Here is a 46,907-nt window from a genome sequence, read left to right as displayed (position 1 = left end):
ACATATTCACCTGTAGCAACACGATAATATACTTGACCAGTTGCGTTGTTTACGCGTTTTGTATCTGTCTTCCAACCAGTACCTTGTGCCAATGCACGGTTAGCAACTAGCTTACCATTTGCATCGTATACGTGAGTAACGATTGTGTTATTTGATAGGTTAACGATTGGTGTATCAACGATGTCATCAATCTTAGTATCTGTAAAGTTATCTAAAGTAACATTAATTTGACGAGTTACTGTAACTGTATTATTAATCTTATCCCAAACTTTTGATAGTAGTCCACCTGAATATTCTTGACCATTGATTGTGATTTGATCCATATCATTCAATAGTGCTGAGTACTCGTTACGGTTGAACTTGATTGTCATCTTTTGTGTAACTACTCCAGCAGTTGGTAATGTTGATGCGTCTAGAGTTGTACCTAAGATATCAGTACCTTTGTAGAATGTTGAAGTAACATCTTGAGGTGTAACTGTTTCACCCAAGTTATTCTTGATTGTTAGTGGGTAAAGACCATTCATGTAGAAGTCACTCTTTGATTGACCCACATAACCATCAACTGGTGTAGCGTAGTTAATGTTTAGTGCGTGTGATACTTGTTGTGTAGATGCAGTCTTAGCATAAACAGTTTTGTCTAATGAGTGACCATTTAGCTTGTAAGCTGGGAATGTATTTACGATTTGTTGGTTTGACCATAGAGCGTGGTCTTTAATTGTTTGCATTGCGTAACCAACGATACGGTATTCTACTTGTCCACCATGTTCAGCAGCAGCAAACATTTCATTTTGCCATTCTGATGATGTCATTCCAACAGGAGGAACAACTAGGAATACGATTTCGTTCAATTGTGCAACAACATCAACGTCATTTGTAACTGATTGATATTGTGGATGCAATGGTTTAACAATTCCGTTAGCTGCCCAGTCACCTGAGTATGTCAAACGGTTGTTTGTTTCTAATAGTGCAAATGTTGCACCGTAAGCAAAGTCTGCTTGTGTAGCATTGTTATAATTTTTCCATGTTGCATCAAAAGCATTGTAAGCATCTTCCTGTGTAGCAGGATCAAATGTAGCTTTGGCTGTTTGTACTTGTGATGGTAATGCATTCATTACAGGTTGTACAGATGGTGCGATTGCGATAAGTGCAGCTGTAGCAACACCTGCATAAGTAATAGATTTTTTCATGTGAAAATCCCCCAGAGATTTTTATTTAGTTATTAATTTAATCAAAGTTAAGTGATTAATTAATATACTCTTAGAATACAATGGTGAGAATAAAAAATATATAGATGTCGTTATATTGAAATATATCTTAATTAACCTGTAACTTTCTGTTACAAGGCCGTAATATAGGCATTTTGATTGACAAATTTCAGTTTACTATTAAGTGAATCAACAAAAAAAGAGGTACAGCATAAGCTGCACCTCTCAAAATTTTAATTAATCAATTAAAATTATTTACCAAAAATTCCAGTTACGAAATCTACACCATAACTTAGAACATTGCTAACAGTACCACCGATAAATGGGTTTAGGTTAAAAATTGTAAACATATTTATATATCCTCCAATTTATATATTTGCAAAAATATATTGCATTTACACATTTTATCATATCTTTTTACAAACTTAAATATAAAAAAGAGGTACTATCTACTGGTTAGATAGTACCTCTTTTTTTATAACTATTAATTAGAACAAACCACCAAAGATTCCTTTAACGAAATCTACTCCGTAGCTTAATGTGTTTGATAGTGTACCTAAAAGAAATGAAAACATAGTATAAACTCCTCTAAAATTTATTCGTTAAGATGTTTCCCTAACGTAACTTAAGATTATCACAAATGGTAACATTTTTTTCTAATTTCACCAACATGTAACTTAATTGTTACATATTTAAAATGTTTTTTATATTAATTGATTAATGTCATTGCTTTTCAGCATCTTTATGCTTTATTCCAAATGAGAAATAAACCACAAGCCCTATTATAAACCAGCATAAAGCATATAATTTTGCTTCATTATCTAATCCCCAGAATACCAACAATGATCCTAAAAATGCTAGGAATGGCATAACTGGGTAAAATGGCATTTTAAATCCAGGTTCTGCCAAGTCTACCCCTTCACGTCTACGCAATGGGTAGATACCCAATGAAACAAACATAAATGCAATAAGCGTTCCAGCTGATATTAGCTGTGCTAAGAATGCAAATGGACAAAAAGCTCCTATTACAATAGCAACTATGGCAATAGTCCAAAGAGCATTATTAGGTAGATTACGTCTATTTAACTTACCTAGAGACTTAGGTAACATTCCATCACGACCAAATGAATAAAGTAATCTTGATCCTGCCATCATCATACCAATCAAAGCTGTGAACATCCCTAATACCGCTACCGCTTGAACAACACTAGCTACAATTGGGTGTCCTGCATGACGCAATGCCCAACCTACTGGTTCAGCATTATTGGCATATGAAGTATAGTGGAACATTCCTACAAGTACTAACGCCACTGCGACAAACAATGTTGCAGCAATAACTAGTGATCCAAGAATTCCACGAGGCATAGTTTTTTCAGGATTCTTTGCTTCTGCAGAGTTAGCAGCAATTGAATCAAATCCAATATATGACAAGAATATCATTGAAACACCAGCGTATATTCCTTGCCAGCCACCAAATGTTGTACCATCACTATTTACGTGATAAGCAGGAACCAAAGGAATATAGTTTTTAACTTTGATAGCTGTTGCACCAACAACGATAAATACTAAAATTGCTACAACTTTCATAACTACCAAAATATTTTCAACTCGAGCAGCCTCACTAACTCCATATGATAGTAGAAAAGCAACTAAGGCTATAACCAAAATTGCCACAATATCAACGAAACCACCATTAACACCAATAGCATTGGACAAATAATTAGGTAGTCCTATACCCATTGGAGCTAATAATCCTCGTAAATTAGCCGAGAGTCCAGATGCAACAAAGGCTAACGCAATAAAGTATTCCGCCAGTAGAGCCCATCCAGCTATCCAACCGAATACTTCCCCAAATATTACGTTAATCCAAGAATAAGCAGATCCTGCAAATGGCATAGATGAAGCCATTTCAGCATAGGCAAAGGCTACTAACCCAGCAACAACTGCGGCAATCAAAAATGAAAAAATAACTGCAGGTCCTGCGTGTTTTGCAGCCACTACTCCTGGTAATGTAAAGATAGATGTTGAAACAATTGTACCAACCCCAAGTGATAAGAAATCTTTAACGGTAAGTACCCTCTCTAGATTTGAATCTTTATCTTCATATCTAGTAGGATCTTCTTTTCTAAAAATACGTTTAAAAAAATCCCCCATAGTTAATGTATCTCCTCTTTTATTAAATTACTTCTAATAATAACAGAATTTACTTAATAAATCATTTGAAGATATAAAAAAAAGACTACCAAGTAGTCTCTTTTTTTATATCTTCAAGAAAGATCTCATCATTTCTTTTACTGGAGGAAGTTGTGGCAATTTCTTTTTATCTGCTACGTATCCTAGACCGAATTTTGTATATCCTAGAGCTTCTTCCATAACAATTTGTCCTGGAAGTGGAGCTTCATCAACAGTAGCTACGTCTAGTAGAACTGGTTTCTTAGGATTTCTGTATTTCTTTATTGCAGCTTCAAATTCTTCATCAGTAGTAATTCTTTCACCGATACCACCACATGCTTCTGCAAACTTAGCAAAATCAATATCTGGTAGTGAAACTGCATAGTTTTGTTGACCTGCTGATTGTTGTTCGTATTGAATAAATGCTAGTAGTTTGTTGTTTAGAACTATCAATACCATTGGCAAATCGTATCTTACAGCAGTAGCAAAATCTTGCATTACCATAGAGAACGCACCGTCACCCATGAATCCATATACTGGACGTTCTGGCATAGCCATCTTAGATGCGATAGCTCCTGGAAGTGAACATCCCATTGTTCCCAACCATGAAGAAATTGTATATTTTTGAGTTGGTTTTACATCAATAAATCTTGCTCCAAATGAAGTAGATGTACCAACATCAATTGACCAAACTGCATTATCTTCAGCTTGCTCACTCACAGTATGGAACATTTTTGAAGGAAGAACTCCTGCTTTATGATCTTTTGAGTATACATCGTTCATCCATCCACGCCATGTAGCCATACGCTTAACAGCTGTATCTAAGTATGGACGTTCTGAAACAGGATTTCCCATCTCATTCATACGTGAAAGAACAGTCTTAATATCACCTTGAATGGCAACATTAACCTTGTGACGTTTTCCTAGTTTGTCAGCATCTGTGTCAACTTGAATAGCGTCTATCTTGTGGTTTAGGTATGCACTAAATGGGTAGTTTGTACCTAGCATAATTAGTAAGTCAGCTTTTTGCATCATTTCATATGCTGGTTTTGTACCTAATTTACCAACTTGACCCAAGTTGTATGGATGAGAATCATCAACAGTACCTTTGGCAGGCATTGTTTGAATGATAGGTAATTTGTATTTTTCGATAAATTCTAGTAGTTCAGGTTTGGCATCTTCGACACCACGTCCAGAAAGAACTAGCGGATTAGAATGGTTTTCCATTAACTTAAGTGCAGCAGCGATATCATTGTCACTAACTACATATTCTTCTTCTTTGAAATTATCAACGTTAGGTTGGAAACCATCAGTAATCATATGATCTGGAACATCATCAGGAATAGTAAGAACAGCTACACCCTTCTTAGAGATAGCTGTGCGAATAGCTTCATCTACTACTTGTGGTAATGTTTGAGGATTCATAACTTGCTTGTTGTATACTGCAACATCTTCAAACAATACATGTGTATCTACTTCTTGGAAGTAGTCTGTATTCATTGTTGGAGATGGAACTTGTCCCAAAATTGCCAAAACTGGTGCATGATCCATCTTGGCATCATACAATCCGTTTAGCAAATGGATAGCACCTGGACCACCAATTGACAAACAAACACCGATTTCCCCTGTTAGTTTTCCATGAGATGATGCAGCTAAAGCAGCTACCTCTTCATGTAAAACATGTGTAAATTTAATCTTATCTTTTGCTCTATATAAGGCATCAATAGTAGTATCAACAGAATCTCCAGGGATACCGAAAACATTATCGATTCCCCATTTTGACATAACATCTACCATTTTGTCAGATGCACGAACTTTCATAATTATTCCTCCTAAAAATACTTTCAAATCAGTATTAATGATATCACAACGTTTTCACAATCTCAAAAATTTAATTTGTAAAACAATTACAGTAAAAACTTTTTGAGTTAGATTGTGAATGTGAAAAAAATAATAAATAAACTATATTTTTCAATCAAAATTCTGATATGATAGATATACAAACTAATATAGGGTGTGAAAAAATGGTCAAACAGTTTCAACTTTATCGTTGGTTACGCTTTTTGTTCCTATTGATATCAGGAATAATTATAGTTATAAAACCAACCGCAAGTGTAAATGTAATAATTTACCTTGTTTCTAGTTATATTGCTATCTACGGTATTCTTTCTATCATAGATGGTTTGACAATAAAAAAAGCCACTGGAGAAAACAACCTCTCCATCGGCTTAGGTATTGGAGCTATTATTATTGCACTTGTAATTCTTGCAGTTGCAAAAATTTTAATAAAGCTTGTTCCACCTCTACTGGGTATTATCCTAATAATAAATGGAATCAATCAATTCAGAGACTCCCATGATACACGTAAATACGTGAATGTAACTCCTTGGCTTGATTACTTTTACTCAGCATTGATGGTTGTTGCAGGTGTCGTCTTCATACTAGAACCATCTAGAACTTTAGTTCTAATTTATCAACTAGTTGGTGTAATCTTGATTGTTCTAGCTGTTTTTGAATTTATAAATTCAAGATTATATAGAAACTAACGTTTAATTTTTTGTATAGTAATAGTGCTGAAGCTTGTATTTTCAGTGCTATTTTTTTTATGAGTTATTACTTGCCAAACCTGTGTATTATTACCTATCCTTATAGGTGAAGCAACAGTTTGTAAAATACCTGACTTAACAGGTTGCAAGTGATGAGTATTTACGTCTACTCCAACACCGACAAATCCATCTTCCATATTCAAATTTGCACCAATACTAGCAGCTGTTTCAGCTAAAATAGTATTCATACCACCGTGCATTATTCCATATGGTTGCAAATGTTTATCAGAAATTTTAATCTCTAATATTACTTCTTTTTTAGATTGACTAATTACTTCTATGCCTAAATTTTGTAAAATGTTCATATAATATACCTCGGAGGATTTTTTATGACTGAATGGAAAACAATAAAAGAATACAGTGAGATTCTTTTTGAAAGAAACAATAAAATTGCAAAAATTACTATTAATAGACCCGAGAAAAGAAATGCCTTTACACCAGTAACAATTCAAGAAATGATTGAAGCATTTTCTTACTGTCGTGATGATGCGTCTATTGGTGTTATTATTTTAACAGGCCAAGGAGATCTTGCATTTTCTTCAGGTGGTGATCAGAGTATCCGTGGTAACGGTGGTTACGTAGGACCGGATCATATTGCTCGACTGAATGTACTAGACTTGCAAAGACTTATTAGAGTAATACCTAAGCCAGTTATTGCCATGGTCAAAGGTTGGTCAGTTGGTGGTGGGAACATCTTACAACTAGTCTGTGACCTAACAATTGCTGCAGATAATGCCAAATTTATGCAAACTGGTCCCAAAGTAGGAAGTTTTGACGCTGGATATGGTTCTGCTTATCTAGCCAGAGTTATTGGGCATAAGCGTGCCAAAGAAGTCTGGTTCTTGTGCGATCCTTACTCTGCAGAAGAAGCTCTGCAAATGGGTTGGATCAACAAAGTAGTTCCTTTGGAAGATGTCGAAAAAGAAACAATTGCATGGTGTGAAAAGATACTCAAGAAATCACCAACTGCAATTCGATTCATAAAAGCCGCCATGAATGCCGATACTGATGGTATTGCAGGTTTACAACAACTTGCCGGTGACTCTACAATGTTATTCTACACAAGTGACGAAGGAAAAGAAGGACGAGATGCATTTTTAGAAAAGCGTGATCCTGATTTCGATCAATTCCCTAAGTTTCCTTAAAATATCGAGGTGGTAAAATTGGAAAACTGGTTGTTAAAGAGAGTTAAAACATCCCCCAATAAACGAGCATTAATATCTGATAATGTAGATTTCACGTTCAACGAACTAAATCGCACTGTTCAAAAGTTTGCGAGCAAACTATATTACAAAGGCGTTCGTAAGGGTGATTACATCGGTGTCTTTATTGCAAACTCATTCAATGGGTATATTGCGATCTTAGCACTTCAACAAGTTGGAGCAAAGATTGTTTTTCTAAACACCAGATTATCAGAACCTGAGTTGAATTATCAAATTGAAGATTCTAAGATCAAATTTTGCCTAATCGATAATTTTTTGCGCGTAGAGGATACTGACAAAATCAAAAGCTGCCCTGCTATCCCGTTATCAGATATTTTGTTCTCAGATATTTCTCCAGATTACAGTCCGGTAGAAGAATTCGAAGATGATGAAGTAACATCTATTATGTATACTTCCGGTACAACGGGTAAACCTAAGGGTGTTTTACAAACATATCAAAATCATTTTTATTCTACCATTGGTACTGATATAAATATGGATATCAACAGCGATGATTTATGGCTTCTAACAGTTCCTATTTTTCATATTTCAGGTTTTTCTATCATTATGAGATCTCTAATTCTTGGATTTTCCGTTTATCTTGTTGATAAATTCCGTGAAGATAAAGTAAATAGAATATTAATTGAAACACCTATTACGATTGTCTCGCTAGTTCCCACCATGTTAAAAAGATTATTAAATAATCTTGAACCCCAGCAATCATTCAACGATAACTTCCGATTTGTCTTTCTAGGCGGAGGTCCTATCGATGAACTTACACTTTTAAGATGTGAATCCTTGAAGATCCATGTCTTACAATCATTTGGAATGACCGAGACCTCTTCAAACATTGTGGCTTTAAACAACGAAGATGCCAGAAGAAAAATTGGATCTTCTGGTAAACCACTATTTCCAGTTCAATTAAAAATTGAAAACCCTAATAATGAAGATGTTGGAGAAATTCTGGTCAAAGCCAAAAATGTAAGCCCAGGTTATCTTAATAACGAAGAGAAATACAAATCAAAAATAACTTCTGATGGATATTTTAAAACCGGTGACCTAGGCTACATTGATAGAGAAAACTTCCTATACATAAAGGGTCGTTTAGATGATATGTTCGTTTCCGGTGGAGAAAACATCTACCCTAACGAAATAGAAGATGTCTATCAAGGTTTAGATTATATTAAAGAAATTGCTATAACTTCGATACCCAATAGCAATTGGGGTGAAGTACCTGTTGCTTATATGGTAGTAAAATTAGGTGCTGATCTCAATCGAGAAGATCTAATTGAATTTGGCAAAAAACACCTTGCTCACTATAAAGTTCCAGTAGAATTTAGAGTGATTCGTCAGATGCCAAAAACTGCTAGTGGAAAGATTCAGAAGTTTGCACTTAAAAAATTAGATTATCAATCAATATAAAAAGGTCAGTCGATTACGACTGACCTTTTTTATTGGACATAATATTCAAAAAAATTAGCTATCTTGTCCATTAACCTAGTTTCCACCAAGTGTCCAGCTTTATAACCTGTTATAAAAGCTGTTTGAGATGCATTTGGATTATCTTTATACTTCTGATAAAAATCCCACGACTGACTATATGGAATTCTTTCGTCTTCAGTTCCGTGCCAGAATAGCAGTGGTCGATTTTTTAATGTTTCTATGTTGGTATCCAAATCATAATGTTTTATCCAACTAGTTAAATCTTCTAAATCATTGGGAACATAAATATTATTTCTCTTAGCATGATCTCGAACTAATTTTGCATATGAAATAAGACTTGGAGTTCCCATGATAATTGTTGCAGCTTTAATTTCTGGATGATGAGTCAATAATGCTCCAGTAGTCATCGCTCCCATAGAATAGCCACCAACGCCTATTTGACCTTCTTTTATCAGATCACGATCTTGATAAAATTGTTCTAACATTCCAAATTCTGCAATATTGGCCTGAATCGTGTCCCAAAATGTCAATGAAGGGATGGCGTTCACTTGATATTTTCTTTCTCCATGATTTTTGGAATCAGGTAAGATAACTCTGAATCCTTTTTTGACAAGTTTACGACCTTGAGTCAAAACAAGTTCTTTCTCCGATTGCCAACCATGATAGAAAAATATAATTGGTAAAACTGCATTTTCTTGACCTTCTTCAGTTAATTCTAAAGTAGGTATTCCTTTTATCATACGATGTCTTATTGAAACCATTTCACTACCCCACTTTTTAAAAACAAAAGAGGCAACGTCATAAGACATCACCTCATTAATAAATTAATCTTCACTCAACATATTAAGCTTAAATTTAAGTTCATCAACACTACGCGCGTGTTGGCGATCTGTTTTAGAATCGAATTCAGTTAGTTCAACATCCAATTGATTCATATGTTGATCTACATCTTCTTCATCCATTTCGTTAACGTGCCCCATGACCATATCTATCAAGTCTTCATCTGATTTTATATCAAATGAAAAAATAGATTCAACCAGAGAGTTAACTTTATCTTCAAAACTGAACATTGACATAATGTTACCCCCGCATACTTTCTTACAAAAGTTCATTCCAATAAACTTCTGTATTTAGATAATAACATCTATTATATAATTCTTATTTCACTTTTATTAAAAGATTTCTTTTATTTTTGAAAAACTTAAAAATTGACATTTACTACCAGATATTTACTCTTTTTTCAGGTTCAAGCCACATGCCCATACCTTCTTCTACTCCAAAAGTTGGATAGAACTCATCCATGTTTTGTGCATGAACGTTGGCACGCAAAGGTCCTGGTGAGTGAACATCTGTAGACAATAGTAAATCTGTGAATTCTTGTGTTGATTTCAATCTCCATACCCTTGCCCAATTGTTAAAGAATAATTTCAAATCAACCTCTGATTCAGTTTTAGCAGCTTCTAAGGCACATCTCAAGCCACCAACATCAGCGACATTTTCAGAAACGACCAGTTTACCATTCACAGTTGAACCAGCATAAGGAATACCATCGAATTCATCTATCATTTTTTGAGTAAGTTCTTTAAACTTCGCATAATCTTCATCTGTCCACCAGTTATTCATATTTCCATATTCGTCAAACTGGGAACCATTATTATCAAATGCATGTGAAATTTCATGTGCAATAACTGCACCAATTCCACCATAATTTTGACTGCTTGTTTGATCTAAGCTATAAAATGGTGCCTGTAAAATTGCAGCTGGGAATGTTATATCATTTCTTGAGGGATCATAGCAGGCATTAACCATATGTCCTGGCATTAGCCACTTACTGCGGTCCACCGGCTTACTATATTGATCCAAATGATCTTGAATAATTATTCGACGAAGATTGGATATATTTTCATATAGTGAAATATTTTCATCGATTTTATATTTTTTATAAATTTCGTCAATTTTATCTGGATAACCGACTTTCACTTCGATCATGTCTAGCTTGCGAATTGCTTTTTTCTTAGTCTCTTCACCCAGCCAAGAATTATTGGACAAGCGATCTTTATAAATTGCTGTCATTTTTTCAATCATTTTTTTGACGTCAGCTTTTGCTGAAGCACCAAAATATTTTTCACCGTAGTAAAGACCAATTACTTGTGAAAAATAACCTGTTGCCTTATGGAAAGCAAATTTAGTACGATTTTGTAATTCTTTTGCTCCATTAAGAGCTAAGCTGTATTCTCCAACTGTTTGACGGAATTCTTCATCTAGATTACCAGCATTGCTCATCAATAATTTTACAATCATCCATGATTTCATTAGTTCAAAATTATCAGCATTGATGATGTCATTCAAGCTATCTACATACCTAGGTTCGATAATGATAACTTTTTCAGGTGTATCGTTAATTTGCCCTACAACTTGGCTCTTCAAATCAAGATATTTAGACTTTGTTGTATATTCATCGAAGTCCATAGGATTATACATTTTTGTATAATCAGCTTTTTCTTCTGAGCTTTTGACAATAGGAACTAGGATAGAATCAAATTTCTTAGCTTGCTCTACTATAGACTTGGCTTTTTCTAAATCATATCCAACCATGGAAAGTAATTTAATTACTACTTCGGTATATTTAGATAGTAATTTTTCTTTGGAATCATTATCTTCATCATAGTAAGTTTTATCAGGCAATATTAATCCAGGAACATCGATATAAACTACATTCTTAGTAGTGTCTTTCATATCAGCATCAATATCGATATCAATAGGTAGTGCGTAGCCACTTTTAGATAATTCAACAATCTTATTACTGAAATCTTCGATATCTTTAATATCGATAATTGTTTGAAGATCTTTTAAAATTGGTTGTTGATGAAACTTACTTTGTTTCTCAGCATCATTAGCTACTCGGTATAGTTTGATTGCTTCCTCAACTAATTCATTTGGATAAGCAACTTTTCCAGTAGAAAAATCTTCAAATTCTTTCATCAATGATTTTTCTACAGCTTCATCTAAGTCCATGAATCCACCTGTTCTAGGTTTATCTGCAGGAATTTTTGCTGTTTCTTGCCACTCTCCATTGACTGATAAATATAGATTTTCTTGAGCACTTGTTGGCTTAGCATCGAACATATCTCCAGCTCCACCAATAACTTTATTAATTTTCATAAAATTCCTCTTAGTTACTAATTTTGATATATAATATATCACTCTTTAATTATTAAATAAAAAATTTACTATAAAAAAAGACCAGTTAAACTGGTCTTTTTTATCTTATTACACTGACTGAAACTGGTGATAAGTTAACAATTCTTGATCCTTGAGATCCGATATTATCATGATCACGGCGATTTTTATCTACACCAATGACTACAAGATCTGGACCATACTGAGGAATAACATTTTCAGTAATAACATGACCTGGGTTACCTTCTGTAACCATCAAGTGAATATCATCATCTGACATTCCGTATTCCTTAGCTTTTTGACCATATGTTTCAAGAAGTCGTTTAATTTCCTCACGACGTTCTTTCAAGATTGAAGGATCTAGTGATTGAAATACATTCAAATCACCTGTTTCAAGAACAGAAACAATACCAAGCTCAGCTCCATAGTGTTTTGCAAGTGAACAAGCGTAATTGAAGGCATTTTTTGATGATCCAAAATCATCTGAATCAACACAAATTAAAATCTTAGCGTAATCGATTTTTTTTACTTTATAGTTTTGTAGTTCATCCATATCCAAATACCTCATTTTTTATTTTTATTCAATATCTCTTCCTTTGTTCTCTTGGAAGTATTGATTGAATCGCTTAACATAATTGTGGAACATGTAATTTAGAAGTACCCATCGTTTAATAGACATGTCTTTATCGTAAAATACTGTAGTACCTGTACGATTTTGTGAGATGAGTTCCTTAGCAAAATCAGTGGTCTCATTGTTGGCAGCATACTTTTTGAAAACCTTGGTAGGTATACCTAACCATAACTTAGCCTGTGATTTATTCTTATTAGCATAGACTGTTGGTTCCTCTGCTAATGTATCTTCAACATAATCCATTACTGCATATTTTGCAAGATTATATCCATTTAAAGTTACAAAGAAACTACTTCTTCCTTGACGCAAATTGATTTCAAAAAATTTGAAAGTATCATCACGAGAATCATACTTCATATCAAAATTAGCGTATCCGACAAATTTGATATCTTCCAAGAATTTTTGCACTTGATCATAGACATCTTGGTTGAATTCTGGAAGAATTGCCACATAATTTCCAATAGCTTGTGGCGTTGGATCTTCCAATATTGGGTGTCCTAAGCACATCATTTTTACATGATGATTTTTATCTACATAGGCATTTAACACACGCATATTTGAATCATCACCAGGAATAAAGTCTTGAAGAATTAAATCAGAAGTATAACCATTGTCATAAATCTTGCTAACAATATCCATGAATTCTTCCTTAGAATGGATCGTAAAAGCCTTCTTACGTCCTTCAAAGTGAATATCTAACCATTCAACACTGTTAGCTGGTTTTAAAGCTACTGGATAGTCATAAGGGACATTTATATCTTCATTACTTGTATACATTTCTTTAGTAACAATTGTTGTTTCTGGATGTGGTAAACCATGTTCTTCAGCAATTTTGTAGAAACTTTCCTTATTATTTAGTGACTTCAACAAATCGAAATCTACATAAGGACACACAAAAGTTTTTGATAGTTCTTCTTTGTGTTGACTGATTAACTCAGCATAACCATCACCACAGGCGATAAGAATAACTGGTTCATCATGATCCTGATATTCTTTAGCAATTTCTCGCATTTTTTCAATAAACACAGGATCTTCAGCGAATCCTGGAAATACTGTCAAATTAACAATTTTTGTAAATCTAGTTGGGGCTAGTTGAGCACCTGCAAAAGCTCTGACAGATCCACCATATTCTTCATGGAATGCTCTTGCCATCCCATAAACGTTCATGTCACTTCCTAATAATATCGGCGTAAATTTCTTATTTGTAGCAGTTTCGATTTTTATCAACCTCTCAATTAATTCACTTTTGAATTATCTTATTTATTTTTTTGATTATACCATATTTCAAACTTCACATTTTTATTGAATAAATTTGTGCATAAAAAAAGACGCTTCTCGCGTCTTTTTATTCAGCAATTTTTACTTGTGGATCAACTTCTGGTTTCTTTCCATCTTCGATGAAGTAAACTTTGTACCACACTAGGAATGTGTAAATAGTCCAAATTTTACGACGATCATCATTCTTATGGTTATAAAAACCATCTAACATCTCCAAAATTGATTCTTGATTGAAGAATTCTTTTACATAATCTTCTGAGAACAAATCACGAATATCTTTATAGATTGCTTCAGTTCTTATCCAATCACGAATTGGAACTGGGAAACCTAATTTTTCACGTTTTGCCCATGCTTCTGGAAGAGTTCTTTCAGCAGCCACACGCAAAGCATACTTGCTACCACGTGCATTTAGTAGATATTTAGTTGGAATTCCTTCTGCAACCTTAGCAACCTCTTTATCAAGGAATGGAACACGCAATTCCATTGAATTAGCCATACTTAAACGGTCGGCTTTTAACAAGATATCATTTGCCATGAATTGATGCATATCTAGATACTGCATTTTTTTAACTTCATCATCATAGTCAGCTACTTTGCTATAACTTCTTTTGACAATATCTTTAACTGATTTAGATGATCGATAATCAGATGTTACAATTTCTGCAGCCTCTTTTTCATCAAAAACCTTAGCTTGTCCAATGAAGAATTCTTCTGCTTTAGCAGTAGATTCGTACATGTGAAGACGTCCTGGGAAGTTGTGCATCTTACGTAGTTTGCGTGCCAACTTGTATTTTATACCCTTTGGTAACTTCTTTAGTTGATCCGAGATTACTCTAATAGTATGTGAATGTGAGTGGTCACCATAGTTTGCATAACCAGCAAATAATTCATCAGCACCTTCACCAGATAAAATAACAGTAACATCTTTACTTGCCAATTTTGTTAAGAAATAAAGTGGCACACATGAAGGATTAGAATCAGGTTCATCTAAGTGATATTGAATCAGCGGCATAGCTTTGATGGCTTCATCACTAGTAACGATTCCACGAGTGTTCTTTAAACCTAATTGATCTGCTAGTAATTTAGCGTCTGATCCTTCTTCATAAGTTGTAGAATCAAAATCAATTGAATAAGTGTGCTCTGGTCTGAGAATATCTGTTACATAACTGGAATCAACCCCACTAGATAACATTGAACCTACTGGAACTTCACTGATTGAGTGAGCCTCAACAGACTCTCTAAGTGATTTGTCGATTGCCTGAACAGTTTCTTCAAAGGAAAGAGAATTTTCTTTAAATTCAATGTCCCAATATTTTTTGATACTTAATTTTCCGCTCTTATACTCAAAGTAATGTCCTTCTGGTATACGGAAAACATCTTTAAAGAATGTTTCTGGCAGTGCAGAATATTGGAAAGTTAAATAAGGTTTAAGAGCTTCTTTATTAAGCTCTTTTCTGAAATTAGGATGTGCTAAGAACGACTTAATTTCTGAACCAAATATAAAAGTACCTTCTCGGTTGTAATAATATAGTGGCTTAATTCCGAAATAGTCTCTTGCACCAGTAATATCACCAGTTTCAAAATTATAAATTACAAAAGCAAACATCCCACGGATTTTCTTGAGTAATTCAGTAATGCCCCATTCTTCAAACCCATGTAGCAATACCTCAGTATCAGCTCCGGTGGAGAATTCATGACCTTTTTTTATCAAATCTTCTCTTAATGGACGGAAATTATATATTTCTCCATTAAAGATGATAGCTTTTGTTTTATCTTCATTATAGATAGGTTGCATTCCTGACTTAACGTCAATAATGCTTAACCTTCTGAACCCCAATGCTACATCGTTATCTACCAATTGACCTGAACTATTTGGTCCACGGTGAACGATTGCTTCCATCATTGCTTCAATTACTGGTTTCTTATCCGCAATTTTTTTATCCACAAAACCGACAATACCACACATATTTTTCTCCTAAAGATTAAAGTTAACATATCTCGTTGCTGCACCGTATCCGAATATTTGTAATATCATTTTTTTAGAATCTACGTTAATGAAATATCCACAGAATTCAGATATTTCATTAATTTTGCGATCCCATTTTCTATTGTAATCTGTTGTTAAGCCCCGCTTTTTGCCCATCAAGGCAGAACAATTCAAAATAATATGGTTTATTCCTGATACTTGATAATGTTTTTCATAATGCATATGTCCGCAAATATAAGTACTAATTGTTGAAATACCTGTATTTGAGAAATCGTATGCAGTGCTTACTCCAAAATCACCTAATAAATTATTTTTTAATTGACCCTGTTGCTTATTGTTAAATTCTTCGAATATTTTTTGTAACAAATCCCCATTAAAATTCAAAGCATTCTTACCGCTAGGACTGACAATATTTGCGTGTCCCATAACGATTACACGTTTATCCACGGTATTTTCCAATATTTTTATCAAATCTTGAATTTGTTGTTCGCGAACTCCACGAACTTTTTTAAAATCATATTTTTTATTATTGCCATAGACAATATAAGGAATATCACTAGTATTTATAAAAATAACTCGGATATCATCCTTATCAAACCAAGAAACCTTTGATACATGACTAAGTCTTTGGATTTCTGGTTGTTTATTTACTTGCTTAGTAACTAAATTAAAATAATCATCACGATCAAATGAGACTGACTTAATAAACTTATGTTCATCAAATTTGTCGTTTTCATCATGGTTTCCTTCTGCAATATAAAAAGGTTTACCAGAAGACTGATAATTTTCAGTAGCTTTTTTCAAAAGTCTCTTACTAATCTCAGGTCTATCTGATCCATCTATCAAATCTCCTAGATGAACATTGAGATCAATCGGTAGGTTTTCACCGGCAGCATTGGTCTCATAGATATGCCTTAGTCCATTATATCCATAATAACTAGTACTTGCCAGAGCTTTCGCATGAGTATCTGTTAAAAGCGATAAGTTTAAACTATCTTTAGATACTTTTTCCTTAACGTTAGTATTATAAAAATTTTCAATATAGTTAGTGGCAAATGATCTTGGTTTAATATTCATAAAAATGTCTTCTATATGCGTGGAAACATTCTTACTAAAAATATCTTTACCAAACACGTTTAATTTCATAATCACTCTCCTAACTCATTTAAATATAACACTTATTTTATTATTTATAGTAGTCCAAACTCTATAAATTTTCATGAAAAATACATGAATTTATTTCACTACAAAAAAACATATCAACTAGCCCATGACTAGTTGATATGCTTTTCTAATTCCGTGATCTTCATCCATTGTAATAGTTCCACGTTCCTCAAAACCGTTAGTAGTGATGACATGTTGCATAACTAAATTTTCTGGATGAGTATCGATTCTTACATCTGGATAACCCAGGTGATAAGACATCGTTAATAATTGTTGTATAAATGTTGTTGATAAATGCTTTCCTTGATGACCAGGTTCAACCGCAATACGATGAATTATTGAATATTCTGACTTAGAGATGTCTTGCCAGTTGCCGTTTGCTATTTTTTCATAGTTTTTGTCACTGCCTTGTTGTAAAGCTGCTGTTCCGACAATTTCACCGTCTAGTAATAAAACAAATGTTATTCCATCTTCTGTGTCTTTTTTCAAAATTGCATGATCAGGATATCCAGATTGCCATTGGTCAACACCGCGATTTTTTAGTGTTTGCTTAGCTCCATCTATAATTTCATACACTCTAGGCAAATCATTCATGGTCGCTTGTCTTAGATAAATATTACTCATAATAGAACAACCTCCATTAGTTCATCTGGATATTAAAACAAATTTATATAAGCAATTTCAACCATTTTTTATTATTTTGTGAAATTATTTTTATTAAGTTGTATTCCAGCTAAAAACAGCACTATAGCAAATATTATTTGATGAGCTAACATTCCCATGAAACCGGCATTTGAAGACTTAGATAGAGATAAATTAACAAACTGACCTACAGGAGGAATTATATATTTTAAAAAGTTATCCAAGTTCACTAATGCTAAGAAACTCACAACAATCAAACCTATTTGACCAAATATTTTGCTGACTAAGGATGCATTCCATTGAAATTTAAAAATCCAAGCAATTGATGAACCGACTAATCCGGTAGCAAATAAACCTAATACTGATATCAACATAAAGCTAAAATCTGCAGAAACAATAAAGCTTAGGAAGTAAACCACAAGAGCCACAAATAGATTTAAGACAATCAAAAATAATAATTCAACAAAAGAATATAGCCAGTAACTAGAAAACTTTTGTTTAATGTAGCGATTCTTGATTTGATCATTTTTGAAAAAGGTTGTTGTATTAATTATCGAAAAGATAAACATCCCCAAAATTATCAACGCAAATTGTACTTCTGATTCTAAATCAAATAGTGTGCTCAAACTAAACTCAGCAACAAAAAATACAAACAACGATGTTAGAAATATATAATTTCGAGTTGTTAGTCTAAAAAAGTTTCTGAATAAAATATTAATCTTCGACAATGCGCTCACCTTCAAATTGATAGTTCAAATCTATCATGTTTTTGATCATACGATCTTTTATTCTTAGTGGTACTTTCAACTCTATCAATGAGCTGTTCTGAGAAATAATCAAACTGTTGATTTCACGAGTTATTGCCATTGAATCTGGCATAGTTCTGAATGTAAGAATACAGTCAGTTATCTGATCTTCAATAGATTCTAAACTCTTATTTTTCAGTAAATATCTACGTTCAAACAATTTCAATGTTGCTTGATTCTGCCTGGTACTTACAACCACAATGGCAGAGCCGTTACTTTTTAAATCATCTATTAAGTTGGTCATACGCTCAACATATTTAGGAGATTGAAAGGCAAATGGTTCATCTAACAATAATATCTTGGGTCTACCAACAGTAGCATTTAAAAATTCCACACGTCTTCTAATACCCACAGAAAGACTAGAAACATTTCGATCAAGATAAGTAGCTAGTCCTAGGTAACCGGCAATATCCTCTAATTGTTTTTCATTGATGGCATTTTTACCTGCCAATTTACGACTATCTGATAAGTAAGATCCCACTTTTTTATTCACTACCATGTTGGTATCTTGTGGCATCAAAGCAGCGTTAATACCTGGTTCATAATGGACACGTCCACCGTCTGTATTTTTCATCTTAGCTATAGCTTCAATCAGTTGAGTCTTTCCGCTACCATTCTCACCATTTATTAAGATGCTTTCTCCGGAAGACAAAGAAAAGGTTACATGCTTAAAAGCAAAGTAACCTTCGTTTTGCAGCGATAAATCTTTTATTGTTAATAATCTCATTAATCTTGCCATTCCTTAATTGCTTTGGCAGCTAAGCCAATTGATAACAGAGCGTCATTTGAAATAGAATTACGAACATCTGAAATAATCGTGTTGGCAAATACAGCACCTATAACAGTTAAAGAAAAATCAATTAAATCCAGATCGATCTTAGGATTATAGTTTCCACTTGTATAGGGATCTTCATGATTATAGGTAAAGTTAATCTCATGAGCTGCAAGAGAACCATCAACGTGATTTACTTGAACACGGTCTTTAAGCTTTCCTATTTTTTCAGATGAATTTTGTAAAGTTAATCTATGGTCAGACTCATTTTCATAGTATTCATCTTCTGTCATTTCGAAATATTCTTGAACCGGTTTACGAAGTACCTCTAACCCATCAATGACTTCATAGACTTTCTCAGCGTCAAAAGTAGTCTTGTTGTCTCGAATATCTTTTGAGTTTTCATCTATATAAAGTGCTAACTTACTAATTGCTTCAGAATTCATTGTCATTCCTCCAGATGTTTCTATTATACTGAAAAAAACAATTTTTTTAAAACCAATTACTAAAAATCATCTTTTTTTTGATAATAATATAGAAATTTTATTTATAATCACAGTTTTCAACATGATCATTAACCACACCAACGGCTTGAAGAAACGAATAGATAATTGTTGGACCAACAAATCGGAAGCCACGTTTTTTTAAATCCTTGCTTATCTTTTGTGATAATTCAGTTTCTGCTGGTAGTTCATTCATGCTATTCCAATGATTCATTATTGGTTTATTGTCCACAAAGTTCCAAATATAATCAGAGAATTTTTCACCATTTGCGTGCATTTTTTTGATTTGCTGAGCATTATTTACTGTCGAATTAACCTTTAACTTATTTCTAACAATGCTAGGATTAGTTAGTAATTCTGCAATTTTATCATCATCCAATTCTGCAACTTTATCGATATCAAAATTATCAAACAATTCCTGATATCCTTGGCGTTTATTAATTATCGTAGACCAAGAAAGACCCGCTTGGGCTCCTTCTAAAGTTAACATTTCAAAAAAATAATTTTCATCATGACTTGGTTTGCACCATTCATTATCATGGTAGTCAATCATCCCTTGTGAGCCTGTTGCCCATTCACATCGCATATTTAAGTTCTCTCCCCCATGTATAAAAAAAGATGTGCCATTGGCACATCTTTTTATTTATTATCGTTGTCTGTTCTGACAATCATAACGTCTGTCTTAGCATTTCTTGTTACGTATTCTGATACTGAACCAACAAGTAGTCTTGCTACTGCATTCATACCAGTTGAACCAATCATGATAAGATCATTTCCATATTCTGTGACGAATTCATCTGAAATAACTGTCTTAGGTTCACCAAAACGAACATGAATATCGATATCATTTTCTGAAATACCACTTTCTTTAACAGCCCTTTCTTTAAGTTCTACAAGATATTTTTGAGCGTCTTCTGATAGTTGATAGATAACATCTCCATTCAACATTCCACCATGTAAACCAATAAATTGTTTTGTATCTAAAACTGTTAGTACATCTAGATGACTCTTGTTTAGTTTTGTAACATTAACTGCCTTGTTGAAAGCCATTTCTGATTCTTTTGAGCCATCTACTGGCACCAAAATCTTTTTATATTCTTGTTCCATGATTGATTCCTCCGACGCTATTTATAAATAGTTTTATTATCTTTAAGATTAATATATTGCTAATAATTATGCAATCCTTTACTTAACTAAATCTTTGAACTGTTCTACCTAATTGTCGAGCAGTTGTCTCATAGTTTTTGTAAAGTTTTTCTTGATCATCTTTATCTTCATATTCACTCATTCTAGTGGAAAAAATACCGGTAAATAACTGAGCACTATTATCAAAGTCATCAGAAAAATTATTACACAATGCAAATGTAGGTATAGCTGATTTACCAGCAGTTTGATTAAAGTAATACATGATATCATCGTGCATGAATTCTTCTGAAATATCTTCAGCGGCTGATATCAAAATATCAGCTGAACGAATTACTTGATCCATACCGGTTACATGGGCTACCCACTCAAAAGATGAACGCAAAATTTCAGCGTCTATCATAGCAAATGCCCCTGCAACTGTTTTTATTGCATCAGTACTTACTTCAGGATGTAGTTCTAAATGATATTTACGATTCATTTTTTCAGTAATAAACATAAGACTATCTAATAGGTAGCTAGTTTGAGCTTCATTTAATTCTTCGCGATTCTGTTGTTCCTTTATGGAATCAGCGTAGTTAAGTAAAATTGTCACTTTAACACGATCGCTAAGCAATTCCTTAACACTCTCTAATTCTACATCAAAAGCATTAATTAATGGATTTTCACCTTGAGGTATAAGATTACCCGATTCGTCTCGTACTTTTGCTCCTAGAGCCTGTAATGCACCAATTCCACCATCAGCAATAGATGTCTTGCCAAGACATATCACAATATTTTTTATTCCATTTGTCACCGCATCTAACATCATTTCACCAATTCCGTAACTCGTAGCATGAAATAATTCAGTTTTAGATTTATTTTCAGCTAAGCTCAAACCGACAACCTGTTCAGTATCAATTATCGCTGTTTCTTGACTATCAATTGTTGTATATAGGTAAGAACCCATTTTATTTTGCCAAAATGCATCAAAAAATGGCGTACTTATCCAACGTCCGCCAATAGTATGATAGACCAATGAAGAAACACCATACTCACTATCAGAAACTGGCATAGTAGCTATTTCAGCGTCTGGAATGGCATTCCAAATACCTTGCGAAATTGATTCTGATATTTTGGCGCGGTCTATTTGTGAATTATATTTTCCTGGTGAAATTATAAATTTCATTATAAGTATTTCCTTTGTTATAATGTGATGATTGGAACCTATGGAGGTGCATAAATATGGATAACTCAACTGATCTATCAAGGAGAGTTCTAGATGCTAATCTAGATAAAGGACGCAACGTCCGTGAATTGGGTGGCTATAAGACAAAAGATGGTCAATCAATTAAATATAATAAAGTAATTAGATCTGCTGGACTACATGAACTAACTGACAACGATTTAGATTACTTGAAAAATTACGGTCTGAATATCGATATTGATTTCAGATCATCTGAAGAAATTGAAAAAGAACCTGACAGAATGCCTGATGGCACAAAATACGTTTCTCTTCCTGTTTTCAAAGAAGACCAAACTGAAGCGTCTAAGATTAAGAAAGACTCTGTAATACCAGGTTTGGATATTGATCCATCAAAAGGTTATGATCATATGCTAGAAGTATACCAAAATATGATCACAGAAGATCAGTCAAAAAAGGCATATCGTTCTTTCTTTGATGAATTATTGGCAAATGATAAAGAAGATGACGTATTACTATTCCATTGTACAGCTGGTAAAGACCGTACTGGTATGGGCGCTGTCTTCCTATTATCAAGTTTGGATGTCCCTAAGGATACTATCCAAAAAGATTACTTGCTAACAAACAAAACAAGTAAGGATTATGTTGATGGCGTACTCAAACAAGTTGAAGCCCAAGAACCTAAGCTAGTGGACTCTATAAGATCACTTCTTACTGTTCAAAATAATTATCTTGAAATGGCCGAAAAAGCCATCGAAGAAACTTCTGGAGATATAAATAATTATATCAAAAATGAATTAAAGGTTTCAGACAATGAGATAAATGATTTGAAGAAAATTTACCTTATGTAATATAAATGAAATTAAAAATAAAAAAAACTATAATGCATTATTAATACAATTTATTTAACTATATGTTATTATTTATACATGAGCTTGGTTGAAAGCAATTCAACTGAACTTGTCCCCAAATTATACAAGATATAAATACTCGTTACGTATAAATGTCCCCGCATTTATAAGTATAAATTCTAACCCTACAAGATGTGTAGGGTTTTTTTTGTACTAAAAAAGACCGATAACTAAAGTTATCGGTCTTTTTATTTAAACTTAAGGATTATACATCCCATGTCCATTCTTCAACTTCAGGTAAATCTGTACCTTGGTCACGAGTGAACTTGTTATGTTTATCAACCATAGCTTCCATAGAATCAGCAAAATCTTTTGCTCCATCACCTTCAACGGCAACAGCAATTTCTTCTGCCAAGTGGAAACGATCCATTTCATTAACAACACGCATATCAAATGGTGTTGTGATATCACCATTTTCACGATATCCATGAACATATAGATTGTGGTTCTCACGGTCGAAGAACAATTCTTTAATGATGCTTTCGAAACCGTGGAATGCGAAGACAACAGGTTTGTCTACTGTGAAGATACTGTTGAATTCTTGATCTGTTAGACCACGAGGGTCAATACTTGGAGTTCTTAGTTTTAGTAGATCCAATACGTTAACAAATCTGATCTTAATATCAGGTTTTTGCTTACGTAAAATACTAATAGCTGCAAGAGATTCCAAGTTAGGTTCTGTACCAGCTGCTGCAACAACAACATCTGGATCACCGTTATCATTTGATGCCCAATCGATAACTTTTAGACCTTTTTCAGCCAATTCTTGTCCTTCTTCAATTGAATAGAATTGTTGACGAGGGTGTTTTGAAGTAACCAATAAATTGATTTTTTCTTCAGAAGTTAGGATTTCTGGCATGATAGCTAGAAGTGAGTTTGTGTCAGCAGGGAAATATTCACGAATATATTCAGGTTTCTTTTCAGCTAAGTGAGTAATGATACCTGGATCTTGGTGAGTGTAACCATTGTGATCTTGTTGGAAAGCTGTAGAAGTAGCAATCACGTTAAGTGAAGGGTACTTGTTTCTCCAAGATTGTTCATTGGCTTTACGTAGCCACTTGAAGTGTTGAGTAAGCATTGAATCCACTACACGTAGGAATGATTCGTAACTGGCAAACATACCATGACGACCAGTCAAGACATAACCTTCTAGGAATCCTTCAGCTTGATGTTCTGATAGTTGTGAATCAATAACACGACCAGTAGCATCCATAAATTGATCGTTAGGTTCTTTGATGTTTTCCATCCATTGACGATCAGTTTCTTGGAAAATCTTGTTTAGACGGTTTGACATTGTTTCGTCAGGTCCAAACATACGGAAGTTGTCACCATTAAGTTTGATAACTTCTTCTAAGTATCCACCTAGTTCGATCATATCTTGAGCCATCTTAACACCTGGCTTGTCAAACTTAAGTGCATAATTCTTAAAGTCAGGAAGTTTTAGATCCTTAGGATTTACACCACCGTTAACAATAGGGTTCATTGCCATACGTTTGTTTCCTGAAGGAATAACTTCTTTAATATCATCTTTTAGAGAACCATCTTCATTGAATAGTTCTTCTGGACCATATGATTTCAACCAGTCAACAAGAGCATCAACGTGTTGCATATCATTTTGATCTACAGGAATTGGAATTTGGTGAGCTCTAAATGAGCCTTCAATTGGAACACCATCCCATGATTTTGGACCAGTCCAGCCCTTAGGAGCACGGACAATCATTACTGGCCAGTGAGGCATCTTAGCTTCTGAAGCTGGGTGTTTTCTAGCTTCTGTTTGGATAGCTTGGATTTTTTCAATTGCTTCATCCATAGCTTTTGCCATAATTGGGTGAACCTTAGCAGGATCATCACCTTCAACAAAGATAGGATCCCAACCAAGACCCTTGAAGTAACTTGCCAATTCTTCATCAGTTTTACGTGAAAGAATTGTAGGATTTGAAATCTTGAATCCATTTAGATCAAGAATTGGTAATACTGCACCATCAGTAACAGGGTTGATGAATACATTTGAGAACCATGAAGCAGCCAATGGGCCAGTTTCTGATTCACCATCACCAATAACAACAGCAGCGATTTGATCTGGATTATCAAGAATTGCACCAACACCATGAGATAGAGAATAACCTAATTCTCCACCTTCGTGCATTGATCCTGGAGTTTCAGGAGCAGCATGAGATGCGATACCACCTGGGAATGAGAATTGTTTGAACAATTTCTTCATACCAGCTTCATCTTGAGTTATTTCTGGATATATTTCTGTATAACTACCGTCTAAATATGAATTTGAAACCATAACTTGGCCACCATGACCAGGTCCTTCAATGTAAAACATGTTTACATTGTATTTGTTAATTACACGGTTCAAATGAGCATAAATAAAGTTTTGACCAGCAATTGTTCCCCAGTGTCCGATTGGGTGAATTTTTAGGTCATCAGCGACAATATCACGTTTTAATAGTGGATTGTCTTTTAAATATAGTTGTCCAACTGAAACATAGTTGGTAGCACGCCAATACTTATCAAGAGTTTCTAAGTAATCTTTTGATGAATAGTCTGTCATAACTGCACACTCCTTATTAATTTACGAGTTAATAATAACCAGAATTTCTGTAAAAGTCAACCATTTATATAATTGGAACGGTCCAAAGCGTGAAAACGTTATCCATTTCCCATATCTACAAAGGAATTATACTTAAAATATTTGTAATGAGTTTTCATGGATGTGTATTCAAATGGTGTTCCATCATCTAAAAAGAAAATTCCAGACATCAAACCCGTTGGTTCATTGGCACTGAGATTGAGAAGTTTTTGACTTTCTTCGATGCTAGGTTCAACAGAGATTGTTAAATAACTCTTATTGACCTCTTTACCCAATTCCTTCTCAATGTAATTATAAATCGATTCGGAAGCAATTTCTTCTGTTAACTCTGGAACTAATTTTATAGGAATATATCCCGCTTCAATCATAAAGGGTTGATCATCCAAGAAACGCAGTCTCTCAAAGGAGTATACAAACTCTCCGGGTTTTAAAAATAAATTATGTTGCATCTCTTCATTAGATCTTACAACATCAAATCGTAGAACCTTGATTCCTAATTTTTGTCCTTCATTTTTAAAACTGTCTGAGATACCCAAATTATTCCCAGAATAGTTGAAGTATGTTTCTTCTTTAGAATACAAAGGATTTACAAAAGTACCCGACCCACGTTTTTTAAATATAATCCCTTGTTCAGACATGGATAATAGTGCTCTTTTTATTGAAGAACGACTTACACCGTATTCTTCAGCTAAAGAACGTTCATCAGGTAGACGCATTTCTTTAAATTCATTATTATCTATCTTTTCTCTAAGTGAGGAGCTAATTTTTTGGTAAATTAAATCTGCCATAAACTTCACCTGGACCTATCCAATTATTTTTTGGTAATGTTTTCTATAGGCACATTATAGACCAATTTTGATTGATATTGCAAAACAGAAATTTGGGTAAATAAAAAAAGCCGCTCTTACGAGCGACTTTCTACTTATTTCTCACATATTCATCAATCAACAAACATTCAATGAAATCATCTGTAATTCCACTATTGCAAATTAATAACTCAAAATACCTCAATCTGATCCACAGGACTCACATCACAATTTCACAGTCAAAGCGAGAGTTACTAGACAGCTCTGGTAAAATATTAGAATTTCTCATCGAAATAATTATTAATTGAATTTCGATTTAATCGTAAAATAGCTTCAAAATCAATAACTCAATCTTATGAGTTGTTCATCTATTGTCAATTAGGTTATAACATTCTATGAAAAGAATTGATTTTAAACTACTTTATTATGCAGTAAATTGACCGTTAGAGGGATGGCCAAATGCAATGGAGTGATCGGAAATCAACATTAGTAAGAACGCCAATATCTAATCAACAATTGCTGTAACAATCTCTATAAATCAAGTTAGCAATATTCTCAACTATTCATAGTCAAAAATCGTAGTTTGAAACAAGAATTTTAACAACATCTAGCACATATCGTTTGGTAAACCAAAACGGTATAGTTAGAAATTATGTATCTACTCCCCCGCATTTATATCCACAAGGGAGTAGATACATAATTTATCCCTCTTGAATGGACAGCAGTTTATCCCTATAAAAATTTAGTTATGTGTAATTTCATCTAGTGATTGACCACGACTGTTTTGCCATGTTAGCCAACCATTTACATCAGATTTTGCTAAAATATTAGCAGCAACTGAGGGATTTGAAAATACGAAATCTGTATCGAAGATATCTTCTTTGATAACTCCGTCATTCATCAAGTTCTTCAATAGTAAACCGTTGAAGTTGTCTAGAGGTTTTTCAGATGAAATTCTTGAACCTCTTTTGACTACCATACCTTCACTAGTGTACTTACCAAAAGCTTCACTTCCACGTTCGTTGAAACGTAGGTATGAACTTTCTTCATCTTCTGGCATGTAATCTGTGAACAATGAATAACCGAAGCTTTGTAGCAACATGTCAATATTTTCAAAAATATCAGCAAGAGCATACTTGCTTGATTCTGTTAAGAATGGCTTCTTAGGAAGTTCAGTATTCAAGATATTTGCAATATCAACTTTTTTAGCTTGTTTGTACATATATCTTTGAAGATAGATATCTTCTTCTTTTGTTAGTTGATGTGATTTATCATTAACTACGAAAGCAATCGCAATATCCCACCAGTCTTCACTTTGAGTATTGTGATCTAGAATACTTTCACCAACGTTTTCTGATTGACCTAGATAAACGTTTCTTCTAGTTAAGTTGCTACTAAAGTTGTCAACAAGTACGAATACACCGCTTCTTGATAGCTCAGTTCTTGATTCAATAACTTCTTTCAAATTGTTTCTTGAAATGTAAAAAGCTTGAATCGGTCTTGTCATAATTTCTGAAAATCTAAATCCAGTAGGATCACCCATTGGAAATGATGTGTTAATTGCAAAAGGTTTTATAATTTCCACCGCCCCATATATTAAGTAAATTATTTGTCTAATCTAACAAATTATACAAAATTATTATATGTAGAACAATATAAATTTTAAGAATAAACAAAATATAAGATATAGTTTTATATAAAATGGATATTTTTATTTAGATTGTTTTTTTCTTTAATTAATATGATTGTTTTTTCCCCTTTTTAACTTTTATTTTTGCAAATAAAAAAAGAATTTCAGAATTTAATACTCTGAAATTCTTTTTTTTAATTTAAAGACTTAACTTGTTGTTCAAAGTCTACAGAAAATTCTTTTGGTTCAATTCCTGAATTGATCATTTCTGGAGTTAATTCAATTTTATAAACTGTACGATTAGAATATGGAGTGTAATACATTACACAATTAGTGATATCAAGTACTGCTTCGTATTGAGTATAACTAATTGTATTATTGTCCTTCACGTTGACACCCTTAGGGATACGGACAGTATCAAACATGTGCATGATAGTATTTACCGCCTCACTCGCTGTGTTAGGTTTTTGAACCACCTCATGAACAAATGATTCACGAACAAATCGATCGACTGCAGTAAATCCACCTGGTAGTCGGAAAGTACCATTTTGACCCAATTTTTCAACTTCTTGATTGCCAAATTTCATACCTTGGAAATTAGTTGTTTGAACACCTAAATAATTTGAAAGATTAGTCTTGTGCCATTGATAATCAGGTGTATTTGTCATAACACCCACTTTATCTTCTTCCAATTCTAGGCCTTGACCACGTGGTTCAATAACATATGTAGCACCTGTACGGTCAGTGACAATCCAGTGAAGTGGTTGATTAGCACCCATTACTCCAGCATCTGAGTCAATAATACGAACGTCTTCTAGATTTTTGCGAAGTTCTGCAATTGATTTGTTGTGACCCAATACCCACAAAATAAATTCTTCAGATACTAAATTAATCTTTCCTTCTTCAGGAGCTGCTTCATAAACTGCTTCGTGGTCAAAGTATAATTCAGCACATGCCAAACCATGTTCGTTGAATCCATCAGCGACCATGTAATTATGGCCATACTTAGCACCTGTACCTAGAATTGCATAACTTGAATTATAAGTTTTATTATCTAATGAAGAAAGCCAATTATATCCTCGAGGTAAGAATGTTGGTTTGCCATTTAATTCGAAAGCAAAATCCATTGTTCTTGCCAAAAATTTTGTACCATCTAAAGCTTCATAACTAAGACTTGTGCACATGTTTCTACCCCTTAATTTTAAAAAATTATTTATTTTAATCAATATTATATTCTTATTATTGATAAAATCAACAATCACAGATTATATAATTTCTAGATTTTAACTTAAGAATTAAATAAAAAAACTCACTATTTATTTGAGTGAGTTTTTCTATAATAAATTAGTAATTTCCATTTTCAAAACTGTTAAAAAATGTTTCGGTATCATTTTCTACTACAACACCTGTTGCTTTTTGGAATGAAACCAATAAAATTGGGAATAGAACCACAACTACGCGCTGAACTTTTCTATAAAAATAATAATACGTCGCCAAGATGACAAATTTATTCTCACAAACATTGTTGTACAGATATTCACACTCATTTTTATTTAATTATTTATTTGTTGAAATCAAAATTATATTTTTATTTTCAGAAAATTCAAAATCATAAACCGTATAAATTTATTACTTAATTATTATATGTTATGCTCAGTTTGTAACAAGGAATACGGAGGAGACGATGCTATGGCAATCGATATTAAAAAATCTCAAGATGTTTATAAGGATGCAGGAGAGAGCATTATTTTTACAACTTTAATGTTAAAAAAAGATGATCTCAAACGCGATCAAGAAGTTATACAGGAATTCTCAGATTTGTCTAATTCAATTATCAATAGTATGCGTATCCGCCAAGATCCACAGCCTATTAGTGTTGCCTGGGGATTTGGTTCAAACGCATGGGATTACCTCTTGCCTAATGCCCCAAAGCCCAAAGAATTAGATAATTTTCAAGAAATAAAAGGTCCAAAGTATACTGCTATCTCAACCCCCGGAGATATTTTTATACACGTACGTGCTCAACAAATGTCTGTTTGTTATGAATTGATTGAACAATTCATGGGAATTCTAAGACCTATCACAACAGTTGAAGACGAAACTCATGGTTTTAGATATTTTGAAGGTCGTTCAATTATCGGATTTATTGATGGAACAGAAAATCCCGCTGGAGTAGAATCAATGGACTACACTCTGATAGATTCAGATGAAGATGCTGAATTTGTAAATGGTTCATATGCTTTTGCTCAAAAATACATCCATAAAATGAACGATTGGAACGGTCTAAAAACCGAAGATCAAGAAAAAGCTGTTGGACGTCACAAGTTTAATGACCGTGAGCTTGAAGATGATGAGAAGTTGCCTAACGCTCACAACATTGTTTCAAAAGATGAAGTTGATGGCGTAGAAAACAAGATAGTAAGAATGAATGTACCGTTCTCAGATCCTGCACAAAATATCACAGGTACATACTTCATAGGTTACTCAAAAACATTTACAATCACTAACCGTATGTTAACTAAGATGTTCACTGAAAGTGACCGACTACTAGATTTCTCTACACCAGTAACTGGAAGTCTATTCTTCATTCCTTCCAAAGACACACTCGATAAAATAATAGATGGTGAATACTATATTTAGAACATGAATTAAGGAGAAAACATTATGAAATTCTTTAATTGGCTAAAAGCAATATTCAAACCTGCAAAAAGAGAACTAACAGTAAAAGATAAATCAGAAGTAGCGGGACTAGATAAAATGAACGATATATATTAATAAGCCTATGGGCTTATTTTTTTTGGAAAATAAAAAGGACTGCATATGCAGTCCTTTTTTAATTACTCGTCAGTTTCTAGATCACCTGACATTACTTTGTATAAATCGTTTATTTCATCATCACTACCGACAATATTACATTTGTTATGTAGACAAATGTTAATAATTATTGGAAACCCTTTTGAAATGTAAAGTAATTTATTAAATTAAATATTATTATTTATAAATTCTTTTACATGTTCTTGATAGCCTGGTAAGTCTTGAATGATTGACATTCCATGACCTGTATTTGGAACTACCCAGATATCTTTGTTATTGCCTAGTTTAGCATCGTAGTTAGTATATACCATGTTTGTAGGTACAAAGTTATCATTACCACCATGGATAAACAACATTGGCTTATCAGCATTCTTCAATTGGTCGACAGAACTTGCTTGTTCTAGAGTGAAGCCTTGGTTGCTCTTTAAGTAACCATCAACATATTTCAAAATATCTTGCATATCTGAGTCACTTATTTTAAGACCAGTTTGTTGTTCAATAACGTATTGTGCTGTTGGTATTAAGAACTCGAATTGATCGTATACACTTGTATAACCGCAATCTTCTATGTAAGCTTTGACATTTGATGGCATATCTTGAACACCACTAGACATCATCGTTGTAGCACCACCCATTGAGACACCAGTGATAACAATTTCAGAAGTAGGGTCGTTTTCTACAATTTTGTCTGCCCAGTTCTTATAGTCGTTCTTTTCTTTCCAACCATATGATATTGCATTACCGTCACTTGCTCCGTGTGCTCTAGCGTCAGGTGCTAATATGTTATATCCCATATCATAGTATATTTTTGCCCAACCACCCATTTGTAGAGCGTTCATACGATAACCATGAGCAATTATTACGGTCTTGTTTGTATTTGCTGGATTCTTGATATAGTAAGCATTTAAATTCTTTGTTTCGCCGTCACGGTCTGTAAATGGCATTGTCCATTGTTCTTTTGGTGAATTTACAAACCAATCACTAGCTTCTTGGAACTCTTTCATATATGGTCCATCTGATTGAATCGGATTTTGTGGCCATGGAACTCTGTTATCAAATGCAAATCTATAAACAGCTTCAGCTAAAATGATTTTTTCAATCTCTTTCAATGGTCGCTTGCTGTTTCCATTGATATTCTGTACTTTTTTATCTGACTTAAGGTAATCAGATAAATTGTCCCCAATGGATTTCTCGTAATTCCCTTGTGCTTCAATATTTGAAACGGTGTCAGCATGAGTTATTAATGGATTAACTCCTACGACTGACGTTCCAATCATTGTTGCGATAAGTAAACTTCTCAATACTTTTTTCATACTTTTCCTCCCTAATATATGCAGTACAAAATAAATTTTATTAAAAAGAAAAAGCATAATCAATAGTATTAGTGATTTTTTTCACACTTTTTAATATATTCTCTTATTCTGTAAATTTTCATCTAATAAAAAACCTCCTACTAGCCCATTCTCTAGTAGGAGGTTTTTTATTTATATATTATATACACGTTGTTTTATTAATATTTTGCATCTATACAAGGGAGGTATGATTTTGAAATCTTATGAGAAAACAACATTTTGCGCTGGTACAAATTGGTTTTCACCAATTTCGTAGTAAGCTTGACCTGATGTGTTGAAAACACGTAGATCTGATACTTTCCACGCTGAATCTTTAGCAACTGTTTTGCCAGTTGCTTCTTGAGCTCCATCATAAATTTCTGTTGAGTTTACAACAGAAACAATTCCTGATACAGCTTTATCTGTGTAGATAGAAGTGTCTTTAGTAGTAGCTGCTTTTGCGACTTCTGTATCATCGCCAAATATTGAATCTGTTACTGATTCTGAAACTTTAGACCCTACATAATCAGGAATTAAGTCATTTTTACCAGTTAGCAAACCGTACCCATTGGCAGCTACTGATGACCAGATACTTAGACCACCAATTTTTGAAATAACTCCAAGTGGTGGAATAGCTGATTCTAATGCTGTAAATCCTAATTTTGTAATTAGTGATGTGTTTTTAATATCACTAACTATAGTCTGTGTATCTGCAACAAGTCTTCCTGCTGCATTACTTGATGGTACAAGACCACCGGCAACTCCTGCATATACATTAGATACAGGGTGTATGGCTGATAATGCTCCACTAACTATTGGAGCTACAACTTTGTTTCCAACAAAGTCACCAGGAATGGCTTCCACTTTTTGAGTGGCGTCATCAACTACTTGATCCTTCACACCATCGGCAAAATCAGAGATGGAACTGCTATCTTCTGATGATTTTGTATCAACTGATTCGTCAGCGGCGACAACATCTTGTCCACTAGTAGAAGAACTATCTACAACTGGTTGATCAACAGCGGTAACTTGTTCTGAAGTTGCTTGATCATTAACAGTATCTGCCTTTGCAGTATCTGTAAATGTAATACCAGCTACCAACAATAAGGCACTGGCACTGACTGAATAAAAAATACTTTTTCTACTCATATTTAAACCCCTTTTCCCAATACGTTGTATGAAGCGTATTATAATCCATCTGTTTTATTGTTAAATATTGAACTAACAAATAATGACTATACTCCCCAGTACAATCATTTAACAATCAGACTTTTTATTTCACATTAACTCCATGAATATATACTACCATCTAATGGTAACCGTTTTCTAAGTTTGTGAAAATAAATCAAAAATTAATTTTATTTAAAAATATTTTGAACAATTACCAAACTAGTTATATTTAAATAAAACTTTTTTTAGATCATTTGATAACTAATTTTTGGTTTTATTCGTTTTTGGTATATACCATAGTTCTAAAAGTAACAAAAAAAGACGTCTTTCGACGTCCTTATTTTCTTACAATATTTTCGATAGTATCCCAAGTTTCTGGATTATTTACATTTTTACCATGTGATGCTTTTTGACCTTCAACATAAACTTGTTCAAATGATTCTACATGTCCTTCAAAGATACCTTTTCCGGATTCTGCACTTGTACGTGGAATGTAACCATCTGAAGTCGGTGTTAGTAAACCGATGATATTTGTAACGTTCACATCATACGGTAAGGAACTACTTTTTGATGTCATATCTTCATAGTAGGCACTTGATGGTGTTGTTGTATCATCACGATTATTATATGGTGTCGCAATACTTACAAAATTATGAATAACATTAGTATTATCTTGATAATCATTTTCCAAATATCTTGTTAAGACAATACCACCGTTTGAGTATCCTACTGCATCGAAATCTGTAATACCATAGTTTTCAGTAATTGATTTCATACCCTTATTGAATAGATCTGTTTGGATTTTTAGGTTGTCTAAAGCATCCCCATTGTTTTCAAATCCCATCATAAATATTGTCTTTGTTTGATCAGTATTCATATTCAATGGTTTTGTATATCTAACTGTTCCGTCATTTTGAACATAAACGTGAACTAGATTCATAGTTGTATGTGTCAAAATATTTTGTGCCATATAATCATAAGTATCTACTGTGCCACCTAATCCCGGAACTAATACCAGCGCACGTGGTGCTTCATAAGTATCACGTAGTCCCACATTTTCATCAATCAAATCTGTATAGTTAGAATCTGGATTAGTTTTTTGCTTTGTAGAATTTTGCTCATTTGTAGTGGTTGCTGTTTCTGTATTATCGGTAGTTACTGCTTTAGTTGTATCTTGAGCATCTGCAATGACAGCCTCTGAGGTAGTTACATCTGATGTTTCATCAGCAAGAGCTACCAAAGTATTAGTTTGGCTAGTTATTGTTAAACCGAGAATAACAGCACTTAAGATTACTTTTGATTTTTTCATAAATTTCACCCACATTATTATTATCTACAATTATATTTAATAACAAAAAAAATCGCAATCGCTGCGATTTTTTATTACTTAATCTTAACTATTTCAACAAAATACCTACAGAATAGTGAATAATCATAGTGATAATACCTACGATAACATTTCTCACGATCGCAGTTTTTACCAATCCATCACCTAACTTAGCACTCAAATATCCTGTTAATCCAACAGATAGAATAACTGCTATGATTGTTCCTGGCCATTGCCAATTAGTAGGTAGAACAGTCATAGCAACTAGTGGGAATAGTCCACCTAATGATGCTGCAATCAATGAAGAAAAAGCTGCATCCCATGGTGACATGTAGTGACCTAGTTCTAGATCATACTTCACTCTAACAATTGTTTTAAGCGGATCTTTGCTCATCAATTCATCCGCAATTTTTTTTGATGTCTCAGGAGTTACTCCTCTTTCTTGATAGAAGGAAGCTACTGTAGCTACTTGATCATCATAATTAGTCTTTAAAAGTTCACGTTCTTTTTCTACCGCACTTTTTTCGGTATCTTTTTGAGAACTTACTGAAGCAAATTCACCTGATGCCATTGAAAATGCACAGGCGAATAAATCAGAAATTCCCGCAACAAAGATAACAAATGTGTTAGTTGTGGCTACAGCAACTGAAAATAGCACCCCAACAACAGTCAATATTCCATCATTTGAACCCAGTACTGCTGCACGAAGGGTATTAGATCTCTCTGCCATAGTTCTCTTACTTTTTTTCATGATTTACCCTCCTTACATCGCGATCAATGAACCAACAAGATATGTAACCACCATGGTTAACATTCCTGAGATAACATTTCTAATAACAGATTTTATACGATTTGCATCACCTAAAACAGCTGCAGAATATCCCGTAATAACCAAAGCAACCATGACCGCTCCAACTGTTGCAGCAATACGAATATTTTGAGGAAAAAAGATTATAGACAATAGAGGTAACAATGATCCCGTAGGAAAAGCAATCATCGAAGCCACTGCCGCAGCAATAGCACTTGTTTTGAATTTAGGATTGAAACCATATCTCTCACGAACTGCGTTGTTAACCCTATCTTGTTCCAACATTTCTTTAGTAGCTTTAGCTGAAAGTTCTTCAGAAATACCCGTATCCATGTATTTTTCTTTTATAAAATCAAACTCTTTTTGAAAATTTGTATCTAAGGCTTTTGTTTCGGTAATTATAGCCTGTTTCTCGCTATCTGATTGAGTAGAAACAGAGACCCATTCACCCATAGCCATAGAAATTGTTCCGGCCAACATACCAGCAATACCCGCCAAAAAAATAGCTGAGTTATCAGCCTTAGCACCTGCCACACCAATAACAATACCCGCAATTGAGATAATTCCATCATTGGCACCCATAACGATTGCCCGAATGACGTTAATCCTCTCAGCTAAACTTTGTTTTTTCATGAGAATTCACCTTTTTCAAAAAATAATGTATAATATAACCAGACCTATATAAGAATGATTCTTATTTACTATTTCAATATTATCACACAATAAAAAAATGTAAAATGTAATTAATCCATTTCACGGAGGAATGAAAATGATTGACCAAAAAATTTCTGAAGATACCTTGGAAGTATTGAAAAAAAATCACTTACGTGTAACTCCTCAAAGACATACCATACTCGCTTATTTAGCATCTCAGAATAATCACCCTACTGTAGATATGATTCATGAAGGACTAAAAAAAGAGATGCCTAATATTGGTTCTTCTACTATATATAATACTTTGAACACACTGGTGGAACACCACGTCGTCATAGAAATTCAAAATGGTGATGGTTTCACTCACTATGATTATTTTGGAGTGCCTCATCTTCATGCCGTATGTAGCAACTGCGGAAAAATTTTTGATGTAAACTATGACGGTTTTGGCAAAGATCAGAAAAGAATAGAAGATAAAGTAAAAGAAGAAACAGGTTTTCAAATTTCTAATACCCAAATTGAAGTAACAGGAATTTGTGCAGACTGTCAAAAATTAGTTTAATTTGTTAAAAATATCATTTGTTTTGTTTCACCTTAATTAACAATAGATGTATACTTTTGTTACAGAAAAATTTAGGAGAAATTATTATGTCATTTGAAATCAAAACTTTACATAGAAAACTAATTTCAGGATTAGCAACTGTTCTTCCAGCTGCCACAAACCCTGATGAATTACCTGCTGTTAGTGAAGTAAAAGATGAATATATTAAAAAATTAGCAGATTCAAAAGAAGACTATAAAGTTGATTCTTGCGAAAACAAATTTTATGGTATCAATTTCAATACTGATAAGCCTAACTATCTAGTAGGCGTACGTACTGAAACAGAAATCGCTGATTTATCTTCATTTGAAATTCCTGCCGGTGATTACGCTGAATTCACAACTGATAAAAAATCACGTTTGGAATTGGATCAATTCATCGGTGGTGCATACGCTGAAATAATGTCATCTAACGACTACAACATCAATGGTAATTTCAATATCGAAATTATCGATTGTCTAGTTGAAAACAATGACAAAGAATTTAAAGTTTTAATTCCAATTACAAACAAATAAAAAGACTTCCAAACGGAAGTCTTTTTTTATACAAATGGTCGTCCGCCAGCTAGGATAAATCCTAAAACTCCTACAACTATACAGAACGCAAATACAGTATAGATGGTAGAATTGCTTAATTGACCATTCTTCTTTCGTGCAAACCCAATCTCAACTAACGCAATAAATGCTAAAGCAACAACAATTTTTAACGTTGTAAATATTGGATCTCGGTGCCAACCATATTCAAATAACATTAATCCTGAGATAATTGATACCAAATATCCTAGTCTAACAATCATTTGATAAATTCGATCATATTTTGAATTACCTAGCAGTACAATTGCTACCAAAACAGCAATAACAACCCAAGTAATCAAGTGAGTCCATAACCAAGCCATGATAAATCCCCTTTTTATAATTATTGATACTTTAACAATACTACTGATACAAAATTAATTCTATATTTATAAATAAATGCTACAATGGCTTTATTAATTTTACGGAGGCGACAAATCATGGTTGAAGAAATAAAAATTGGTAAAAGTGATATTACTTCAAAAAAATTTGGTCTAGGAACAAACAAAGTTGGTGGACATAATCTTTTTGAAAATTTAAAAGATGAAGATGGTGCAGCATTAGTAAAAACTGCTCTTGATAACGGCATTACTCTTCTAGATACTGCTTATATGTACGGTTTAGGTCGTTCTGAAGAAATCATCGGAGACGTAATACAAGATTACGATCGCTCTAAAATAATTATTGCTACAAAAGCTGCACAAGATCCTGATAATAATTTGGAGTTAAACAACTCACCAGAATTTTTAACAAAGTCTATAGATGAAGCTTTAAAACGCTTAAAGACAAACTATATTGATATTTTTTATATTCATTTCCCTGACGAAGATACTCCCAAAGATGAAGCTGTCAATGCTTTAGTTGAAGCCAAGAAAGCCGGAAAAATTCGTGCTATTGGTATTTCAAACTTCTCACCTGAGCAAATCAAAGAAGCTAATAAAAATGGTGATGTAGATATCGTTGAAGATAACTATAGTTTGGTACACCGTGATTTTGAAAAAACTGTCTTCCCATATCTAAGAGAAAACAAAATTTCCTTTGTACCTTACTTCCCACTAGCTTCAGGTCTATTGACGGGAAAATATACAAAGAATGATGCCAATAAATTTAAAAACTTCAGCGAGTCTGAGTTTTCTAAAATTATTGATTCACTAGAAAAAATTAAACCTTTAGCAAACAAGTATGATGCTACTCTTGCTCAACTTATCTTGGCTTGGTATATTGCTAATCCAGATGTCGGTGTAGTAATACCAGGCGCTAGAAACTCCGATCAAGTTATTAGTAATGTTAAGGCTATGGATTTACAATTATCTTCAGAAGATTATGATTTTATTGATCAACTATTCAAATAAAAGAAGTGATAACTGATGGAAGTATCTGAATTAATATCCTTAATTAAATCTGCTAACAACTTAGTCTTTTTGACTGGTGCTGGCGTTTCGACACATTCAGGAATACCTGATTATCGTAGTAAGACTGGTATATATAATAATATGCAAAACGAAGAAATCCTTTCGGTAGATAACTTACATAATCATCCCGAAATTTTACGTGATTTTGTTTTACGCAATATGTATTTTCCAGATGCCAAACCAAATATTGTTCATCAAGTGATTGCTGATCTTTCTAACAGAAAAGGATTTTTAATTACTCAAAACATTGATGGCTTGGATAAATTAGCTGGCAACAATCATGTAATTGAATTTCACAAAAATATTCAGTTTGCCTATTGTAGTGTATGTGGGAAGCATGTTTCGATGGATTTTTATAAAAATCATCTTACTCATGAAGAAGATGGAGGATTATATCGTCCTAATTTCACACTCTACGGTGAAGGTATTGAACCTGGCAATATTGAAAATTCTGTCAGTGAAATATCCAGTGCTGATTTGATAATTGTCGCTGGTACAAGCTTGAAAGTTTATCCATTTGCTGGACTAATTCAGTACAAAAAAGCCAGCACACCCGTCGTAATAATTAATAATGAACTTCCTCAAAATTTAAATAATAGCATTCACTTTATTCAAGGTGATGTTGTTGACGTATTCAAAGAAATAAAAAAAGCCTACTAATTAGTAGGCTTTTTTTATTTCAAATATTTATATGCTTGTTGTGCTGCTTGTCGACCAAAGACCACAGTTTCAGCTATTGAATTCCCGCCAATACGATTATTCCCATGCAAACCACCGGTAACTTCTCCAGCAGCAAAGAATCCTGGAATAACATTGTCTTCCTTATCAATAACTTGTGTTAACTCATTTATTTTTACGCCACCCATTGTATAGTGGACAGCTGGAGCTATATGGATTGCATAAAATTTTGGTTTCTTGATCTTATGTTGCATACCAGTCGTTCTGTGAAATTCACTATCTTTTTTGGCTTGAATAGCTCTATTCCATTTATCAATAGTTTTTTCCAAATTATCACTATCTACATCTATTTCGTGAGCCAATTCTTCGATTGAATCAGCTGAAGTAACTAATCCGATACTTTGGTAAAAACCTAGTGCCTGTACTCGATCAAATACTGTTTGATCTAATACTAGGTAAGCACCATTTTCTTTTAGTTCATCTATTGCTCGTGTGACTTCTTTACGAGTGTCTAATTCATTAACAAATCTTTTTCCAGATTTATTTACTAGAATTGCGCCTTCACCTCTGACAGTTTCACCTATCAAATAGGTATGGTCTGTATCTTGTTGAACGGTTGGATGTACTTGAATATCTGATAAATTTATAATTTCAGCATTCAAATTTTCAGCCAATTTTAAGCCATCCCCCATAGTTCCTGGTTGATTTGTCGTTTTATATTCTTTCAATTCAGGTCTAACTTTTGAAATCAACTCAACATTAGCGCCAAAACCACCTGATGTTAGTACTATTGCAGGTGCATTTATTTTAGTATCGGCTGTCTCAACAGTATATCGATTATCATCCTTCTCAATATTTTCTACAGCCATATTATTGAATACCGGAATTTCATATTCAGATATTTTCTCTAGCAATCCCTTAATCAAGTACGCACCAATTGGAGCTGTCGAACCTGGACGGTGTGCTCGGGGAACACTCATACCTCCTGTGGTTGTTAAATCAGTCAAAACAACATCATGTTCTTTCAACCAATCTACCCCAAGTGCCGCGTGTTCAGAGAAAAACTTAAGCATAGCTGGATTATTTTTCTTGCCACCACCCACAAATGTTTCTTCATAAAAATCACTGTAAGTATCGATAATTTTATTTTTCACTTGAACTAACGACTCGGCAGCGTTCATACCTGTTGAGGCACGACCAGTGTTACCACCGATACGTTCCATTTTTTCTAAAATAACTGGTGACAAACCTAATTCATAAGCTTGAACTGCTGTCACAAGACCTGCTCCACCTGATCCGATAATAATCAAATCATATTGATTTTTTATAGTATCTTTTGATGAAACTTCGAACTTATCAGCCATAAATTTATCCTGCCTTTTTATGTAAGTATTTAATAACAGTATATTCCATCGCTTGTAGTTATAATATAGATATATTGATTTTTGTAGGAGGTTTCTAATGGATAAATATGATGTGATTATTATCGGTGCCGGTCCTGGTGGGATGGCAGCTGCCAGCTCCATAAAGCAAGCTGGAAAAAGTGTCGCCGTTATTGAAAATGACCTCTGGGGTGGAACATGTCCTAACCGTGGTTGTGATCCTAAAAAAGTATTACTCAGTGGTGTCCAAGCTCGTGATAAAATTGAACAATTACAGGGAAAAGGATTCGAAAATACACCATTTGTAAATTGGAAAGAAATTCAAGCATTTAAACGTACTTTTACAGATCCTGTATCTGAAAGTAGTCGAAAATCTCTAGATAATATGGATATTAAAACTATCGTAGGTAATCCTAAGTTCATCTCTGACAATGAGATCGATATAAATGATGAAATACTCTCTGCAAATAATTTTATTATTGCTACTGGTCAAAGATCACACAGCTTAAATATTTCAGGTAATCAATATTTATTAGATAGTGCTGATTTCTTGGCTCTGGATGAAATGCCAAAGGAGATTACTTTTATAGGTGCTGGATATATCAGTTTTGAATTAGCTGTTATAGCTAGTTCAACGGGAGCAAGGGTTCACATTGTCCATCATAATGACAAACCTCTAAAAGCATTCGATCCAGATATGGTTTCATCCATGATGGAACAAATGAAAAAACGCAATATTGAATTTCATTTCAATATAAACACTCAAGAGATCACTCAAGATGATTCTAAATATACTTTGCATGCTGACAATTTTGAGTTAAATAGTGATTTAATTTTTGATGCTACAGGTAGAATTCCTAATACTGAGAACTTAGATTTAGAAACGGCAAATGTCACTTATGACCGTCATGGAATTCAAACAAATGAATTTCTTCAAACATCGAACCCAATTATATTTGCAATTGGGGATGTGTTGGCTAAGAAACAACCAAAACTTACACCTGTTTCTGGATTTGAAGCAAGATACGTTACAGACTATCTCCTTGGCAAAAACACAGCTGCTATACAATATCCGGTAATTCCCACAGTCGTGTACGGTGGACCGGAGTTAGCTCAAATTGGAGTTCCCGTGGAAGAAGCTCAAAAAGATAGTTCAATGACTGTTAAAGATTTAGATACTACTAATTGGTTTACTTATCATAGAAGTAACGACCCCGTTGCTAAAATAAAAACAGTTATAAACAATAAAAATCAAATAGTTGGAGCTTCAATTTTAAGCTCTGATAGTAGTGAATTCATCAATTTATTTACAACATTTATTAACTCAAAAACTCCAATAAATGATATCCTAAATCAAGTTATGGCTTATCCAACATCAGCCAGCGATTTAGAATATCTAATCTAAAAAAACCCTCAGACAATGTCTGAGGTTTTTTAATTTATATCTTTTATTTTTTTACGATTAAAAATAACTATTAATGACACAACTAAAAAGATTATTACCACACTTCCTAAGACTAAAAACAGATTATTTTTTGAAACCAATATGGCAATCAACCATAAAGTGGAAGTTGCAACTATTGTTGATGTAAATTCCATAACAGAAATACTAGTTGATAATCCTTCCGAACCAACAGTATTCTGAAGTTCCATGTTTAGTTGACTTATGTATAAGTTGAACGGTAGTTCAAATATTAGTAGAAGTAAAATCACTAAGTAAGAATTAGTTACTAACAGTCCCGATATAAATAATACTGAAATTAAAATTATTGAGAAAATATAATTTCGTTTTGAAACATTAATTACCGAGAAAAACCAATTACTTATTAGAGCAGTAAATTGAAAAAGAACATACACTAACCCAAAATATTTAGCTGATATATCTTTTTGAATTAGTATAAATTGCCAGTACTGAAAAAATACCTGAGCGATTATTTGATAAGAGCTTATCAATATGACTAAATTCTTTGTTTTCTCATCTTTCAATAAGCCTCTGATATTTTCAAATAATTCTTTAACACTTATTCTTTTTATTTTCTCCACTCTTTTAAATGGAATTGTTACTTGAATAAGTACAAATGAAATTATAAATCCTAAAATAGATAAAATATAGATATTGATATGAATTAATCCATAAATACTTGCACCTATACCCCCACCCAATAGAGAACTAAGTAGCAAAGAATAGTTATTTTGGATATTAAACTTCTTAATACCTTGGTCATTATCCAGTGCATCTTTTATAAAATACGAGTCCAAAGATCCTGTCATTCCCGCACTAGAAACACCATATAAGAACCATGAAAAACACATTAACCAAAAAGAAGAGCTAACTATAACAATCATGTAAGAAGCTGTAATAAAAACCAGAGAAATTTGGTAAATATATTTCTCCGAAATTATATCCGACAAAATGCCAGAAGGAATTTCCAACAATATACCCGCAATCATGAAAAAACTCTGAATAATCGATATTTGTCCTATCGAAAATCCCTTAGATAGCAAGATAATTGATAATATTGCATGTGGCAAAACTCTGGATAGGTTGTAAAGAAAATTAGCAAACAAAAAGAAGGTTTTCTGATATTTTATTGACATCATCACACCCCCTTGTTGAAATTAACTAAGCTCTTTTTTTGAATGCTTGGTAATATAATACAAAATTAATCAAACTCAATATTAATATGAATACAAATCCACGATGAGATCCGACTGCAGTTGCAGTCGCATAAGAAACTCCTGCAGATTTATCAGATGACATAAAAGCTGCCATAACTGTGGTACCTAATGAACCTGCAAATTGTTGACCAGTATTAAAAATCGCATTGGCATCTGGAGTTAATTCTCTTGGGACACTCTTTAACCCATAAGTTAACGAATTACCAAATGCCATTGAACGACCAAAACTAAATACTGTATAAAATATTATTATCATTGCAACTGTAAGATTCAATCCAAAAACAGTGAATCCAATTGCCGATATTGTAACCAAGATACTTCCACTAATTATCGGTATTTTTGCACCGTAGCGATCTAGTAGATGACCGAACCATGGCTGACTTATTGCAGTTAACAGAGAACCAGGTAATAGCACCAATCCACCTATTAATGAACTAGCACCAACAACTATCTGAGCATAATTAGGTAGTGAGAAATTCGTTGCTAAATTACAAAATTGTAAAATAACATAAGCTAAAAAACTGTATTTGAACATTGGATTTTTGAAAACTTTAATATTGATCAATTGATTATCACTGCGTTGCGAAACAACATAGTATAGAGCAAACGCGATAATAGCTGCCAATATAGTTCCTAAAAATTGCCAGCTACCAACACCTGAAATAGATAAATTACTAAATCCTAACATTGTCAAAACTAGCCCTGCCGCTAGTAATACAAATTGTTTTAATTCAAACCTAGTCTTCTTTATTGGTGAAACTTGATGAATTGTTTTTATTCCGATGAACATTAAGATGAAAATCACTGGTAGTGTTGACCAGAATATCATTCGCCAATCTGCCAATGAAACCATCAATCCACCATAAGTAGGACCCGTTGCAGGAGCAATCATAATAACTAAAGCGGCTATTCCTATATAAAAGCCAAGTTTTGAAATAGGGACATTTTCTAAAATAATGTTGTACATCAATGGAATAGATATTCCAGCTGAAAATGCTTGAATTATTCTACCAAATAAAAGAATTGGAAAATTTGGAGAAAAAATACAAATTAAATCACCAACGACAAAAAATATTGTAGCGGCAATAAATAACGTTTTGCTTTTAAAACGTTGTTTTAAATAGGCTGAAATAATCATCAAAATAGCAACCGTCAACAAGTATCCTGTCGTTATCCATTGAACTAAATTGAGAGAAACATTCATCGATTTCATCAGCGTTGGAAAAGTTACATTCATAGATGTCTCAGTTAAAATACTCAAAAATGCTACTAAAGCCACTGAAAATATTGAAACGAGATCTTTTTTGGAGACTTTTTCGTTTTCTTTCATATGTATAACCTTTCCAAACAGTATGACTTTATTATCGGTTAAAACTAGGTCAGAAATCAAATTTTGTTTAGTATAAAAAAATTTATTATTCTTATTGTAATTTAACTTGAAGAATCGCATTATGTAGTAAACATCGATATAGTGTTGAGAATTATAACTCAGAGTGATAATAAAGGAGAACATAATCATGGGTCTTTTTAGTAAAAAAATTAAAGATATTACTGTTACAACTATTGCAGAAGGAAAATACGTTCCAATTGAAAAAGTACCTGATAAGGTATTTTCTAGCAAAATGATGGGTGATGGATTTGCAATCTTGCCTAGTAACGGAAAAATATATGCTCCCGTATCAGGAACTGTGGCAAGTGTCTTCCCTACTAAACACGCTATTACAATCAGTGAAAAGAATGGTTTACAAATTTTAATTCACTTGGGAATTGATACTGTTGAACTTAATGGTGTACCTTTCAACATACTGGTTCAAGAAGGTGAAAAAATTAAACAAGATCAATTAATTGCTGAAATTGATCTTCAAAAATTGAAGGATTCACAAAAAGATAGCACGTGTATGATGCTTATTACCAATATGGATGATGTTAAGGAACTTACTAATTTAGATTTAGCCGATTCATCAGCTATAACAGTTGGAACTGACATGGTCGAAGCTAAATTAAAATAGTAACTCATGGGCACTTCAAAGTACCTACTTTAATTTAAATGTAATTGGGTATATATTTGAGACAAAATAACTATTTGAGGTGTGAACATGGACTTATACTTAGAGAATAAAACAGCACTTATAACTGGATCTACAAAGGGTATTGGTAAAGCTATCGCTACAGAGTTAGCACGAGAGGGTGTAAATGTAGTCATTAATGGACGCAGCCAATCAGGTGTTGATGCTGTAGTAAATGAATTAAAGAAAGAATTTCCAAATACTACTCCAAAAGGAGTAGCTGCTGATTTATCAAAGAAGTCTGATCAAGAAAAATTATTTGAAACTTTTCCTAAAATAGATATATTAGTTAACAACATGGGTATTTTTGATCAAGTTGATTACTGGTCATTAGAAGACGAAGACTGGAAGAAATATTTTGATATCAATGTTTTATCTGGTAATGCCTTGGCAAAACACTATCTTAAAAACATGCTAGATCAAGATTTCGGTCGTATTATCTTTATTGCTAGTGAGGAAGCAATTATGCCTTCTGGTGGCATGGCTCCATATAGTATGTCAAAAGCTATGAACCTATCTCTAGCCCAAAACCTATCACAACTAACCGTTGGTACACACGTCACTGTGAATACTATCTTACCTGGACCAACACGTACTGAAGGTGTTGAACAAATGCTTAAAGATATGTATCAAGATACTGACATCCCTGAAAAAGACTGGGGTGATCATTTCATGAAAACTGAAAGATCACGTTCTCAAATACAAAGACTAATCAAACCATCTGAAGTTGGTAGACTTGCCGCATTCGTATCAAGTCCAAGCTCATCATCATTCTCTGGTGAAGCCATCCGTGTTGAAGGTGGATTAGTTCCTACAATGTTCTAACAAAAAAATCATGACATAATGTCATGATTTTTTATTTTACTTCAGTATATTCATCAATGGTTTTACCATCTGCATCTTTCAAAACTAACCAACTATTTGTCCCTGCGTAGTATAGAAAATTACCTACTTCATTGACACTCTTTAAAATAATATCTTCGGTAGTTTTGCCATCTTTAATCTTATCAGCTTGCTCTGTTCGCAGTTGTTCTGTGAAACGTGCAGCAAATCCTACTGAACCATCTTTATTAAGTGGAACATCTGTTTTTAGAGTTGCACCCTTCTTGATGAGCATTTCATTTCTCTTTTGCCAGTAAACCGTTGCCTTACTATCGAAAGCATCCACATAGAAAGGAATAGTACTAACCTCTTTGTTCCAACGATGTAATTTTTTAGCAGGAGCTTTTTTAACTGGAGCAAACTGATAGCCAAATCTTGATAGAACTAAAAAGATTACTTTGACATACTCAACTGCAGTTTTTTTCATATTAGTAGGAACAGGTTGTTCTTCAAGAGGTATTTTTGCTCCCAGTTCTATCAATTCATTGTTCAAACTACGAGCCAAATAGTCCACTTCAAAATCTGGATTTGCTGTGATTTGAATTAATTCATCATAATCTTCTGCAATTGTAGCAGCTGATGCATCAACTATCTTGTGTTTATTCAGAGCAATCTTGAAAATACTTTCTTCTGTAGAATCCGCAGAACTTATAGTAATTTCAACAGGT

45 protein-coding genes (1 of these 45 cut by a window edge) are annotated in these 46,907 nt (G+C 33.5%); 12 read left to right on the top strand and 33 right to left on the bottom strand.

Annotated elements, in window-relative coordinates:
• The 3 genes from EKN01_RS07465 to EKN01_RS07455 form a co-directional block, all read right to left on the bottom strand.
• Positions 1–1,187: SLAP domain-containing protein (locus EKN01_RS07465; RefSeq protein WP_432264338.1), on the bottom strand; the 1,187-nt coding region annotated here is incomplete at its 3' end.
• A gap of 741 nt (positions 1,188–1,928) precedes the next feature.
• A complete protein-coding gene (locus EKN01_RS07460) occupies positions 1,929–3,359 on the bottom strand; it encodes an APC family permease (RefSeq protein WP_129045651.1) in 1,431 nt (476 codons plus the stop codon).
• 105 nt (positions 3,360–3,464) lie between these two features.
• Positions 3,465–5,198, bottom strand: a complete 1,734-nt coding sequence (locus tag EKN01_RS07455; protein ID WP_129045650.1) for a pyruvate oxidase — start codon at positions 5,196–5,198, stop codon at positions 3,465–3,467.
• A gap of 203 nt (positions 5,199–5,401) precedes the next feature.
• On the opposite strand from EKN01_RS07455, the gene EKN01_RS07450 reads away from it, so the two are divergent.
• Entirely contained in the window at positions 5,402–5,923 is a 522-nt protein-coding gene (locus EKN01_RS07450) for a DUF308 domain-containing protein (protein WP_129045649.1), read from the top strand.
• On the opposite strand, the gene EKN01_RS07445 is transcribed toward EKN01_RS07450, so the two are convergent.
• Entirely contained in the window at positions 5,920–6,288 is a 369-nt protein-coding gene (locus EKN01_RS07445; RefSeq protein WP_099973951.1) for a PaaI family thioesterase, read from the bottom strand. The genes EKN01_RS07450 and EKN01_RS07445 overlap by 4 nt on opposite strands.
• A gap of 24 nt (positions 6,289–6,312) precedes the next feature.
• Here EKN01_RS07445 and menB point away from each other — a divergent pair, with 24 nt between their 5' ends.
• A complete protein-coding gene (gene menB, locus EKN01_RS07440) occupies positions 6,313–7,128 on the top strand; it encodes a 1,4-dihydroxy-2-naphthoyl-CoA synthase (RefSeq protein WP_129045648.1) in 816 nt (271 codons plus the stop codon).
• A gap of 18 nt (positions 7,129–7,146) precedes the next feature.
• Complete coding sequence (locus tag EKN01_RS07435; RefSeq protein WP_129045647.1) at positions 7,147–8,607, top strand: o-succinylbenzoate--CoA ligase; 1,461 nt, start codon at positions 7,147–7,149, stop codon at positions 8,605–8,607.
• Between the two features lie 29 nt (positions 8,608–8,636).
• Here the strand turns inward: EKN01_RS07435 and EKN01_RS07430 are convergent, their stop codons facing one another.
• The 14 genes from EKN01_RS07430 to EKN01_RS07365 form a co-directional block, all read right to left on the bottom strand.
• Complete coding sequence (locus tag EKN01_RS07430; RefSeq protein ID WP_129045646.1) at positions 8,637–9,389, bottom strand: alpha/beta fold hydrolase; 753 nt, start codon at positions 9,387–9,389, stop codon at positions 8,637–8,639.
• A 63-nt stretch (positions 9,390–9,452) separates the two neighbouring features.
• Positions 9,453–9,704, bottom strand: a complete 252-nt coding sequence (locus EKN01_RS07425) for a hypothetical protein (RefSeq protein ID WP_099973954.1) — start codon at positions 9,702–9,704, stop codon at positions 9,453–9,455.
• A 142-nt stretch (positions 9,705–9,846) separates the two neighbouring features.
• A complete protein-coding gene (locus tag EKN01_RS07420) occupies positions 9,847–11,790 on the bottom strand; it encodes a M13 family metallopeptidase (RefSeq protein WP_129045645.1) in 1,944 nt (647 codons plus the stop codon).
• A gap of 100 nt (positions 11,791–11,890) precedes the next feature.
• Positions 11,891–12,361 (bottom strand): universal stress protein, encoded by a 471-nt coding sequence (locus EKN01_RS07415; protein WP_099973956.1) that lies wholly within the window; start codon positions 12,359–12,361, stop codon positions 11,891–11,893.
• Positions 12,362–12,385: 24 nt separating this feature from the next.
• Positions 12,386–13,606, bottom strand: coding sequence for a carboxylate--amine ligase (locus EKN01_RS07410; RefSeq protein ID WP_129045658.1), 1,221 nt, complete (start codon positions 13,604–13,606; stop codon positions 12,386–12,388).
• Between the two features lie 178 nt (positions 13,607–13,784).
• On the bottom strand, positions 13,785–15,683 hold the full coding sequence (asnB, locus tag EKN01_RS07405) for an asparagine synthase (glutamine-hydrolyzing) (RefSeq protein ID WP_129045644.1): 1,899 nt from the start codon (positions 15,681–15,683) through the stop codon (positions 13,785–13,787).
• Between the two features lie 9 nt (positions 15,684–15,692).
• Positions 15,693–16,850, bottom strand: a complete 1,158-nt coding sequence (locus EKN01_RS07400) for a metallophosphoesterase family protein (RefSeq protein ID WP_129045643.1) — start codon at positions 16,848–16,850, stop codon at positions 15,693–15,695.
• A gap of 117 nt (positions 16,851–16,967) precedes the next feature.
• Positions 16,968–17,492: a GNAT family N-acetyltransferase gene (locus EKN01_RS07395; protein ID WP_129045642.1), complete on the bottom strand. Its 525-nt coding sequence runs from the start codon at positions 17,490–17,492 to the stop codon at positions 16,968–16,970.
• 71 nt (positions 17,493–17,563) lie between these two features.
• Positions 17,564–18,238 carry a hypothetical protein gene (locus tag EKN01_RS07390; protein ID WP_129045641.1) on the bottom strand — a complete coding sequence of 225 codons (675 nt, stop codon included), beginning with the start codon at positions 18,236–18,238 and terminating at the stop codon, positions 17,564–17,566.
• The gene (locus EKN01_RS07385; RefSeq protein ID WP_164966392.1) at positions 18,225–19,043 is read right to left on the bottom strand and encodes an ATP-binding cassette domain-containing protein; all 819 of its coding nucleotides are present in this window, start codon (positions 19,041–19,043) and stop codon (positions 18,225–18,227) included. The genes EKN01_RS07390 and EKN01_RS07385 overlap by 14 nt, the downstream gene beginning before the upstream one ends.
• Complete coding sequence (locus tag EKN01_RS07380; protein WP_129045639.1) at positions 19,043–19,534, bottom strand: hypothetical protein; 492 nt, start codon at positions 19,532–19,534, stop codon at positions 19,043–19,045. The genes EKN01_RS07385 and EKN01_RS07380 overlap by 1 nt, the downstream gene beginning before the upstream one ends.
• A 97-nt stretch (positions 19,535–19,631) precedes the next feature.
• Positions 19,632–20,177: a DNA-3-methyladenine glycosylase I gene (locus tag EKN01_RS07375; protein WP_129045638.1), complete on the bottom strand. Its 546-nt coding sequence runs from the start codon at positions 20,175–20,177 to the stop codon at positions 19,632–19,634.
• 53 nt (positions 20,178–20,230) lie between these two features.
• Positions 20,231–20,698 (bottom strand): universal stress protein, encoded by a 468-nt coding sequence (locus EKN01_RS07370; RefSeq protein WP_129045637.1) that lies wholly within the window; start codon positions 20,696–20,698, stop codon positions 20,231–20,233.
• An 82-nt stretch (positions 20,699–20,780) separates the two neighbouring features.
• Positions 20,781–21,902 carry a glycerate kinase gene (locus EKN01_RS07365; RefSeq protein WP_129045636.1) on the bottom strand — a complete coding sequence of 374 codons (1,122 nt, stop codon included), beginning with the start codon at positions 21,900–21,902 and terminating at the stop codon, positions 20,781–20,783.
• A gap of 56 nt (positions 21,903–21,958) precedes the next feature.
• Here EKN01_RS07365 and EKN01_RS07360 point away from each other — a divergent pair, with 56 nt between their 5' ends.
• Positions 21,959–22,768: a tyrosine-protein phosphatase gene (locus tag EKN01_RS07360; RefSeq protein ID WP_129045635.1), complete on the top strand. Its 810-nt coding sequence runs from the start codon at positions 21,959–21,961 to the stop codon at positions 22,766–22,768.
• Positions 22,769–23,033: 265 nt separating this feature from the next.
• On the opposite strand, the gene EKN01_RS07355 is transcribed toward EKN01_RS07360, so the two are convergent.
• From EKN01_RS07355 to EKN01_RS07840, 5 genes are all read right to left on the bottom strand, one after another.
• Positions 23,034–25,388: a phosphoketolase family protein gene (locus EKN01_RS07355; protein WP_129045634.1), complete on the bottom strand. Its 2,355-nt coding sequence runs from the start codon at positions 25,386–25,388 to the stop codon at positions 23,034–23,036.
• A 98-nt stretch (positions 25,389–25,486) separates the two neighbouring features.
• Positions 25,487–26,215, bottom strand: a complete 729-nt coding sequence (locus EKN01_RS07350; protein ID WP_129045633.1) for a GntR family transcriptional regulator — start codon at positions 26,213–26,215, stop codon at positions 25,487–25,489.
• A 760-nt stretch (positions 26,216–26,975) separates the two neighbouring features.
• Complete coding sequence (locus EKN01_RS07345; protein WP_129045632.1) at positions 26,976–27,818, bottom strand: DUF4357 domain-containing protein; 843 nt, start codon at positions 27,816–27,818, stop codon at positions 26,976–26,978.
• A gap of 239 nt (positions 27,819–28,057) precedes the next feature.
• Positions 28,058–29,047, bottom strand: coding sequence for a choloylglycine hydrolase family protein (locus EKN01_RS07340; protein ID WP_129045631.1), 990 nt, complete (start codon positions 29,045–29,047; stop codon positions 28,058–28,060).
• 160 nt (positions 29,048–29,207) lie between these two features.
• The gene (locus EKN01_RS07840; RefSeq protein WP_164966391.1) at positions 29,208–29,360 is read right to left on the bottom strand and encodes a hypothetical protein; all 153 of its coding nucleotides are present in this window, start codon (positions 29,358–29,360) and stop codon (positions 29,208–29,210) included.
• Positions 29,361–29,552: 192 nt separating this feature from the next.
• Here EKN01_RS07840 and EKN01_RS07335 point away from each other — a divergent pair, with 192 nt between their 5' ends.
• Positions 29,553–30,503, top strand: a complete 951-nt coding sequence (locus EKN01_RS07335; RefSeq protein WP_129045630.1) for a Dyp-type peroxidase — start codon at positions 29,553–29,555, stop codon at positions 30,501–30,503.
• Positions 30,504–30,844: 341 nt separating this feature from the next.
• Here the strand turns inward: EKN01_RS07335 and EKN01_RS07330 are convergent, their stop codons facing one another.
• The 5 genes from EKN01_RS07330 to EKN01_RS07310 all read right to left on the bottom strand — a co-directional run bounded on the left by EKN01_RS07330 (position 30,845) and on the right by EKN01_RS07310 (position 35,946).
• Positions 30,845–31,990: an alpha/beta hydrolase gene (locus EKN01_RS07330; protein WP_164966390.1), complete on the bottom strand. Its 1,146-nt coding sequence runs from the start codon at positions 31,988–31,990 to the stop codon at positions 30,845–30,847.
• Between the two features lie 240 nt (positions 31,991–32,230).
• Positions 32,231–33,157 (bottom strand): hypothetical protein, encoded by a 927-nt coding sequence (locus tag EKN01_RS07325; protein WP_129045628.1) that lies wholly within the window; start codon positions 33,155–33,157, stop codon positions 32,231–32,233.
• Positions 33,158–33,515: 358 nt separating this feature from the next.
• Positions 33,516–34,487, bottom strand: a complete 972-nt coding sequence (locus tag EKN01_RS07320) for an alpha/beta hydrolase (RefSeq protein ID WP_164966389.1) — start codon at positions 34,485–34,487, stop codon at positions 33,516–33,518.
• Positions 34,488–34,575: 88 nt separating this feature from the next.
• On the bottom strand, positions 34,576–35,256 hold the full coding sequence (locus EKN01_RS07315; RefSeq protein ID WP_241685269.1) for a VIT1/CCC1 transporter family protein: 681 nt from the start codon (positions 35,254–35,256) through the stop codon (positions 34,576–34,578).
• A 12-nt stretch (positions 35,257–35,268) separates the two neighbouring features.
• On the bottom strand, positions 35,269–35,946 hold the full coding sequence (locus EKN01_RS07310) for a VIT1/CCC1 transporter family protein (RefSeq protein ID WP_129045626.1): 678 nt from the start codon (positions 35,944–35,946) through the stop codon (positions 35,269–35,271).
• A gap of 136 nt (positions 35,947–36,082) precedes the next feature.
• On the opposite strand from EKN01_RS07310, the gene EKN01_RS07305 reads away from it, so the two are divergent.
• Entirely contained in the window at positions 36,083–36,529 is a 447-nt protein-coding gene (locus EKN01_RS07305) for a Fur family transcriptional regulator (protein ID WP_179946633.1), read from the top strand.
• 86 nt (positions 36,530–36,615) lie between these two features.
• Entirely contained in the window at positions 36,616–37,083 is a 468-nt protein-coding gene (locus tag EKN01_RS07300; protein WP_129045625.1) for a GyrI-like domain-containing protein, read from the top strand.
• 26 nt (positions 37,084–37,109) lie between these two features.
• Here the strand turns inward: EKN01_RS07300 and EKN01_RS07295 are convergent, their stop codons facing one another.
• Positions 37,110–37,463: a DUF1516 family protein gene (locus EKN01_RS07295; protein WP_099973978.1), complete on the bottom strand. Its 354-nt coding sequence runs from the start codon at positions 37,461–37,463 to the stop codon at positions 37,110–37,112.
• 117 nt (positions 37,464–37,580) lie between these two features.
• Between EKN01_RS07295 and EKN01_RS07290 the strand changes: the two genes are divergently transcribed.
• Together EKN01_RS07290 and EKN01_RS07285 are read left to right on the top strand one after the other, a co-directional pair.
• A complete protein-coding gene (locus EKN01_RS07290; RefSeq protein ID WP_129045624.1) occupies positions 37,581–38,492 on the top strand; it encodes an aldo/keto reductase in 912 nt (303 codons plus the stop codon).
• Positions 38,493–38,507: 15 nt separating this feature from the next.
• Positions 38,508–39,212: an NAD-dependent protein deacylase gene (locus tag EKN01_RS07285; RefSeq protein ID WP_129045623.1), complete on the top strand. Its 705-nt coding sequence runs from the start codon at positions 38,508–38,510 to the stop codon at positions 39,210–39,212.
• 14 nt (positions 39,213–39,226) lie between these two features.
• Here EKN01_RS07285 and EKN01_RS07280 read toward each other — a convergent pair whose 3' ends face one another.
• Positions 39,227–40,594 carry a flavocytochrome c gene (locus EKN01_RS07280; protein ID WP_129045622.1) on the bottom strand — a complete coding sequence of 456 codons (1,368 nt, stop codon included), beginning with the start codon at positions 40,592–40,594 and terminating at the stop codon, positions 39,227–39,229.
• Positions 40,595–40,691: 97 nt separating this feature from the next.
• On the opposite strand from EKN01_RS07280, the gene EKN01_RS07275 reads away from it, so the two are divergent.
• Entirely contained in the window at positions 40,692–42,017 is a 1,326-nt protein-coding gene (locus EKN01_RS07275) for a dihydrolipoyl dehydrogenase family protein (RefSeq protein ID WP_129045621.1), read from the top strand.
• A gap of 29 nt (positions 42,018–42,046) precedes the next feature.
• Here EKN01_RS07275 and EKN01_RS07270 read toward each other — a convergent pair whose 3' ends face one another.
• Both EKN01_RS07270 and EKN01_RS07265 read right to left on the bottom strand, forming a co-directional pair.
• Positions 42,047–43,210 carry an MFS transporter gene (locus tag EKN01_RS07270; RefSeq protein WP_164966388.1) on the bottom strand — a complete coding sequence of 388 codons (1,164 nt, stop codon included), beginning with the start codon at positions 43,208–43,210 and terminating at the stop codon, positions 42,047–42,049.
• Between the two features lie 25 nt (positions 43,211–43,235).
• Positions 43,236–44,621 carry an MFS transporter gene (locus EKN01_RS07265; protein ID WP_129045619.1) on the bottom strand — a complete coding sequence of 462 codons (1,386 nt, stop codon included), beginning with the start codon at positions 44,619–44,621 and terminating at the stop codon, positions 43,236–43,238.
• A 187-nt stretch (positions 44,622–44,808) separates the two neighbouring features.
• Here EKN01_RS07265 and EKN01_RS07260 point away from each other — a divergent pair, with 187 nt between their 5' ends.
• Positions 44,809–45,300, top strand: coding sequence for a PTS sugar transporter subunit IIA (locus EKN01_RS07260; RefSeq protein ID WP_241685268.1), 492 nt, complete (start codon positions 44,809–44,811; stop codon positions 45,298–45,300).
• Positions 45,301–45,387: 87 nt separating this feature from the next.
• Complete coding sequence (locus tag EKN01_RS07255; RefSeq protein WP_129045618.1) at positions 45,388–46,182, top strand: SDR family NAD(P)-dependent oxidoreductase; 795 nt, start codon at positions 45,388–45,390, stop codon at positions 46,180–46,182.
• A 31-nt stretch (positions 46,183–46,213) separates the two neighbouring features.
• On the opposite strand, the gene EKN01_RS07930 is transcribed toward EKN01_RS07255, so the two are convergent.
• On the bottom strand, positions 46,214–46,907 hold the 3' portion of the coding sequence (locus EKN01_RS07930; RefSeq protein WP_241685267.1) for a hypothetical protein. Its footprint extends 59 nt past the window's final position; the window shows 694 of its 753 coding nt (coding positions 60–753); its start codon lies beyond the right edge, outside the window; the stop codon is at positions 46,214–46,216.

Source organism: Companilactobacillus metriopterae (genome assembly GCF_004117915.1).
GTDB classification, from domain to species: domain Bacteria; phylum Bacillota; class Bacilli; order Lactobacillales; family Lactobacillaceae; genus Companilactobacillus; species Companilactobacillus metriopterae.
The sequence above is the reverse complement of the archived record's forward strand: the minus strand, read 5'-3'. Positions and strand labels throughout refer to the sequence as shown.

Coding starts and splice junctions, on each gene's coding strand:
- EKN01_RS07455 (WP_129045650.1), bottom strand. CDS start 5,198: ATGAAAGTTCGTGCATCTGACAAAATGGTAGATGTTATGTCAAAATGG.
- EKN01_RS07365 (WP_129045636.1), bottom strand. CDS start 21,902: ATGAAATTTATAATTTCACCAGGAAAATATAATTCACAAATAGACCGC.
- asnB (WP_129045644.1), bottom strand. CDS start 15,683: ATGTGTGGTATTGTCGGTTTTGTGGATAAAAAAATTGCGGATAAGAAA.
- EKN01_RS07300 (WP_129045625.1), top strand. CDS start 36,616: ATGTCATTTGAAATCAAAACTTTACATAGAAAACTAATTTCAGGATTA.
- EKN01_RS07285 (WP_129045623.1), top strand. CDS start 38,508: ATGGAAGTATCTGAATTAATATCCTTAATTAAATCTGCTAACAACTTA.
- EKN01_RS07340 (WP_129045631.1), bottom strand. CDS start 29,047: ATGTGCACAAGTCTTAGTTATGAAGCTTTAGATGGTACAAAATTTTTG.
- EKN01_RS07360 (WP_129045635.1), top strand. CDS start 21,959: ATGGATAACTCAACTGATCTATCAAGGAGAGTTCTAGATGCTAATCTA.
- EKN01_RS07280 (WP_129045622.1), bottom strand. CDS start 40,594: ATGGCTGATAAGTTCGAAGTTTCATCAAAAGATACTATAAAAAATCAA.
- EKN01_RS07400 (WP_129045643.1), bottom strand. CDS start 16,850: ATGAAATTAAACGTGTTTGGTAAAGATATTTTTAGTAAGAATGTTTCC.
- EKN01_RS07305 (WP_179946633.1), top strand. CDS start 36,083: ATGATTGACCAAAAAATTTCTGAAGATACCTTGGAAGTATTGAAAAAA.
- EKN01_RS07350 (WP_129045633.1), bottom strand. CDS start 26,215: ATGGCAGATTTAATTTACCAAAAAATTAGCTCCTCACTTAGAGAAAAG.
- EKN01_RS07320 (WP_164966389.1), bottom strand. CDS start 34,487: ATGAAAAAATCAAAAGTAATCTTAAGTGCTGTTATTCTCGGTTTAACA.
- EKN01_RS07310 (WP_129045626.1), bottom strand. CDS start 35,946: ATGAAAAAACAAAGTTTAGCTGAGAGGATTAACGTCATTCGGGCAATC.
- EKN01_RS07290 (WP_129045624.1), top strand. CDS start 37,581: ATGGTTGAAGAAATAAAAATTGGTAAAAGTGATATTACTTCAAAAAAA.
- EKN01_RS07380 (WP_129045639.1), bottom strand. CDS start 19,534: ATGAATTCTGAAGCAATTAGTAAGTTAGCACTTTATATAGATGAAAAC.
- EKN01_RS07325 (WP_129045628.1), bottom strand. CDS start 33,157: ATGAGTAGAAAAAGTATTTTTTATTCAGTCAGTGCCAGTGCCTTATTG.
- EKN01_RS07385 (WP_164966392.1), bottom strand. CDS start 19,043: ATGAGATTATTAACAATAAAAGATTTATCGCTGCAAAACGAAGGTTAC.
- EKN01_RS07430 (WP_129045646.1), bottom strand. CDS start 9,389: ATGGTTTCAATAAGACATCGTATGATAAAAGGAATACCTACTTTAGAA.
- EKN01_RS07270 (WP_164966388.1), bottom strand. CDS start 43,210: ATGTCAATAAAATATCAGAAAACCTTCTTTTTGTTTGCTAATTTTCTT.
- EKN01_RS07355 (WP_129045634.1), bottom strand. CDS start 25,388: ATGACAGACTATTCATCAAAAGATTACTTAGAAACTCTTGATAAGTAT.
- EKN01_RS07410 (WP_129045658.1), bottom strand. CDS start 13,606: ATGAACGTTTATGGGATGGCAAGAGCATTCCATGAAGAATATGGTGGA.
- EKN01_RS07335 (WP_129045630.1), top strand. CDS start 29,553: ATGGCAATCGATATTAAAAAATCTCAAGATGTTTATAAGGATGCAGGA.
- EKN01_RS07370 (WP_129045637.1), bottom strand. CDS start 20,698: ATGGAACAAGAATATAAAAAGATTTTGGTGCCAGTAGATGGCTCAAAA.
- EKN01_RS07295 (WP_099973978.1), bottom strand. CDS start 37,463: ATGGCTTGGTTATGGACTCACTTGATTACTTGGGTTGTTATTGCTGTT.
- EKN01_RS07415 (WP_099973956.1), bottom strand. CDS start 12,361: ATGGATGAACTACAAAACTATAAAGTAAAAAAAATCGATTACGCTAAG.
- EKN01_RS07265 (WP_129045619.1), bottom strand. CDS start 44,621: ATGAAAGAAAACGAAAAAGTCTCCAAAAAAGATCTCGTTTCAATATTT.
- menB (WP_129045648.1), top strand. CDS start 6,313: ATGACTGAATGGAAAACAATAAAAGAATACAGTGAGATTCTTTTTGAA.
- EKN01_RS07395 (WP_129045642.1), bottom strand. CDS start 17,492: ATGAGTAATATTTATCTAAGACAAGCGACCATGAATGATTTGCCTAGA.
- EKN01_RS07460 (WP_129045651.1), bottom strand. CDS start 3,359: ATGGGGGATTTTTTTAAACGTATTTTTAGAAAAGAAGATCCTACTAGA.
- EKN01_RS07375 (WP_129045638.1), bottom strand. CDS start 20,177: ATGCGATGTGAATGGGCAACAGGCTCACAAGGGATGATTGACTACCAT.
- EKN01_RS07330 (WP_164966390.1), bottom strand. CDS start 31,990: ATGAAAAAAGTATTGAGAAGTTTACTTATCGCAACAATGATTGGAACG.
- EKN01_RS07450 (WP_129045649.1), top strand. CDS start 5,402: ATGGTCAAACAGTTTCAACTTTATCGTTGGTTACGCTTTTTGTTCCTA.
- EKN01_RS07275 (WP_129045621.1), top strand. CDS start 40,692: ATGGATAAATATGATGTGATTATTATCGGTGCCGGTCCTGGTGGGATG.
- EKN01_RS07260 (WP_241685268.1), top strand. CDS start 44,809: ATGGGTCTTTTTAGTAAAAAAATTAAAGATATTACTGTTACAACTATT.
- EKN01_RS07255 (WP_129045618.1), top strand. CDS start 45,388: ATGGACTTATACTTAGAGAATAAAACAGCACTTATAACTGGATCTACA.
- EKN01_RS07420 (WP_129045645.1), bottom strand. CDS start 11,790: ATGAAAATTAATAAAGTTATTGGTGGAGCTGGAGATATGTTCGATGCT.
- EKN01_RS07315 (WP_241685269.1), bottom strand. CDS start 35,256: ATGAAAAAAAGTAAGAGAACTATGGCAGAGAGATCTAATACCCTTCGT.
- EKN01_RS07445 (WP_099973951.1), bottom strand. CDS start 6,288: ATGAACATTTTACAAAATTTAGGCATAGAAGTAATTAGTCAATCTAAA.
- EKN01_RS07425 (WP_099973954.1), bottom strand. CDS start 9,704: ATGTCAATGTTCAGTTTTGAAGATAAAGTTAACTCTCTGGTTGAATCT.